Genomic DNA, 55476 nt, shown 5'->3' with positions numbered 1-55476 from the left:
CGGATGCGGGAGCCGACTCGGAGGCGCGCTTCGAGGCGGACTCGGGCGCGGCGCTCGCGGTCGCGTCCGGGGCGCCGGACTCGGAGGACTCGGGAGACGCTGCGGGAGTGGAATCCGGCACTTCGCTGGCGCCGGGAGGGATCGTGCTCATGGGGCGCGATTGTGCCGCCGGATAATTCCGCGATGCCCGACGTGACCGCCGAATCCTTCCCCGCCTCCCCGACTCCTGCCACGAACGGCACTCGCCCGCTGCGCTGGGACCTGTTCTGCCGCGTCATCGACAACTATGGCGACATCGGCGTCAGCCTGCGCCTGGCGCGCGACCTGGCCCAGCGCGGCGACGCGGTGCGACTCTGGTGCGACGACCTCACGCCGCTCGCCTGGATGCAAGCGACGCCGATCGACGGGCTGCGCTGCCTGCCCTGGGCCGACAGCGAGCAGGCCGCACCGGGCGACGTCGTCGTCGAGACCTTCGGCTGCGAGCTGCCGGCGCGCTTCGTCGCCGCGATGGCCGCCCGGGCGACGGCGCCGGTGTGGATCAATCTGGAGTACCTCAGCGCGGAGGACTACGTCGAGCGCAGCCATGGCCTGAAGTCGCCGCAGTTCTCGGGGCCGGGCGCTGGCCTGACCAAGTGGTTCTTCTATCCGGGCTTCAACGAACGGACGGGTGGGCTGCTGCGCGAGCCCGACCTGATCGAGAACGCCGTGGCTCACGACGGTGCCGCCTGGCTCGCCGAACGTGGCTGGGCGCCAGCCGCCGGCAGCCCCACCGGATCCGGCCAGCCAGGCGAGGGTCGCGAACGGGTGCTGAGCCTCTTCGCCTATCCGCAAGCCCCGCTCGACGACTTCCTGGAGGCGCTCGGGCCGGGCTGGCTGCTGCTCCTGTGCCCAGGCGCGCCGCAGACCGCCGTGCCGCCCCTGCTGCGCCGCGGCCAACGGGCCATCGCCCTGCCCCCTCTGACGCAGAACGACTACGACCGCCTGCTGTGGTCCTGCGACCTCAACCTGGTCCGCGGCGAGGACTCGTTCGTCCGCGGCCAGTGGGCGGGGCAGCCGATGCTCTGGCAGATCTACTTCCAGGACGATGGCGCGCACGGGCCGAAGCTGGAGGCCTTCCTCGACGCCTCGCTGGCGGGCGCGGATTCCGCATGGGCCGCCGACTGGCGCGCGCTGTCGCAGGCCTGGAACGGCCTCTCCGCCTGGACGCCGGCCTGCGCCGCCGCGCTGCGCGAGCGCCCTGCCGCCGAGGCGCAAGCCCGCGCCTGGCGTGCCAAATTGAGCGCGCAGCCGGACCTGGTCACCGCGCTCAGGGCCTTTGCCTGGCGGGAGACGGGTCTTTCGAGCTAGAATGCGCGGCTTTTCGCGTTCAGAACGCGCGAATCTCGAAGGACCGCGACGCGGTCCACGAGCCTCGCCGCGGAACGCCTCACACCGCCGGAACAGTTCGGATCTCCAAGCATCCATGTGACTGTGCCCGGACCCAATCTCCCGGAATCATCATGAAGATCGCTCAAGAAATTCGCGCCGGCAACGTGATCATGCACGGCAAGGACCCCATGGTCGTGCTGAAGACCGAATACAGCCGCGGCGGCCGCAATGCGGCGACCGTGCGCATGAAGCTGAAGAGCCTGCTGAACAACTCGGGCACCGAAGTCGTCTTCAAGGCCGACGACAAGATGGACCAGATCATCCTGGACAAGAAGGAGTGCACGTACACCTACTTCGCCGATCCGATGTATGTGTTCATGGACACCGAGTACAACCAGTTCGAGGTGGAAGCCGAGAACATGGGCGACGCCATCAACTACCTGCAGGACAGCATGGAAGTGGAAGTGGTGTTCTACGACGGCAAGGCCATCTCCGTCGAACTGCCGACCAGCGTCGTGCGTGAAGTGACCTGGACCGAGCCGGCCGTCAAGGGCGACACCTCGGGCAAGGTCCTGAAGCCCGCCAAGATCGCCACCGGTTTCGAGATCCCCGTGCCCATCTTCGTGGCGCAAGGCGACAACATCGAAATCGACACGCGTACCCACGAGTACCGCAAGCGCGTCTGAGCATCACGCTCCGACCCCAATGAAAAAGCAGCCCTCGGGCTGCTTTTTTTGTTGCCTGCGTGGCGATCAGGCCGCCGCGTGGCGCTTGGCCTTCTTGCCCTTGCCAGCCTGGGCGACCTTCTTGGCGCCCGACTTGCCCGACGAGGCATGCTGCGCATGCTTCTTCGCGCCCGTCTTCTTGGCGGCATGCTTGGACTTCTTGGCCTTGTGGGCCTTGCCCGCCTTGCCGGACTGCACCGCCGGACCGGCCATGTCGGCATGGGCGGCGGCGACCGGCGCCGTCGCCGGGGGCATCGGCTCGCTTTGGGCTTGCGCCAGGGTGGCCAGCAACGCGGTGCTCAGGGCGACGATCAACGACTTCATGCGGATTTCCTTCTTCGTGAACAACAAGCGCCGCCCTCGGGGTCGGCGCGACGGAGCCGAGTCTAGCAACTCGCCCGTCAAGGCCGCGTCACACGAACTCGCCTTGACGTAACCATTTGGTCGCCACCCACTTCTCGCCCTCGACCACCGGCGCGCCGCCATGCAGCGTCAGCGTGGCCGGGTCCGGCCGGTCATAACTGAAGAAGACGGCGTTGCCTTTCTGTGCCATGACGTCGAGCTTGATGTCCGGGAAGACCGTCGCGCCGCCGCGCTCGGGCGTGTTCAGGTACATCACCAGCGTCGCGACCCGCTGACCACCGCGCTCCAGGATGGCCTTGGAGCTGGCGTGGCGCGGATCGAAGTAGTCGTAGTGCGGCTGATACTCGGCGCCGACCCGGTAGCGCAGCACCTGCAGCCCCTCGCCGTTGCGCACCGGCCAGTTGAGCAGCGACGCGATGCGACGCTCGATGCGGGCGACGGTGTCGTTCTCGCCGCGCTCGAAGAACATGCCTTCGCTGGTTCGGGCGGAGTTCACCTCGCTGCCCTCCTTCTGCGCCGCCACGGTCTCCGAGCGCGCCAGCCGCTGCCGGCCGGACTCGATGATCGCGTCGCACTCGGCCACGCTCAGCAGGCCGCCGAAGACGATCACTCGCGGTCGCTGCAGCGCCATCAGGATCTCGACGCGATGACCGTCGGGCAGCAGCACCGAACGCTGGTCGCCGAGGTCGGGCTCGGGCAGCGTGCCGGGCTCGATGGCCGGCTCGGCGAGCTCGGGCAGCGTGAGCGGCGGCTCGAAGGGACGGTGCTCGGCGAGCGCCTGTTGCGCGAGGTCGGCCTGCCACCCGCTGGACAGCATGGCCTGGTAGAGCGCTTCGCGCGTGATGCCGTTGCGCAGTTGCGCGGCCACCCACTCGCGCAGTTCGGGAGTCAGAAATTGCGAGGTGCTCATGTTCGCGACGGTATCAAAGGTCGGGACCAGCCCGGAGGACCAAAGTCAGACAAGCCAGCGGGGATTGATCGCGTCGACCCCGTCGGCCCGCGACCCGGGGGATCGGGCCCGGGCAGGACGCCCCGGCCTCAGTCGGCGATGCGACGGCGGAAGACCAGCCGATCGGGCGCGCTCGCCTCGGGGGCGTAGGCGTAGCCGTCGACAGCGAAGTCCTGCAAGCCGGCCGGCGTGCCGATGCGATGGTCGATCGCATAGCGCGCCATCAGGCCACGCGCCCGCTTGGCGAAGAAGCTGATGATCTTGTAGCGGCCGCCCTTCCAGTCCTCGAACTGGCACTCGATCACGCGGGGCTTGAGCACCTTGCGCGCGGCGGCCTTGAAGTACTCCTGCGAGGCCAGGTTGACGATCACCGGCGAGGCCATCTGCGCGCACTGCGCGTTCAGGTGCTCGGCGATGGTGTCGCCCCAGTAGGCGTAGAGGTTGCCGCCCTTGGCGTTCTTCAGCGAGGTGCCCATCTCCAGCCGATACGGCTGCAGCCGGTCCAGCGGCCGCAGGACACCGTAGAGGCCGGACAGGATGGCGAGGTGCCGCTGTGCCCATTGCAGGTCGTCGATCGACATCGAGGACGCGTTCAGGCCGTCGTAGACGTCGCCGTTGAAGGCGAGCACGGCCGGCTTGCTGTTGTGATCCGTGAACCGGGTGGACCAGGCGGCGTAGCGCGCGAGGTTCAACGTGGCCAGCGCGTCGGAGATGTCCATCAGACCGGAGATGTCGGCCTGACTCTTGGTCTTGAGGATCTCGATCAGCTCGGCCGCCTGCGGCACGAACTGCGGACGTCCCGCCAGCGCGGCGACCTCGTCGGGCGTGGGGGTCTCGTAGTCCAGGGACTTCGCGGGAGAAATCACATACAGCATGGGAGCGGATTGTCGCGTGAAAGAAGAGCAAAGCCTGACCCCAGCGGCCCCGGAAAGCGCGAAGGCCGCCTGCGAGGGCGGCCTTCGTGCGGGCACTGGAGCGCTCGATGGTCGAGGCGTCCGGGCCTTACTTCGCCAGCAGCGTGTTGACCGAGGTGACGTCCTCGGGGCGCAGCTGGCCGGAGGCCTGGCGCAGCTTCAGACCGTTGACCAGCACGTCGTAGCGAGCCTTGGCCAGGTCGCGCTGCGTGGTGTAGAGCTGGGTCTGGGCGTTCAGCACGTCCAGGTTGACGCGCACGCCGACCTTGTAGCCCAGCTGCGTCGCTTCCAGCGCCAGCTTGGACGACGCCTCCGCGGCCTCGTAGGCCTTGACCTGCGCGATCAGCGACTGCACGCCGAAGAACGCACGCTTGGTGCCCTCCTCGACGCTGCGGCGAGCAAAGTCCAGGTCATTGCGGGACTTCTCTTCCAGCGCGACGGTTTCCTTGATGCGATTGGTGATGGCGCCGCCGCTGTAGATCGGCATGTTCACCTGCACGCCCAGCGAGGCCTGGCCGGTGTTGCCGGTGTAGCTCACGCCCTGCCCCGTCTGGCGCTGCAGGCCCAGGGTGGCGTTCAGGTCCACGGTCGGCAGCCGCGCATCCTTGGCGCGGTCGATCTCGATCTTGGCGATGTCCAGGCCGAGCTGCGCCTTGCGGATCGCGGGGTGACCACCCTCGGCGGTCGTCACCCAGGGCTCCACGGTCGACGGCGTCACGGGCGGCAGCGCCACCGGCACGGCCAGCGGCTTGGGCTGCACGCCGACGCGGCCGACCAGTTGGTCCAGCGTCACGCCCTTGACCCGCAGGTCGTTGTCGGCCGCCAGCTCCTGCGCGGTCGCCAGGTCGTAGCGGGCCTGCGCTTCACGGGTGTCGGTGATGGTGGCGGTGCCGACCTCGAAATTGCGCTTGGCCGAGGCCAGCTGCTCGGCGATCGCGGCCTTGTTGGCCCGCGAGGTGCCCAGCGCGTCCTGCGCCGCCAGCACGTCGAAGTAGGCCTGCGCGACACGGACGATCAGGTCCTGTTCGGCGGACTGCAGGTCCGACTGCGCGACGTCCACGCCCAGACGGGCCTGGTCGATGCTGCCCGCGTTCGGACGGTTGAAGACGGCGTACTTGGCGCTCAGGCCGGCGTTGCTGGTCGTGTTGCCGAGGCGGCCGTCGGAGACCTTGTTGGGGGGATCGAGCTCGGTGCGCGTGGCGCCGACACCCAGGCCCACCGTCGGGCGCGCCAGAGCCTGCGCCTGGCCGTAGCGGTACTGGGCCGAATCGGCCGTCGCGCGGGCGGCGAGATACGTGGCGTCGTAGGCGCGGGCCGCGTCGTACAGCTCCTGCAGGCTTTGCGCCCCGGCCGCGCCGGCCGTCAGCGCGAGCGCCGCGGCCACAAGGGTCATCCGCGGCAGGCGGGAGGTCAGAGACGGACGGCGGTCAGCGGCCATGAGGCATCCTCGTATCGATGTAATGGTTCTCGGATCGTTCAGAGCGGATCGCCGATCCGGCCGGGCCCGTCGCATGCGGGCCGCGTCCGGCGCGATCAGTAGCGCGGCACCGACGGGTCGATCTCCTCCGACCAGGCGTCGATGCCGCCGGCGAGGTTATAGACCACATCGAAACCCTGCCGCGAAAGAAATGCGACGACTTGCAGACTTCGCACCCCGTGATGGCAATAAACCGCGACAGGCTGCTGGGGATCGAGTTCCTCCACCCGATCCACCACCTGCCCCATCGGCAGATGCTTCCAGTCAAGACCCGGCACGTCGATGCGGGCGAGCGCGACCTCCCACGGTTCGCGCACGTCCAGCAGCAGCGCGCGCGGCGCGCTGGAAGCCAGCGCCGCGACCTGATGGACGTCCAGTTGATGCATCGACGCGGGACCGATCAGAACGTGAAGTGCGAGACCGTGTCGAAACCGTCGAGACGCTGCACGACGGTCTCGAACAGGTTCTCGGTCTTGAACTCGCGCTCGCCGACGCGGGTGATGATGCGGGCCGTCATGGCCGGATCGTCGCCGACGACGACGCCCATGCGGCCGCCGATCTTGAGCTGGTCCAGCAGGGCCTGCGGCGCCTGCGGCACCGAGCCCGACAGCAGGATCACGTCGAACGGGGCTTCGCTCGGCAGACCCTTGACGCCGTCGCCGGTGGTCACGGTCACGTTGAGCACGCCGTTGCGGCGCAGCGCGTCGCGCGCCTGCGCGGCCAGTTGCTCATCCTGCTCGACGGTGAAGACCTGCTGCGCCTTGTGGCCCAGCAGCGCGGCCATGTAGCCGCTGCCCGTGCCGATCTCCAGCACCTTCTCGTGGCGCTCGATCTGCAGCTCCTGCATCCAGCGCGCCTCGACGCGCGGGGGCAGCATCTTCTGGCCGTTGCCCAGCGGCAGCTCGACGTCGGTGAAGGCCATGTTGCGGTAGGCGGCCGGCACGAAGTCCTCGCGCTTGACCACGGCCAGCAGGGCCAGCACCGAGGGGTCCAGCACATCCCAGGGGCGGATCTGCTGTTCGATCATGTTGAAACGGGCTTGTTCGAAGTTCATGTTCAATCCTCTGGCGGCCCCATGGCGCACCGATGCGGGCGGTATTCTAGGCGGACCTCAGGGCGTCGGCGCCTCGCGCGGGCGGTTGAGAAGTCCCTCGAACATCAGTTCCAGCTGCAGCTGCAGGACTTTCTCCGGCGGGGGCTTGTGGGCGTGGTCGATGCCGGCCGCGCCGATCGAGTGCTGATGCAGCACCAGATGCAGCACCGGGCCGATCAGCACCATCACCGTGGCTTCCGGGTCGACCTCGCGGAACTCGCCCGAGGCGATCCCGCGCTTGACCACCTCGCTCAGCAGACCGCAGCTGGGCTCGATGACCTCTTCCTGATAGAAGCGGGCCAGCTCCGGAAAGTTGCGAGCCTCGCTCAGCATGATCTTGTGGATGCCGCCGGCGGGCGTCAGCCCCATGCGTTCCCACCAGCTCCAGAGCATCCAGGTCAGCAGTTCCGCCATGGAGCCCTGATGTTTGCCGAACTCCTCGACGCCCTCGGCGATCTTGGCGCCGATGGCCTCGCGGACCACGGCCTTGAAGAGCTCTTCCTTGGACGGGTAATACAGATACAGCGTGCCCTTGGACACCCCCGCCCGCGCGGCGACCTCCTCCGAACGGGTGGCGGCGAAGCCCTTCTCGACGAAGAGCGCCAGCGCCGCCTCCAGCAACTCCTGCGGGCGCGCCTCCTTGCGGCGCTGCCGGGCCGATGCGGGCGCCGGCGCCGACGACAGGTCGGGCGCGGAATCCGTGGCGGGGGCGGTCGAGGGAGCTGGGGCGCGGGGCATGGCGATGAGGGAACTGCGGGTCCGCCGCGAGGCGACGGAAAGGGAAGCGTAACTGACTAACCGGTCAGTAATGTAGCCTCGGGATTTCGAGGCGGTCAAGGAGGCAAAGCCCGAGGGCGCCCCGACCTGAAGGGACGCTGAGGATGAGGAGCGGACGCAACCCACGTCTCAAGGTGTTCCAGACCACGAAACCCTCACGGGGCCGCGGCTATCATCCGCGCGGCCCGGCGGTGCGAGATGCGGATGCGAGCGTCCGCGCGAGTCGCCAGGCCTTTTTTCTGTGGATGGAGCATTTGTGGACACCTTGCTGCTGATCAAGGCCGCGATCATGGGGATCGTCGAGGGCCTGACCGAATTCCTGCCGATCTCGTCGACCGGCCACCTGATCCTGACGGGCTCGCTGCTCGGCATGACGGACGAGAAGTCCAAGGTCTTCGACGTGGCGATCCAGAGCGGCGCCATCATCGCCGTGGTGATCGTGTACTGGCAGCGGGTCTGGGGCTCCCTGACCAGCCTGGGCAGCAGCGCGCAGGCGCGCCGCTTCGTGACCAACGTGGCGATCGGCTTCCTGCCGGCCGCGGTGATCGGCTTCTTCGCCTACAAGCGCTTCATCAAGCCGTATCTGTTCAACGCCCCCGTGGTGGCCTCGGCCTTCATCGTGGGCGGCCTGATCATCCTGTGGGTCGAGCGCCGCGCCCGTCCGCAGACCGAGGCCCGCATCCAGTCGGTCGACGAGATGACCCCGATGGACGCCTTCAAGGTCGGCCTGGTGCAGTGCCTGGGCATGATCCCCGGCACCAGCCGCTCGGGCTCGACCATCATCGGCGGCATGCTGCTGGGCCTGTCGCGCAAGACCGCCACGGACTTCAGCTTCTTCCTGGCCATCCCCACCCTGATCGCCGCCAGCGTATTCAGCCTGTGGAGCGAGCGCCACGCCCTGTCGTGGGCCGACCTGCCGATGTTCGCCGTGGGCTTCATCGTCAGCTTCCTGGCGGCCTGGGTCTGCGTCCGCTGGCTGCTGCGCTACGTCGCCAGCCACAGCTTCGTGCCCTTCGCCTGGTACCGCATCGCCTTCGGCGTGCTGGTGCTGGTCACCTCGTACACCGGCATGATCGTCTGGGCGGACTGACGCCCCTCGGGAGGCCGCCGTGCGGCCTCCCCCACTTCCGCGAGACGATCCCCCGGCAGGGGGAAGGGCGAGCGCCTAAAATGCCGGCCCTATGACCATCACGATCAAGACCGGCGCCGACATCGACGCCATGCGCATCGCCGGCCGCCTGGCGTCCGAGGTGCTGGACATGCTGACCCCGCACGTCAAGCCGGGCGTCACGACCGAGCACCTGGACAAGCTGGCGCACGACTACATCGTGAACGTCCAGCAAGGCATCCCCGCCCCGCTGCACTACCAGCCCCCGGGCTACACGCCGTACCCGAAGTCGATCTGCACCTCGATCAACCATCAGGTCTGCCACGGCATCCCCAACGACCGCCCGCTGAAGAACGGCGACATCGTCAACATCGACGTCACCGTCATCAAGGACGGCTGGCACGGCGATACGAGCCGCATGTTCGTGGTGGGCGACGGCTCGATCGCGGCCAAGCGCCTGTGCTCGTTCACCTACGACGCCATGTGGAAGGGCATCCAGAAGGTCAAGCCGGGCGCGCGCCTGGGCGACATCGGCCACGCCATCCAGACCTTCGCCGAGAACGCCGGCTTCAGCATCGTGCGCGAGTTCTGCGGCCACGGCATCGGCCAGAAGTTCCACGAGGACCCGCAGGTGCTGCACTACGGCCGCCCGGGCACGCTGGAGGAGCTGGTCCCCGGCATGGTGTTCACCATCGAGCCCATGATCAACGCCGGCCGCCGCGAGATCCGCGAGATGGGCGACGGCTGGACCATCGTGACCAAGGACCGCTCGCTGTCGGCGCAGTGGGAGCACACCGTGCTGGTCACCGACACCGGCTACGAGATCCTGACGCAGTCGGCCGGCACGCCGCCGGTGCCGGACTTCGTCCAGCCCAAGGCCGCGCAGGCCTGATCCCCGGCGCCCGCGTCGCCGGCTCGCCCTTGCCCACCTTGCCCGCCAGGACCTCGTCATGAGCGCCGTTCCATCCGGCGACGCCGCCGCTTCCCCCACCTCCGCCCCCACCCCGGTGGCGGAGCTTCGCCAGCGCTTCAGGACCGGCAAGCAGCAACTGCTGCAGGACTTCGCCGCGGCCCATCCGACGGTGTCGGCGGCGACGCGGCTGATGCGGCAGCTGGCCAGGCATGTGGACGGCACGCTGCAGACGCTGTGGGCCGAGTCCGGCCTGGCCGCCGAGGCGCCCGACGCGGCGCTGGTGGCGGTCGGCGGCTACGGCCGCGGCGAGCTGTTCCCGCACTCCGACGTCGACGTACTGGTCCTGCTGCCCGAGGGCCTGTCACCGGACCAGCCCGGCCCGCTCAAGCAGGCGATCGAGGCCTTCATCACCGCGTGCTGGGACATCGGCCTGGAGATCGGCTCCTCGGTGCGGACGCTGCGCGAGTGCCTGGACGAGGCCGCCGGCGACGTCACCATCCAGACCGCGCTGCTGGAGTCGCGCTGGCTGGGCGGCTCGAAGGCGCTGGTCAAGCAGTTCGACAAGGCCTTCCGCCAGGCGCTGGACGCGCGCGCCTTCATGCGCGCCAAGACGCTGGAGATGCGCCAGCGTCACACCAAGTACGAAGAGACGCCCTACGCGCTCGAGCCCAACATCAAGGAAAGCCCCGGCGGCCTGCGCGACCTGCAGGTGCTGATCTGGATCGCGCGCGGCGCGGGCCTGGGCAAGACCTGGCCCCAGCTGGCGACCAAGGGTTTGATCACGCCCTTCGAGGCCCGCCAGCTGCAGCGCAACGAGGGCGTGCTCAAGCTGATCCGCTGCCAGCTGCACCTGGTCGCGAAGCGGCGCGAGGACCGGCTGGTCTTCGACCTGCAGACCGCCGTGGCGGAGGGCTTCGGCTACGCGTCGACGCGCTCGCTGCGCGCGTCCGAGAAGCTGATGCGCCGCTACTACTGGGCGGCCAAGGCGGTGACGCAGCTCAACCAGATCACGCTGCTGAATCTGGAGGAGCAGATCAACGGCACGCAGGGCAACGAGCTGCGCCACGTCAACGATCGCTTCCTCGAGCGCAGCGGCATGCTGGAGATCGCCACCGACGATCTCTACGAGCGCGAGCCGCACGCCATCCTCGAGACCTTCCTGATCTACCAGCAGACGCCCGGCATCAAGGGCCTGTCGGCCAAGACGCTGCGGGCGCTGTACAACGCGCGCGGGCTGATGAACAGCGCCTTCCGGCGCGATCCGGCCAACCGGGCGATGTTCATGCGCATCCTGGAGGAGCCGCAGGGGCAGACGCACGCGTTCCGGCTGATGAATCAGACCTCGGTGCTGGGGCGCTACCTGTGGGTGTTCCGGCGCATCGTCGGGCAGATGCAGCACGACCTGTTCCACGTCTACACGGTGGATCAGCACATCCTCATGGTGCTGCGCAACATCCGGCGCTTCTTCATCCCGGAGCACACGCACGAGTACCCCTTCTGCTCGCAGCTGGCGGCGCAGTTCGACCGGCCGGCGCTGCTGTACATCGCGGCGCTGTTCCATGACATCGCCAAGGGCCGCGGCGGGGACCACTCCGACCTCGGCGCGGTCGAGGCGCGGCGCTTCTGCCGCGCGCACGGCCTGCCCAAGGCGGACGCCGCGCTGGTCGAGTTCCTGGTCGAGCATCACCTGACCCTCTCGCGCGTGGCGCAGAAGGAGGACCTCTCGGATCCCGAGGTCATCCTGCAGTTCGCGCGGAAGGTCAAGGACGAGCGGCATCTGACGGCGCTGTACCTGCTCACCGTCGCCGACATCCGCGGCACCGGCCCCAAGGTCTGGAACGCGTGGAAGGGCAAGCTGCTGGAGGACCTCTACCGCCTGACGCTGCGCGCGCTGGGTGGCGCCAAGCTCAACATGGCGGCCGAGATCGAAGGCCGCAAGCAGGAGGCGCGGCAGGCGCTCGCGCTGAAGGCGCAGTTGCCGGGCACCGAGGACGCGCTGTGGAAGACGCTCGACCTGAGCTACTTCGCGCGGCATGACGCGCAGGACCTGGCCTGGCACGCGCGGGCCCTCTGGCGGCATGTCGAGAGCACCGAGCCCGTCGTGCGGTCGCGGCCCTCCCCCGTCGGCGAAGGCCTGCAGGTGCTGGTCTACGCGAAGGACCAGCAGGACCTGTTCGCCCGCATCTGCGGCTACTTCGACGGCGCGGGCTTCAACATCCTGGACGCCAAGGTCCACACCACGCGCACCGGCTACGCGCTCGACACCTTCCAGGTGATCGCACCCGAGCTGGACCTCCATCACCGCGACCTGACCGCCCTGGTCGAGTCCAAGCTGAGCCAGGCGCTGGTCGCGCAGGGCCCGCTGCCCGAGCCGCGCAAGGGCCGCCTGTCGCGCCGGGTCAAGAGCTTCCCCTTCACGCCGCGCATCGCGCTGCGGCCCGACGAGCGCGCGCAGCGCTGGCTGCTCTCGGTCAGCGCGACCGACCGCGCCGGCCTGCTGTACGCGATCGCGCGCGTGCTGGCGCAACACGGCATCAACCTGCAGCTCGCCAAGGTCTCGACCCTGGGCGAGCGCGTCGAGGACACCTTCCTGCTCGACGGCGCGGCCCTGCAGCAGAGCCGCATGCAGCTGCAGATCGAGGGCGAGCTGCTGGACGCCCTCGCCGTCCAATGAGCCAGTACCACCTCATCCAGCCCGCCGAGGCCCTCGCCCGGCTGGTGGGATTCAGCACCGTCATCGATGTGCGCTCGCCCGCCGAGTTCGCCGAGGACCACCTGCCCGGCGCGGTCAACTGGCCGGTGCTGGACAACGACGAGCGGCGCATCGTGGGCACGCTCTACAAGCAGGACCCGCTGGAGGCCCGCAAGGTCGGCGCGGCCATGGTCGCGAGAAACATCGCCGCGCAGCTGGACGCGCACCGCGACGTGATGCAGAAGCACTGGCGGCCGCTGGTGTACTGCTGGCGCGGCGGGCAGCGCTCGGGCTCGATGAACTGGTTCCTCAACCAGATCGGCTTCAAGTCGCTGCAGCTGGTCGGCGGCTACAAGGCTTTCCGCGGCGAGGTGATCAAGGCCCTCGCGGCGCTGCCGGCGCGCTTCGACTTCGTCGTGCTGTGCGGACGGACCGGCTCGGGGAAGACGCGGCTGCTGCAGGCGCTGTCGAGCGCCGGCGCGCAGGTGCTGGACCTGGAGGCCCTCGCCCGCCACCGCGGCTCCGTGCTGGGCGGCCTGCCGGATCAGCCGCAACCGAGCCAGAAAGCCTTCGACACCGGCCTCTGGCAGGCCCTGGTGGCGCTGGATCCCTCGCGCCCCGTCTTCGTCGAGAGCGAGAGCCGCAAGATCGGTGGCGTCCAGTTGCCGGAGCCGCTGCATCTGCGCCTGCGCGAGCACGGGCGCTGCGTCTGGATCGACATGGCCGAGGCCGGCCGCGTCGAGCTGCTGCTCGAGGACTACGCCCACTTCCAGCTGAACCCCGAAGGCTTCAACACGCTGATCGGCGGACTGGTCGCGCTCCGTGGCCGCGAGCGCGTCGGACGCTGGCAGGCCCTGGCGCGCGAGGGCCACTGGGCCGAGGTCTTCGGCGAGCTGATGCGAGATCACTACGACCCGGGCTACGAGCGCTCGTTGATGAACCACTTCCCCGCGCTGGCCCGCGCGCCCCGGATCGAGCTCCTCGACGGTGGCGCGGCCGAACTGGCGCGAGGCGCACGGGCCTTGATCGATCTGGGCTCGGCAGCGCCGGCCTGACCCCGCCGCGACGCCAGGACGGGGTCAGCGCGGGCATGCGGTCGAGTCGGATCGGACCGCGATCAGACGGCGATCAGCTCGACCTCGAACAGCAGCGTGGCGTGCGGGGGGATCACCCCGCCCGCGCCGTAGGCGCCGTAGCCGAGTTCCGACGGGATCACCAGGAAACGGGTACCGCCGACCTTCATGCCTTGCACGCCCTCGTCCCAGCCCTTGATGACCTCGCCGCCTCCCAGGTGGAAGCGGAACGGGTCGCGACGGTCCTTGGACGAGTCGAACTTGCGGCCGCGCTGGCCGTCCTTGTAGAGCCAGCCGGTGTAGTGCACGGTGACGCGCTTGCCGGCTTCGGCGACGGCGCCTTCACCGACCACGGTGTCCTCGTACTGCAGGCCGCTGGCGGTCTTGACCAGGCCGTTCAGCTCGACGGCCTCGGCGCCGCCGGAGACCCCCAGCAGCTCGACCTCGAACATCAGCGTGGCGTTCGGCGGGATCACGCCGCCGGCGCCGCGGGCGCCGTAGCCCAGATGGGGCGGGATCACCAGCACGCGGGTGCCGCCGACCTGCATGCCCTGCACGCCTTCGTCCCAGCCCTTGATGACCATGCCGCCGTCGAGCTCGAACTCGAAGGCCTCGTTGCGGTCCTTGGACGAGTCGAACTTGGCGCCCTTCTCGCCGTCCTTGTAGAGCCAGCCGGTGTAATGGACCTGAACGTCCTGCCCGGCGCGCGCGGTGGCGCCGGTGCCGGTGGTGGTGTCGTCGAATTGCAGGCCGCTGTCGGTCGTCTTCATTGCTGGTTCCTTGATGCGGGCGCCCGGACGGGCGCCCAAATGCGCGAATGCGAAACCGCGATCATGCCAGCCGCGCAAGGCCCTGGCCCGTGTGCAGGTGTGAGCGCCATGCGGAGACCGCGCCGGCCAGCCAGTCCGGCGGGGTCGTGGCGTCGATCGCGGGCAGTCCGAGGCGGGCGCCGGCACGCCGCAGCGCCGCCAGCGGATCGCCCAGATCCAGCGCCTGGGCGCCGTTCTGCTTGGAGAGCTTCTCCCCGTTCTCGCCGAGCACGAGCGGGGTGTGGAGGTAGCGCGGCGTCGGCAGCCCCAGCAGCTGCTGCAGCCGGATCTGGCGCGGCGTGTTGTCGGCCAGATCCTCGCCGCGGACGATGTCGGTGATGCCCTGCCAGCCGTCGTCGACGACGACCGCGAGCTGATACGCCCACAGCCCGTCGGCGCGCTTGAGCACGAAGTCCCCGACCTCCGCCGGCAGGTCCTGCGTCTGCGCGCCGAGCCGGCGGTCGATCCAGTCGATGCGCAGGTCGTGCGCGCCTTCGCCATCGCCGTCCGCGGCGTGGCCGACGCGGTCCGCGCCATCGCTGTCGCCCGCGCGGCTCGCCGTGCTGCGCAGTCGCCACGCGCGCGCCGGCTTGCCGTTCAGGCCGTGGCGGCAGGTGCCGGGATAGACGAGCTCGCCATGGCGCTCGCGCTGATCGCCGCGCGCCGCGACGGCTTCCGCGATGTCCTTGCGGGAGCATCCGCAGGGGTAGGCCCAGCCCGCGGCCTTCAGACGCGCCAGCGCCTCCTCGTAGGCCGTGTTCCGCCGCGACTGCCAGACGGGCGGCTCGTCCGGCAGCAGTCGCGCTTGCGCGAGCTGCGACAGCACCACCGCGTCCGCGCCCGGCGGGCATCTCGGGCCGTCGACGTCCTCGATCCGCACCAGCCAGCGTCCGTCGTGGGCCCGTGCGTCGAGCCAGCTGGCCAGCGCGGCGACCAGCGAGCCCTCGTGCAGCGGCCCGGTCGGCGACGGCGCGAAGCGACCGACATAGCGGAGCCCCCCGCGCGCGTGGTCCGGCGCCTCGGGCAACGCCTGCTCCGGCCCCGGCCCGTGGCCCGAGCCGTCGCGGGCTCCAGGCGGTCGGCTCACAGCAGCAGGCCCTCGTGCTGCTCCAGCAGCGACTTGCGGGTCGCCTCGCTGCGCAGCCGCTCCAGCCACCAGGCCAGCGCCTTGGCCGGCCGGTGACCCGTGTTGCGCCACGCGTAATGCATGGGCGAGATCCGCCGCCCCTGGAAGGTCTCCTTCATGACCAGGCGCCCGGCGTCCACATGCCGCCTCACCATCGGCGTCGGCAGCGAGCCCACGCCCAGGCCGCGCAGCAGCGCCTCGAGCTTGATGGCCATCGAGGGCACGGTCAGGACCTCCTGCCCCGGCACGACGCCGATGGTCATGGGCGTCAGATGCCGGGCGGTGTCGGCCACCGCGACGATGCGGTGCCGGGCGATGTCGGCCGAGGTCAGCACGCCCTCGAAGCTCGCCAGCGGGTGGTGCGGCGCGACGCAGAAGACCATCTCCATCGGTCCCAGCACCTCGCACACCACCGAGCTCCCCGGCGGCTGTGCGCTGGTGCCGATGGCCAGGTCCGCCTGGCCAGAGGTCAGCGCCTCCCAGGTGCCCGACAGCACCTCGGTGCGCAGCCGCAGCCGCGTCGGCGGCGGCTTGCCGTCCTCGGCCTGCGAGTAGAAGGCGTCCATCAGGTCGAACAGCGCCCGCCGCGCGATCGCGTCGTCGAAGGCGATGGTGAGCTCGCTCTCCCAGCCGGTGGCCACGCGCTTGACGCGATTGGCGACGGCGTCCATCTCCTGCAGCAGCCGGCGGCCCTCGGTGAGCAGCTCGTGGCCGGCCGCGGTCAGCACGGCCTGGCGCGAGCTGCGGTCGAACAGCAGCACGTCCAGCGCGTCCTCCAGTTGCCGCACCGAATAGGTCAGCGCCGAGGGCACCTTCCCCATCTCCCGGGCCGCCGCCGCGAAGCTCCCGCTGCGCGCGATGCTGTCCATCATCGCCAGCGCCTCGGGCGTCAGCACTCGTCGTTTGTCTTGCTGTGACATCCCTTCATCTTATTTGAATGCTGGCTTCAAGCCCCCTCCCCCTCGGAGGAGGTCGGCATCCCTACAGTGAGACCCATCGCAAGCAAACAAGGAGCAACGACATGCGTGAACTGATCAAGTCCTCGGACCGTGGCTATGCCGATCACGGCTGGCTGAAGAGCTTCCACAGCTTCTCGTTCGCGGACTATCACAACCCGCGCCGCATGGGCTTCGGCCCGCTGCGCGTGATCAACGAGGACCGCATCGCCGGCGGCACCGGATTCGGGACCCACGGCCACCGGGACATGGAGATCATCAGCTACGTGCTGAGCGGCGAGCTGGCGCACCAGGACTCGATGGGCAACGGCACGCCGGGCGGCGCCAACGCCGGGGTGATCCGCCCCGGGGACGTGCAGCGGATGAGCGCCGGCACGGGCGTGCGGCACAGCGAGTTCAACCACTCGAAGGACGGTCAGACCCACTTCCTGCAGATCTGGATCATGCCGGACCGCCAGGGCGTGACCCCGGGCTACGAGCAGAAGCACTTCGCCGAGGCCGACAAGCGCGGGCAGCTGCGCCTGGTGGCTTCGCCGGACGGCGCGCAGGACTCGGTGTCCATCCACCAGGACGCCCGGCTCTATGCCGGACTGTTCAACGGCGATGAACGCACCGAGCGGCCGCTGGCCGCCGACCGCCTGACCTACGTGCATCTGGTGCGCGGCAAGCTGACGGTCAACGGCGAGGCGCTGGAGACCGGGGACGCCCTGCAGCTGGCCAAGGAAGACCGCCTCGTGATCGAGGCCGGCCAGGACGCCGAGGTGCTGGTGTTCGACCTGCCGGTCTGATCGGCCCGCCCGGCCGGAACGGCGTGATGCCGTGCCGGCCGGGGTCCAGGATCTCCCGAGACCGCCCGACGGCGGGTCCGGCGCCAAGCGTGCCGGACCCGCCGTCGCCATATCGGGCCCCTCGTGTTGCGGCTGTCCCCGATGCGACCGTCACCGGGCGCCGCCTACACTGCCGCGATGCAATCGCTTCGCTCGCTGCTCGCCACGCTTCCGCTGTTCGACTGGGTCTCCCTGGTGCTCTATTTCGTCGGCTGGATCGGGTACGCGCAGTTCTCGAAGCGCCATGCGGAAAGCCGCGGATCGCTGCTGGCCATCACGAACCGCGTGCGCCGGCAATGGATGCTGCAGCTGACCTACCGTGACATGCGGGTGCTGGATGGCGCGGTCAGCCAGGCCTTGCTGTCCAGTCCGTCCTTCTTCGCCTCCACGACCATCCTGATCATCGGCGGCCTGCTGGCCGCGCTGGGCGCCAGCGAGAAGACCAGCGCCATGGTGCTGGAACTGCCCTTCACCGTGCGCACCAGCGCCCTGGTGTTCGACCTCAAGCTGGTGCTGCTGACGGCGATCTTCGTCTACGCCTTCTTCCGCTTCACCTGGAGCATGCGCCAGTACACCTTCGGCGCGCTGCTGGTGGCCTCGGCGCCGGAGGCCGGCACCTTCCAGGAACAGGGCGACGCGGCGCGCGAGCACTTCGCGGACCGCGCCGGCGCGGTGGTCGGCATGGCCGCCGAGGCCTTCAACGACGGCCTTCGGGGCTATTACCTGGCCTTCCCCGTGGTGGCGTGGTTCTTCTCGCCCTGGGCCCTGGCGCTCGCCACGGCGGGCGTGATCTATGTGCTGTACCAGCGCGAGTTCCGCTCCGAGGTGCTGGACGTGCTGCGCGCCTGAGGCGCCGCGCGCGTCGCGCCCACCAAGGACAAGGCCCGCGCGAAGCGGGCCTTGTCGTTTCCGGAACCCCGTGCGGATGCCGTGGTCGTCCTGCCGGGGTCAGGCGGTCAGTGGACCACCCGTCCGAAGCTGAACTCGCCCGGCTCGCCCTTGCCGCTGGACTCGACCCCGACCGGGATCACGTCCTTGGGTCCGAAGCGCCCCTGCAGGATCAGCTTGGACAGCGGGTTCTCGATCCGCTGCTGGATCGCGCGCTTCAGCGGACGCGCGCCGAAGACCGGATCGAAGCCCACCTTGGCCAGCTCGTCGAGCGCCTCTTCGCTGACGTCGAGCTTCATCTCCAGCTTGTCCAGCCGCTGCTCCAGCTGCTTCAGCTGGATCTTGGCGATGGACTTGATCTGCGACGCGCCCAGCGCATGGAAGATCACGGTCTCGTCGATGCGGTTCAGGAACTCGGGCCGGAAGTGGCCCTTGACCTCGCCCCACACTGCTTCGCGCACGACCTCGTCGGACTCGCCCTGCAGCGCCATGATGTGCTGCGAACCGAGGTTCGAGGTCATCACGATGACGCAGTTCTTGAAGTCCACCGTCCGGCCCTGGCCGTCGGTCAGACGACCATCGTCCAGCACCTGCAGCAGCACGTTGAACACGTCCGGATGCGCCTTCTCGACCTCGTCCAGCAGCAGGACGCTGTAGGGCTTGCGCCGCACGGCCTCGGTCAGGTAGCCGCCCTCGTCGTAGCCGACATAGCCCGGAGGCGCGCCGATCAGCCGGCTGACCGAGTGCTTCTCCATGAACTCGCTCATGTCGATGCGGATCATGTGGTCCTCGCTGTCGAACAGGAAGCCCGCCAGCGCCTTGCACAGCTCGGTCTTGCCCACGCCGGTCGGGCCCAGGAACAGGAAGCTGCCCAGCGGCTTGTTCGGATCCGACAGCCCGGCGCGCGAGCGCCGGATCGCATCCGCCACCGCGGTGATGGCCTCGTCCTGGCCGACCACGCGCTCATGCAGCTTGTCTTCCATCTGCAGCAGCTTGTCGCGCTCGCCCTGCATCAGCTTGGCGACCGGGATGCCGGTGGCGCGGGCCACGACTTCCGCGATCTCCTCGGCGCCGACCATGGTGCGCAGCAGCTGCGGGACGGTCTTGTCCTTGGCCTTGCCGGCTTCCTTGGCCTGGGCTTCGCTCAGGCGCTTCTCGAGCTCGGGCAGCTTGCCGTACTGCAGCTCCGCGACCTTGTTGAAGTCACCCTTGCGCTTGAGCTCCTCGATCTGGAACTTGATGCGGTCGATCTCTTCCTTCACATGCGCGGAGCCCTGGGCCTGCGCCTTCTCGGCGGTCCAGATCTCCTCCAGGTCGTTGTACTCGCGCTGGAGCTTGAGCAGCTCTTCCTCGATCAGGGTGAAGCGGCGCTGGGAGCCCTCGTCGGTCTCCTTGCGCACGGCCTCGCGCTCGATCTTGAGCTGGATCATGCGGCGGTCGAGCCTATCCATCGCCTCGGGCTTGGAGTCGATCTCGATCTTGATCTTGGCGGCGGCCTCGTCGATCAGGTCGATGGCCTTGTCGGGCAGGAAGCGGTCGGTGATGTAGCGGTGCGAGAGCTCGGCCGCGGCGACGATGGCCGGGTCGGTGATCTCCACGCCATGGTGGACCTCGTACTTCTCCTGGAGCCCGCGCAGGATGGCGATGGTCGCCTCGACGCTGGGCTCGTCGACCAGCACCTTCTGGAAGCGGCGCTCCAGCGCGGCGTCCTTCTCGACGTACTTGCGGTACTCGTCCAGCGTGGTCGCGCCGATGCAATGCAGCTCGCCGCGGGCCAGCGCCGGCTTGAGCATGTTGCCGGCGTCGATGGCGCCCTCGGCCTTGCCGGCGCCGACCATGGTGTGGATCTCGTCGATGAACAGGATGATCCGGCCTTCGTCGGCCGCGACTTCCTTGAGCACGGACTTCAGGCGTTCCTCGAATTCACCGCGGAACTTGGCGCCCGCGAGCAGCCCCGCCATGTCCAGCACCAGGACGCGCTTGTCCTTGAGCGACTCGGGCACTTCGCCGTTGACGATGCGCTGGGCCAGGCCCTCGACGATGGCGGTCTTGCCCACGCCGGGCTCGCCGATGAGCACCGGGTTGTTCTTGCTGCGGCGTTGCAGGACCTGGATGGCGCGGCGGATCTCGTCGTCGCGGCCGATGACCGGGTCGAGCTTGCCTTGGCGGGCGCGCTCGGTCAGGTCCAGCGTGTACTTCTTGAGCGACTCGCGGTTGCTCTCGGACTCCTGGCTGTCGACCTTCTGGCCGCCACGGACTGCCTCGATGGCAGCCTCGAGCGCCTTGCGGGTCAGACCGTGACCGCGCACCACGCCGGCGAAGTCGGACTTCGCGTCGGCGAGCGACAGCAGGAACATCTCGCTGGCGATGAAGTGGTCACCGCGCTTGGACGCTTCCTTCTCGGCCGACTGGAGCAGGCCGATGAGGTCGCGGCTGGGCTGGACCTGCTGGCCCTCGCCCTGCACCTGGGGCAGCGCGGTGAGCAGGGAATCGGTGGCGGCCTTGAGGGCCGGCACCTTGACGCCGGCGCGCTCGAGCAGCGCCCTGGGGCCCTCGTCCTGCGCCAGCATGGCGGACAGGACGTGGACGGGTTCGATGTAGGGGTTGTCGCGCGTGACCGCCAGGCTCTGGGCCTCGGCAAGCGCTTCCTGGAATCGGGTGGTGAGCTTGTCTACTCGCATGGGAAAAACCTCCGTTGCGAACCGAAATGGGACTGTGTCCCTTATTTTCAAGACATGGCTTCGGCAAGAGATGCGCCCAACTTCTTGCCGTGAGCGCCCACGGGGCGGGTGAAAGACTTCATTCGAGCTGTTGAATCAGCGCCACCTGGCCCTCTCGCACGTCCAGTCGAGACCTTGCACCTTGGACGATGGACCATTGCGGGGCGACATGGCCGATGTCCAGGTCCAGCAGCACCGGACAAGGCAGGTCGCCGAGGGCCCGCTGAATGGCGTCGAGCTCCGTGAAGTCGCCGCCCGAGGCGATCTCCGGGGCCACGGCGCTGCGACCGAAGACGACGCCGGCGACCTCCTCGAACCAGCCGGCCAGACGCAGCCCGCGCAGCGCGCGGGCGACTTCGAAGGGCGGGAGTTCAGCGATCTCGAAGAAGACGATGGGGCGCTCGCCAGCCAAGCGGCCGCGGAAGACGGCCATGTCGCCAAATGGCGTTCCCGCCAGACGAGACAAGGCATCGAGACAACCGCCGATCAGCCGGCCTTCGATGACCGTGGGCAGGTCGCCGCCCTCCAGCCGGCGCGCGACGGTCGACGGCGCGGCGGGCTGGCGCCGGTCACCGGCGCCCGTCCACAGGTCGAAGATCCGCGCGGACACGGCGTCGAGCGCCGGATCCCACAGTTGCATCAGGTTCGGGCCATGCAGCGAGGCCCAGCCCGCCTGAATCAGCAAGGGCACCTGGACCGTGGACAGGTCCGAGAAGCCGCTGAACCACTTGGGCGCCGAGGCGGCCAGGCGCTCGAAATCGAGAAACTCCAGCACCTCGATGGCCAGCTCGCCCCCCCAGGGCGGCATCACGGCGGCGACATCGGGGTCGAGCAGCACCGCCATCAACTCCGCGGCGCGCTCGCGTCCGCTGGCGCTCGCGCCCTTGAGCTGCTGCCGCAGGGAGCGGCCCTCGCGCACGATGAACCCGCGCTCCCGCAGCATGTCGAGGGACCTGTCGAGCCGCCCGTGCATCGGGTCCCGCACACCGGAGGACGGCGCCACGACGGCGACCACATCGCCCCGCTTCAGCGGCCGCGGAAAGCGAATGGCGGCTGGTCCCGCGCTCATGGCCCGTTCCCCTGGACGGCGATGCCCCAGCGGGCGAGCGCCTCGTCGTCGGACACGCGGGCGTCGACCCAGCGGGCGCCGTCGGGGCCGTGCTCCTTCTTCCAGAACGGTGCCTGCGTCTTCAGGTAGTCCATCAGGAACTCGCAGGCCTCGAAGGCCTGACCACGATGACGCGAGCTCACCAGCACCAGCACGATCTGGTCGCGCGGCCGGAGCGGGCCGACGCGATGGATCACGCGCGCGCCGCGGATGTCGAAGCGCTGGAAGGCCTGGTCGATCATGGCCTCGATCGAGGCCTCGGTCATGCCGGGGTAGTGCTCGAGCTCCATCAGCGAGACGGGCGTGCCGTCGGCGCCGTCGCGCACCGTGCCGACGAAGCTCACCACCGCGCCGACGCCACCGTCCTCGGCGCGTAGCGCGAGGGTCTCCGCGGACAGGTCGAAATCGGCGGTCTGGATGGTGACGCGCGGCGGGCGCGAGGGCTGCGGATTCATCCGGCGATTGTGGCATCGGGACATCGCGCGACGAGCGCCCACCGATTCAAGTCGGCCCCGTGATCGACATGGGTGGGCGTCGAGGCGAATCGCACTTGCGCGACGGTCTGCGCCATTGCCACGACGCGCAGGGCACTCGCCGTCGCCCTTGATACCTTCTTGACACCCCCGCGCCAGGTCTTGCCTCGGCCTTGATGCGCAGCTCCCTACGCTGAAGGCCTCGCAACCATGGCGCCGAGCGACAGCCGGCGCCCCTCCGCATGAGACCGGTGTTGATCCTTCAGCACGAGGCCGCGCAAGGGCCCGGCTACCTGCTGCAGTGCCTGCGCGCCCACGACATCCCCGTCCACCTGCTCCGCCCCGATCTGGGCGAGCCCCTGCCCCGCACCGCCGCGGCCTTCAGCGGCGTCGTGATGCTGGGCAGCGACCACAGCGTCCATGACGGACTGCCCTGGATACGCGCCGAGCAGTCGCTGCTCATCGACGCGCTGCGCCTGAGCCGCCCCATCCTCGGCCACTGCTTCGGCGCGCAGCAGCTGGCCCGCGCCATGGGCGCCGGCGTCGCTCGCAATCCCCGCCCCGACATCGGCTGGCGCGAGCTCTGGATCACGCCCGCCGCGCGCGACCAGTTCGGCGGCGAGGAACGGCTGCTCAGCTTCAACTGGCATTACGACAGCTTCCAGATCCCGCGCGGCGCGACACGCACGCTGTTCGGCTCGAACTGTCTGAACAAGGGCTTCGCGCTGGGTCCGCACATCGGCCTGCAAAGCCACCTCGAGGTCACCGAGCAGAGCCTGCGCGACTGGTGCGCCCATGGCCGCGACGAGCTCCGCCGCGGTCGCGGCCTGACCGTGCAGAGCGAGGCCGAGATCCTCGCCGGCCTGCCGGAACGCCTGGCCCGGCTGCGCCAGGCGGCGGGCACGCTCTATCGCCACTGGATCGGCCAGCTGGACCGGCCACCCGTCTTCGGCGGCGCGCGGGCGGCCTGAGCCCCAGGGGCGGAAGGCCCTCGTGACTTTCCTCGCCGGTCCGGCGAGCATGCGAGCCTCCGTCCCGCCGCAGCTCCCGGAGCCGACCCCATGCGCAGACTCGCCTTCGCACGCCCGTTCGCCCGCCTCACGGGCCCCGCGCTTCCCGCCGCCCTCGTCGGCGCCCCAGGGAGAGCCGAGACCGAGACCGAGACCGAGACCGAGACCGAGGCTGATGGCGATGGCGATGGCGTTCGTCGTGGCGGAGTCGGAGTCGGAGTCGGAGTCGGAGTCAGTGCCGCTGGCACCACCGCTGCCGCTGCCGGCGTAGGCGTAGGAGTCGGCGTCGGTGCCGGTGCCGGTGTCGGTGTCGGTGTCAGTACCGACCGGCATCTGGTGGCCAGCCGGAGGCCGACCATCGGAGCGTTCGGGGTCATCCTCGTCATCGGACTCGTGGCGCTGGCGGGCTGCCGGTCGACCTCGACCGCCGACGAGCGCGGCGCAGGTCGAGGTCAAGACCCGCGCGGCGGCATCGACCTCGCGGCACCACTCGCGCGCTGGGAGCAGGACCCGGACAAGACGCTCCAGGGCGTGGTCGTGCTGCGCAACGGGCATGTCGTCGCCGAGCGCTACTACAACGGCGCGACCCGGGACTCGTTGAACGACGTCCGCTCCGCCGGCAAGAGCGTCACTGCCCTGCTGGCCACGATCGCGCTGGACCGCGGCGCGATCGCCAGCGCCCAGGATCCGGTCGGCAAGTACTGGCCCGAGGCGGCGCGATCGCCGATCGGCGCCGCCACCATCGACGATCTGCTCACCATGCGCTCCGGTCTGGACGCGGAAGATGAGGTCTCCGCGTCGCCCGGCCACGAGGACCGCATGGACGAGGCGCCCGATCCAGCCGCGTTCGCGCTGTCGGTGCCGGCCCGCGAAGCGCCTGGCACGGTCTATCGCTACAACTCGCTCACTGCCTCGGCCGCGGGCCTTGTCGTCGCCCGCGCGACCGGCGAGGACCTCGCCGACTTCGGCGCGAAGGCGCTCTTCGGCCCGCTGCGTCTCGGCGCCTGGCGCTGGGACAAGGACGCCGCGGGCCACACGAAGGGCCAGGGCAACCTGTGGCTGACCACGCGCGGGCTGGCCACCATCGGCGAGATGGTGCGCTGCGCCGGCGAGTACCAGGGGCGCCGCATCGTCAGCGCCGGCGGCATCGCGATGATGCTCAAGCCCCGCGTGTCCATCGCCGACAAGGATCCCTATGCCGACGCCTACGGCCGCATGTGGTACTTCCGCCTGCTGCCGGTGGGATCCCAGGTCGTGCCGGTCTGGTTCGCGTCGGGCAACGGCGGCAACAAGATCTATGTGGTGCCGCGCGCGCGCCTGGTGGTGGCGATCACCTCCCAGGCCTACGGTCGCGGCCATGGGCAGCGGCGCTCGCAGGAGATCCTCGTCTCGCTGCTGCAGGCCAGCCTCCCCGCCCTGCCACCGCCGGGCACCGCGGACGCGCCGGTGCAGGGCCTCTTCGATCGCAGCTGCGCCCAGGGCCAGTCGCGGTCTCCCTCTTTCGACTAATGCGGATCCGCGCGCCGTCGCCTATCTTTCCCGGTTGGGGCGGACGCCGTCCCGTCCCGGTGTCCCGCGCCGGCTGACCCGGGCCCGCCGCGCGGGTCCGGTCCAGACCGGACAAGTCCTCAATCCGCAGGAGCTCGCATGTTCGGTCTCACCCCTCTCGGCGCCGTGCACACGGCCTTGTCGCTGATCGCGCTGGTCGCCGGCTACGGTTGCCTCCTGCGCCACGGCCGCGTCAACGCGCCGACCGGCCTCGCCCGCGTCTACCTCTGGAGCACGGTCCTCACCTGCCTCACGGCCTTCGGCATCTTCCGGCATGGCGGCTTCAATGTCGCTCACGGGCTGGCCATCGTGACGCTCGTGACCTTGGCCATCGCCCTGCTGGCCCGCCGGACCCGCGTGCTGGGCCGGCTCTCGCCCTACGTGGAGACGCTGGGCTTCAGCGCCACGCTGTTCTTCCACATGATCCCGGGCCTCAACGAGACCTTCTCCCGACTCCCCGCCGGGGCGCCGCTCTTCACCGGCCCGGACGATCCGGCCTTCAAGCAGGCGGTCAACGTGGTGCTGCTGGTCTTCGTCCTCATCATGGCCGTGCAAGCCTGGCGGATCCACAAGGGCGGCGCGACCGCCGGCCAGCCGCGGCCGGCCTGATCCGGAACTGGACCTAGGTCCGGCCCAGCCCCGCCGAAGCCCAAGCCCAAGCCCAAGCTCAGGGCCAGACCCAGACCCAGACCCAGACCCAGACCCAGACCCAGGCTCGGATTCGGATTCGGATTCGGATTCGACCTCGCGCCACCTGTACGAATCGATAGGTCCGCTGGACGATCCGGTGCGTCGCGAGGCGACGGCGGCGGGGATACTCGCCGCTCGTCCGTCTTCCCGCGCGCGGCCCGCCGCGCCTTCGCCATGCCGCACGCCAAGACCGTCCTCGCCCTGCGCCACCTCGCCTTCGAGGACCTCAGCCTGCTCCGTCCCGTGCTCGAGTCCCAAGGCTTCGAGCGCTTCATCACCCTGGATGCCGGCGTCGACGACCTGCGCGATGTCGACCTGGACGCGGTCGATCTGCTGGTCGTGCTCGGCGGCCCCATCGGGGCGTATGACGACGCGCTCTACCCCTGCCTGCGCGACGAGCTCGCGCTGATCGAGCGCCGCCTCGCCGACCGCAGCCCCCTGCTGGGCATCTGCCTGGGCGCGCAGCTGATGGCGCGCGCGCTCGGCGCCGACGTGAAGCCGATGGCGCACGGGAAGAAGGAGATCGGCTACTCGCCGCTGTGGCTCACCGACGCTGGCCGGGACTCCGCGCTCGCGCCGCTGGCGGGCGGTCAGCCCGTCCTGCACTGGCACGGCGATCAGTTCGCCCTGCCCCCTGGCATCTCCAGCCTCGCGGAAACGCCGCTGTGCCCGCATCAGGCCTTCGCCATCGAGGACTACGCCCTGGGCCTTCAGTTCCACCTGGAGGGCGATCCGGCCCGGCTGGAGCAATGGCTGATCGGCCACGCCGGCGAACTGGCCCAGGCGGGTGTCCCGCTCGATCAACTGCGACGCGACGCGGCCGCGCACGGCCCCGGTCTGCGCAAGGCGCTGAGCGAGGTCATGGCGCGTTGGCTGGAGCGCTGAGGCCCTCCTTCCACGCACGCGGCGACTGCCCCACGCGCTGCGTGAACACGCGCGACAGCGCCGAGGGATTCGCGTAGCCGAGCTCGTCGGCGATCTGCTTGACGGGTCGCCCCTGCCGCAGCGCCTGCTGCGCCAGCGCCATGCGCCAGTCGGCGAGGTAGGCCGCGGGCGGTTCGCCGACCACGTCCTTGAAGCGCGCAGCGAAGGCGCTGCGCGACATGCCCGCGAGATCGGCCATCCGGTCCAGCGTCCAGGCCGCGCCGGGCGACTCCTGCATCGCGGTCAGCACCCGCGCCAGCCGCGGATCCGCGAGCCCCGCCATCAGACCGGTGCGCACCTCCGAGACCTCCGGGCGATCGACCAGCCAGCGCAGCAGCTGGATCAGCACGACCTCGAACAACCGGTCCGCCAGGATGCGCTGGCCACAGCGCAGCCGTTCCGTCTCGCTGAACAGCAGTTGCAGCGACAGATCCAGCCCCTCGACCTGGGTCAGCGGCAACAGCAGCACCGGCGGCAGCGCGCGCACCAGCGGATGCTGGTCGCCGCCGTCGAACTCGATCTCCGCGCAGGTGAAGTCGGAACCGTCTCGCGGCGGGTTGCGGAACTCGTGCAGCACGGGCCGCGGATAGAAGAGCAGCGTCGGCTCCGTCACCTTCACGCGTCTCGGCAGGCCGGGCCCGCGATGACGCAGCTCCATCTCCCCTCGACGCAGCACATGCAGGAAGGCCCGTCCGGGCTTCGCGTCGAACACCGACACCCCGCACAGCGGGCCGTTGTGGAACAGCCGCGCCCGCACGCGAAACCGCTCCAGCAAGCCGGACAGGCGATCGAAGGCGGGCTGCGAAGCGGGATCGGGCAGATCGGACATGGGCGTGAAGGCGACAGATGAATCTGGATGAATGGATACGACACCAGGACGAATCGCGACGGATTCTACTGACCGACGCGCCACATTTCATTCCGGCAGCTGCTCATCCCTTCCTCCGATCACCCCTTCAACCATCCCTTCCGAAAGGCATTCCCATGTCCCGCATTCCCCTGATCGATCCCACGACCGCCCAAGGCCAACGCCAGGAACTGCTCGCGCAGATCCAGGGCGCGTTCGGTGCCACGCCGGCGATGTTCCGCGTGGTGGCCAATTCGCCGGCCGCGCTCCAGAGCCTGTGGGGCAGCTTCGGCGCGCTCGGCGGCGGCGTGATCCCGGCCAAGCTCGGCGAGCAGATCGCCGTCGCCATCGCCGACCGCAACGCCTGCGCGTACTGCCTGGCGGCCCACACCGCGCTGGGTCGCAAGGCCGGCGCGAGCGCCGAGGAGATGAGCGCCGCGCAAGCCGGCGAATCGAGCGATCCCAAGACCAACGCCGCGCTGCGCTTCGCGCTCAAGGTCGTCCACGAGCGCGCCCAGCTCAACGACGCGGACGTGCAGTCGCTGCGCCACGTCGGCTTCAACGACGAGGAGATCGTCGAGATCCTCGCGCACGTGGCGCTCAACCTGTTCACCAACTACGTGAACGTCGCCTTCGACGTGCCGGTCGATTTCCCGGCGGTCAAGCTGCGCGGTCGCTGAACCGGGCCTCTCCCCCCGAGCGGGACGCGAGCGGACGACGATCGAATCGTCCGCCTCGCGCCTCAGGCGTCCGGCAGGTAGTGCACCGCGTGCGCTTCCGTCGGCATCGGCAACTCCCACTTGCGCAGCATGCCGAGCAGCGCCTTGTTGGACAGCGAGCTGTCGCGGCGATCGTTGCGCCGCAGCAGCTCCGCCCGCGGGCGCTCCAGGTAGACGATCTCGACCTCCGCGCCGTAGGCGTAGAGCAGGTCCAGCGTCTTGTCGCGCATCTGCTGGCTGAGGTGGGTCGCGTTCCACACGAAGGGCTGCCGTGCCCGCAGCAGCGCCTTGGCCTTGTCCACCGCCGCGTGCGCCACCGCGCCTTCGTTCTGCCCGTGACGCAGGCCGAGCGCCTCGCGCGCGTCGTCGAAGGACACGACGGGCAGCGCCGGCCGATGCGCCGCGACCCAGGTGTCCTTGCCGGAGGCCGGCAGCCCGCACATCACCGTCACGCGCGAGCCCGGTTCCTGGAACAGCGCGTAGTCCGGATGCACGTCGGCACCGCGGAAGTAACTCACCCGGGTGTGCGCGTCGGCGAAAGCGCGCGCCTGACCGTAGCAGCCCTCCTCGCGCGCCAGCTCGCGGAACAGCTCGATGTTGTCGAGCACGCGGGACTGGTCCTGGCAGATCCGGCCCCGCATGTCGGCCTCGGCCAGCGTGGCCAGCAGCGACAGGTCCAGTGCGCACGAAAGCTCGCGCACGATGTACTCGGGCGGCACGGCCCGCCGCGAATCCGCCATCGCGAAGAAGGGGACCTGATGCACGGCGATCAGGCGGCAGACGGCCTCGCGCGGGGCGAAGGGCATGCCCGCGTCCCAGAGCAGCACGCGCGCGTCGACCGCGCCCATGCGCGAGTGCCCCGGCTGACCGATCGCGCCGGTCACCGGATCGATGACGGTCGCCGCATGCTTGGCCACGTCGTGCAGCAGCGCGGCGAGGAACAGCACTTCCTGATCCTCGCGCGAGGCGCAGGCGTAGTCCGGCAACGCGAGCAAGGCGTCCAGCACCATCTTCGTGTGCGTCCACACATCGCCCTCGGCGTGGTGGCGCGGGTCCTGTGGCGTGGTCTTCGCGAGCTCCAGCACCGGGAACGCCGCCAGGCAGGCCTGCTCGTCCACGGACCGGCCATCGGCGGGCACCAGGGCCCGCACGTCCTTCCAGGTCATGTTCATCTTGTTCTCCCTCGACCCGCTCGGGGTCATCGTCGTCCGGCGCCCTCGCCGGCCAGCACCTTCAGCGCATCGATCGCGTGCAGGGTCCTCAGGCCCAGGTCGTGCCAGGTCACCGTCGGCCGCTCGGCGAAGAGGTCGGCGCCGGGGGCCAGCGCATTGGGCAGGATGGGCCGCCGGGCATGGTGGCTGTCGCTGTCCAGGATGGTCTGCGTGAAGGACGGCCGGACCAGCTTGTAGCGGCCCAGCACCTGCGCGTCGTCCTCGACCTTCAGGTAGAGCCCTTCGGACTGGTCCGACTTGTCCGTCTGCTTCCAGCACAGGTCCAGCGCGAGCGACTCGCGCCGCGTCGCGGCCTCGAAGGCCTCGCGCCAGCCGGCCGACTTCGCCAGCGATCGCCGCACCAGCCGCCACAGCAGCGGGGCCTGGGTCGGCATCGGTCCCGCATAGAGCACCGGCACCGACAGGACCGGCGATCCCGCCAGCAGTGCATGCCGGCGCGGCGTCGACAGGAACTGGCCGGTGGCGCGGTCGTAGACGTCGAACTCATTGAAGAAATGCGGCAGCCGGTCGTACCAGACGCTGTGCTTGGCATAGGCCCACTCGCCGTACAGCACGTAGCGGTCCTCCAGGCGCTCGATCAGGCGATGCTCATGGGCCAGGGCCCAGATCTTCATCGCGTTGAACTGGCGCTCGCCGAAGCCGCCGGTCAGGTAGTGACCGCGCGACTGCAGCAGCAGGTCGCCGCCCTCGCTGAAGGAGACGCCGGCATTGGCGCCGTCGAGCTTCTCCTCGATGACGACATGCCGGCCCGCGAGCGCCGCGAGCGGCATCTGGTCGTGCGCGGAATCGCCGTCCTGCAGACGGCTGCCTTCGAGATGCGCCGTGCGCGGATAGCGCAGCAGCGGCAGGGATTGCAAATGCATGGGAATCCGTCACCCGCCGCGTTCTTGGCGCGGGCGGGTCCTGGTGGAGTCAGGGAACCGACGGACGTGTGACAGGCGCGGTCGAATCGCCACCGGGTCGCTCAGGACCGGGGGGCGTCGCGGCAGGAAGAAGCGGGAGATTCGTGCTCCATCGGCCTCATGGCAGGCGTCGGGAGAATCAGGAACCGGTGCCGCAGCCTTCGCGGGCGCAGACGGCGCCGACACGATGCTGCTGGGAAGCAGTCGTCGGCAATCAGCAGGTGATGGACGTACGGAACTTCATGGGACACCTCCTGGAATCGAAGAGGTTGGACAGGCGCGCGGGCGGGGCCGCCCGGCGTGAGGCGCGATTCTTCCACTGCACGCTCGGCGGCGTCAACCCGGGGTGAGGTCCTCCGCCGACACCAGGATCAGGGACGGTCCGCCAGCCGCGGCAACACCTCGGCGCCCAGCTCCTGGATCACATCGCGCGCGGGACGCCCTCGTCCGAGGTTGAACAGCACATGACCCACGCCCATCGCGTGCATCCGGCGCAGGTAGGCGATCAGCGCATGCCGCCCCGTGCGCAGCCCCAGCGCCAGCGGTTCCGGCGCCGCGTGCGGATCGTCGAGCAGCTCCAGCTGCACCGACTGCACGAACGGCTTCCCGCCCACGCCCTTCTGCGCGAGCGCGCGCTGCCAGAGATCGATGCGCCCTTCCTGCCGCGCCTCCTCGCGGTGGTAGGTCGCCCAGGCATCGGCGTGCGTCGCGATCCATTGCAGCGACTGTCGCGCCGAGCCCACCACCATCATCGGGATGCGCGACGACGGCGGATGCATCAGCTCGTAGCCGCCGCTGGCCGCGACCACGGCCTCGCGCTCCGACGCGAGCGGCGACAGCGCCGCGCGCACGGTCGCCCAGCGCTCGCGGAAGGTCTCGGCGCGTTGGTCGAGGTCCTCGCCAAAGGCGGCGAACTCGGCGGGCCGGTCGCCCGAGCCCATGCCGAGGACGAAGCGGCCCGCGCTCAGCCGGTCCAGCGACAGCGCGGACTTCGCCACGTGCAGCGGATGCCGCAGCGGCAGCACGATGGCGGCGGCGCCGATCGCGATGTCGCGCGTGGCCGCGGCCATCGCGCTCAACCAGAGGAAGGGGTCGTCGAGCGCGCTCGCCGTGTTGTCGCTGCCCTGCGGCACCATCAGCGGGACGTCCCGCGTCCACAGCGCCGCGAAGCCCAGCCGGTCCGCGAGCGCCGCGAGCGCGAGCGCCTCGTCGACATCGGCCATGCGGTCGGGCCGCGCATCCACCGGCGTCATCAGCCCCAAAGTCAGGCGCCCGGAAACGAAGACGCGCCCGTGCGCGCGATTGAAGCGCGCGCCGGGCGCGTCGTCGAAGGCCGTCACGACGTCAGGCGCTCACTTGGTCTTCTGCTGGACCAGCTTGGCGTAGTCCGCCTGCATCTTCGTCATGAAGTCGTAGCTCGCGCGGAACTGCTGCTCGTGGAAATCGATCAGTTTCTGGAACTCATCGGCCGCCACCGCGAAGGGCGCTCCCGCCGTACGCATCGAGTCCATGATCGACTTCTGCGACGCGAGCACCGTGCGCCACGCCGAATAGTTGTGTTCGAACGCTTGCTTCGACTGCTCGAAGAAGGTCTTGGCGAGTTCGACTTGGGCCTGCTGAATCATGAGCGATCTCCTGTTGAGCGAGTGGTCGAGTCATCGCCCCTGATCGTCGGAGGGATCGAGCCTCCGGTCACGGGCGTGCGGGCCATCCTACAGGCGACGCGCGCCGCGTGCTCGCTCGGCGGCCCGAGCCCGGGTCAAGGCATCAGCCGATAGCCGACGCCGGTCTCGGTCAGCAGATGCGCGGGACTGGCCGGCTCGGTCTCCAGCTTCTGCCGCAGGTTGCCCATGTAGACGCGCAGGTAGTGGTTCTGCTCGACATGCGAGGGCCCCCAGACCGCCTTGAGCAACTGACGATGCGTCAGCACCTTGCCGGCGTTGCCGATCAGGTGGCTGAGCAGCCGGTACTCGATGGGCGTGAGGTGCACGTCCTCGCCGGCGCGGCGCACCCGGCGCGCGGCCAGGTCGACCTCGACATCGCCGAAGCGGAAGGCCGGGTCCTGCTGCTCGCTGGCCCGCGCCTGGCTGCGGCGCAACGCGACGCGCACCCGCGCCATCAGCTCGCCGACGCCGAAGGGCTTGCTCAGGTAGTCGTCGGCGCCGTGGTCCAGCGCGGCGATCTTGTCCTCCTCGCCGCCGCGCGCCGACAGCACGATCACCGGCACCGAGGACCAGGCCCGCAGGTCGCGCAGGAAGTCCTGGCCGTCGCCGTCGGGCAGCCCCAGGTCCAGGATCACGACATCGGGCCGACGCGTGCCGGCGTCGATCAGGCCCTGGCGCATGGTGCCGGTCTCGTGCACGGACCAGCCCTCCCCCTCCAGCGCCAGCCGCACGAAGCGGCGGATGTTCGGCTCGTCCTCGACGATCAGCGCGATCGGCTGCGGCTCGCTCACGGATGCGACTCCTTGTCCTTCGGATTCCTGCCGGCGACGGAAGCGCCGGTCGCGTCATGACCCGGATCACGGCCCGGGTCGCCACCCGGCTCGCCTTCCTCGTCGAAGGTCGGCAGGGCCGGCGGCTCGCCCAGCGGCAGCGCCAGACTGAAGCGCGCGCCGCCCTCGGGCGTGGCGCGCTCGGCCCAGATGCGGCCACCATGGGCCTGCATGATGGCACGGCAGATGGCCAGGCCCAGACCCACGCCGGGCAGGTGCGACTCGCTGTGGCCACGCGCGAATTTCTCGAAGAGCGCCTCCTCGCGGCCCGGCGGGAGGCCGGGGCCGTTGTCCTCGACGGACAGCCGCATCTCGCCGGACGTCCCGTCGCTCGAGGACGCGCCATGCGTGCGCGCGATCACGCGGATCTCGCTGCCCGGCGGCGTGTACTTGGCGGCGTTCTCCAGCAGATTGGCCAGCACGCGCTCGATGAGCACCGCGTCCAGCTCCACCAGCGGCAGGGTCGCCGGCACGTCCAGCACGACGCGGTGGCGCGTCAGCGCCGAGCCCATCAGCTGCAGGCTGCTGCCGATGACCTCGTCCACCGGCTGCCATTGCCGGTTGAGCTTGAGCGCGCCGCTCTGCAGCCGCGCCATGTCCAGCAGGTTGTGCACCATCGCGTTGATGCGCAGCGACTGCTGCTCGATGGCCCGCGCCGTCTCGGCCGCGGCCAGGTCCAGCTCGCGCCGGGCCAGGGTCTCGGCCAGCCCCTGCAAAGCGGCCAGCGGCGTGCGCAGGTCGTGCGACAGCGCCGACAGCAACGAGTTGCGCAGCCGTTCCGACTCGATCTGCAGCAGCGCCTGCTGCGCCACCTCGACGTAATGCACCCGCTCCAGCGCCTGGCCGGCGATGCGCGCGGCGGTCTCCAGCTGGGCGCGGCGCTCCGGCAGCATCAGCGTGCCGGCCTCGCCGGGCCGCAGCGCCAGCACGCCGCGCGTGCGCATCGGCGCGCGCAGCGGCAGGTAGAACCATTGACTGCCCGGCAGCGTGTCGGTGCCCAGGCCCGCGGCCTGCTCATGGTCCAGCGCCCAGCGGGCGGTGCCCGCGTCGGGCTGATCGTCCGGAGGTAGTGCCGGCTGCGTCGGCGACGGCAGCAGCCGGTCGTCGTCGTCCAGCACGTAGAGCAGCGCGCGGCCGCCGAACTGCTGCGACAGCTGCTGTTCGGCCGTGGCGACGACCTGCTCGATCTGCAGCGCGCCGGCCAGCTCGCGGGTCAGCTCGAAGAGGCCGCGGGCGCGGGCCTCGCGCTCCGAGGACACGCGCGCCTCGTAGCGCAGCCCCGCGGTGAGCTGGCCGGTGATCAGGCCGACCGCCAGCATCACCGCGAAGGTGATCACGTATTGCACGTCGCTGACCGCCAGGCTCAGGCGGGGCGCGACGAAGAAGAAGTCGAACAGCCCCACGCTGAGGAAGCTGGCCAGCACCGCCGGTCCCCGCCCCCATCGCATCGCCACCGCGACCACGCCCAGCAGGAACAGCATGACGATGTTGTCCGTCGCGATGCGGCCGGCCAGCGGCCAGCAGGCCAGCGCGACGGCCAGGCAGGCCAGCGTCGCCCACAGGTAGCGGCGCGGCGTGTCGCCGAAGCTCGGACCGGCCTCGTCGTCCGTCTCCCGTTGCGTGGCCGAGGCGCCGACCTGGATCAGGTCCAGTTCCGGCGCGGCGCGGCCCAGATGGGCGGCCAGGTCGCGGCTGCCCCAGCGGCGCGGTGACGGCGCCCCGCGGCCCATGAGCAGCTTGGAGAGGTTGTGCTCGCGCGCGTAGTCGGCCAGCGCGGTGGCCGGGTCCTGCGCCGCCAGCACGGCCGTCGTCGCGCCCAGGTCCTGGGCCAGCCGCACGACGCGCAGGATGCGGCCGCGGCGCTCGTCCGGCAGGCGATGCAGCGCCGGGGTCTCGACGTAGACCGCATGCCAGCTCACCGCCAGCTGCTGCGCGAGCTGCGCCGCGCTGCGCACGATGCTCTCCGCCTCGGCGCCCGGGCCGATGGCGCAGAGCACCGCGGCCTCGGTCTTCCAGACCGGCGCGATGCGCTCGTTGCTGCGCCAGGCCTGCACGTCGTCCTCGACGCGGTCGGCGGTGCGGCGCAGCGCGAGCTCGCGCAGCGCCATCAGGTTGCCCTTGCGGAAGAAGTGCTGCCCCGCCCGCTCCGCCTGCGCGCCCTGATAGACCTTGCCGGCCTTCAGGCGCGAGAGCAGTTCGTCGGCCGGGGTGTCGACCAGCACCACCTCGTCGGCGCGGTCGAAGAAGGTGTCGGGCAGGGTCTCCTGCACCCGCACGCCGGTGATGCCGCCGACGACGTCGTTCAGGCTCTCCAGGTGCTGGACGTTGACCGTCGTGTAGACGCTGATGCCGTTGGCCAGCAGCTCCTCGACGTCCTGCCAGCGCTTGGGATGGCGCGAGCCGGCGACGTTGGAGTGCGCCAGCTCGTCGACCAGGACCAGCGCCTCGGGCTGGTCCTTGAGGCGTTCCAGCGCCCCGTCGAGGTCGAACTCCGGCAGCGTGCGGTCCCGGTAGGCCACCTGCCGCATCGGCAGGCGCGGCAGGCCCTCGAGCAGCGCGGCGGTCTCGGCGCGGCCGTGGGTCTCGACGACGCCGACCAGCGGCGCGCGGCCCTGCTCCCGCAGGTGGCGTGCCGCCTGCAGCATCGCGAAGGTCTTGCCCACGCCCGCCGAGGCGCCGAAGTAGATCCGGAGCCGCCCGCGCGACTGCGCCTCCTCCTGCTGGCGGATCTGCGCCAGCAGGCTGTCGGGGTCAGGTCTTTCGTCGGGCGCGGCGGGCATCGGGCGATTCTCTCCTCAGATGCGTCAGAACGCCTTGCTCAGACCCAGCACGACCCCGGTGCCGCCGACGCGCTTCGCACGCGCGGCGGCCGAGTCGCCGGCCTGGTACAGGTCCTTCTTCGCATCGGTGCCCACCGCCGCGAGGCTGACGACCACGCCGCCGAGGTCCTTCAGCTCCTTGCTCACCGACAGCTTCCAGTCCGTGTACGACAGGTCGCCGTACTTGCGCACCCACAGGTGGCCGGCGTGCAGGCCCAGCGTCACGCCCTGCCCCAGGTCCGCGCTGTAGTTCAGGTCCAGGTAGGACGTGCCCTTGGACGAGCCCTTGGGCGTCAGCGCGCTGAAGTAGGCGTAGCCGGCGGTGTCGCTGTCCAGGCCGAAGTAGTCGGTCGCGGCGACGGACAGCTTGGCCGAGAAGGCGCCCGCGTTGACCGCGGCGTAGAGGTCGACGTTGTCGTAACGGTGCGAGGTCGGCTGGCCGGGCGCGGCGTTCAGCTTCGCGCCGGGATAGACGTAGGCCAGCGCGCCCAGGTCCAGCGTGACGCCGTCGGCGACGGCGGTCTTCCAGCCGCCGTAGAGGTCCCATTCCATGCCGGCGCCGTTGTTGTAGCTGTTGCCCGAGACGTTGGACGCCCAGGTGCCGGCGTACAGGCCGCTGCTGTGGCTGTAGTCGAAGCCGCCCTGGATCGCGGGCTGCTTCCAGGTCTGGCTGATGCCGCGAAAGCGGTAGTCGGACACGAAGCCCAGGTTGCCGGTGAAGGTGTGCTCCGCGGCGGCGGGAGCCGGCGCGGGCGCGGCGGCCGGGGCTTCGCCTTCGGCGCGCGCGGCGGCGTGCAGGAAGCAGGAGGAGATCAGGAACAGGGAAAGAAGACGGGTTTTCATGAAGATCGGATCAATGGGCAGGTTGCGCCTTGTCGAGCGCGAGGTTGAGCTTGAGCACGTTGACGCGGGGCTCGCCGAGGACGGCGAGGTCGCGGGTTTCGGTGTTCGCCTGGATGAGGCGTTCCACGGCCGCGACGGGCAGGCCGCGCTCGCGGGCGACGCGCGCGGTCTGGTACCGCGCGGCGGCCATCGAGATGTGCGGATCCAGGCCGCTGGCCGAGGCGCTGACCAGGTCGACCGGGACCGGCAGCGGGTTCTGCGGATCAGCCGCCTTGAGGGCGTCCAGCCGCGCCTTGACGGCGTCGGTGAGCGCGCTGTTCAGCGGCCCCTGGTTGGACCCGCCGGAGCCGGTCGCGTTGTTGGCCATCGGCGCGGTGGCCGAGGGGCGGCCCCAGAAGTAGCGCGGGGACGAGAAGCTCTGGCCGATCAGGCCGGAGCCGACCACCTTGCCGTCCTGCTCGATCAGGCTGCCTTCGGCCTGGAACGGGAACAGGGTCTTGGCCACGCCGGTGACCACCGCCGGGTACAGCAGCCCGGTGACCGCGCTGAGCAGCACGAAGCCCGTCAGCGCGGGGCGCAGCATCTTGAGAGTCGAAGTCATGGTGTGAGTCCTTTCCGCGCGTCAGACGAGGTGCAGCGCGACCAGCAGCAGGTCGATGACCTTGATGCCGATGAAGGGAACGATCAGGCCGCCCAGGCCGTAGATCCAGAGGTTGCGGCGCAGCAGCGCGGCGGCGCCGATGGGCCGGTAGGCCACGCCCTTCAGGGCCAGCGGGATCAGCGCGACGATGATCAACGCGTTGAAGATCACCGCCGACAGGATCGCGGACGCCGGGCTGTGCAGGCCCATCACGTTGAGCGCGGCCAGTTGCGGATACACGCCCAGGAACATCGCCGGGATGATGGCGAAGTACTTCGCCACGTCGTTCGCGATCGAGAAGGTCGTCAGCGATCCGCGCGTCATCAGGAGCTGTTTGCCGGTCTCGACGATCTCCAGCAGCTTGGTCGGATTGGAGTCCAGGTCGACCATGTTGCCGGCCTCCTTTGCGGCCTGCGTGCCGCTGGCCATCGCCACCGCCACGTCGGCCTGCGCGAGCGCGGGCGCGTCGTTGGTGCCGTCGCCGGTCATCGCCACCAGGCGGCCTTCGCCCTGGTAATCGCGGATCAGCTTGAGCTTGGCCTCGGGCGTGGCTTCGGCGAGGAAGTCGTCGACGCCAGCCTCGGCCGCGATCGCGGCGGCGGTGAGGCGGTTGTCGCCGGTGATCATCACCGTGCGGATGCCCATCTTGCGCAGCTGCGCGAAGCGCTCCTTGATGCCGCCCTTGACGATGTCCTTGAGCTCGACCACGCCCAGCACGCGGGCCTGGCCTTCATTGAGATCGGCCACCACCAGCGGCGTGGAGCCGCGGCGCGCGACTTCCTCGGCCACCGCGGTGACCTGGGCCGGCATCTGGCCGCCATGCAGCTCGACGAAGCGGCGGATCGCATCGACCGCGCCCTTGCGCAGCTGGCGCTTGGGCGAGTCGACATCGCCGAAGTCGACGCCGCTCATGCGGGTCTGGGCTGTGAACGGGACGAAGTGGGCTTGCAGCGTGGCCAGCTCGCGCTCGCGCAGGTTGAAGCGCTGCTTGGCCAGCACCACGATGCTGCGGCCCTCGGGCGTCTCGTCGGCCAGCGAGGCCAGTTGCGCGGCGTCGGCCAGGACCTGCTCCTGCAGGTTGGGCGCGGGCAGGAAGGCCGAGGCCTGGCGGTTGCCCAGCGTGATGGTGCCGGTCTTGTCCAGCATCAGCACGTCGACGTCGCCGGCGGCTTCCACGGCGCGGCCCGAGGTCGCGATCACGTTGGCCTGCATCAGGCGGCTCATGCCGGCCACGCCGATGGCGGACAGCAGCCCGCCGATGGTCGTGGGGATCAGGCAGACCAGCAGCGACACCAGCGCGGTGATGGACACCACGGTGCCGGCGCCGGCCGCTTCCACGCTGAACAGTGAGTACGGCAGCAGCGTCACCGTGACGACCAGGAAGACCAGGGTCAGCGCGACCAGCAGGATGGTCAGCGCGATCTCGTTGGGCGTCTTCTGGCGCTTGGCGCTCTCGACCATCGCGATCATGCGGTCGAGGAAGGCCTCGCCCGGATTCACGGCGATGCGCACGACCACCCAGTCCGACAGCACGCGGGTGCCGCCGGTGACGGCGGAGAAGTCGCCGCCGGACTCGCGGATCACGGGCGCGGATTCACCGGTGATGGCGCTCTCGTCGACCGAGGCGACGCCCTCGATGACCTCCCCGTCCAGCGGGACCAGGTCGCCGGCCTCGACCAGCACGACGTGGCCCTTGCGCAGCTCTTCCGAGCTGACCGGATGCCAGGACGAGCCGTGGCGCGGCTGCTCCAGCTTCTTGGCCCAGGTCTTGGCCTTGAGGCCGCGCAGCGACGCGGCCTGCGCCTTGGAGCGGCCCTCGGCCAGCGCTTCCGCGAAGTTGGCGAAGAGCACGGTGAACCACAGCCACAGCGCGATCGCCAGCATGAAGCCGGGGCCCTCGGCGCCGGCGAGTTCCGGCTTGGAGAAGCTGGCCAGCCACAGGCCGGTGGTCAGGATGCTGCCGGCGTAGACGACGAACATCACCGGGTTGCGCAGCTGCACCGCGGGGGCGAGCTTGGCGAAGGACTGGACGATCGCGGGCTTCATCAGCGCGGGATCCCAGAGTCCGGTGCGGGCGTTGGCGCGGGGCGTCTGCGGGTCCTGGCCTTGCGGACCTTGAGGGCCCTGGGGCGCGGGACCGGTGGCCTTGACGCCGCCGAGGACCTCGGTGCGGGCCGAGGCCGGCACCGAGGTGTGAAGGGTCTTGAGTTGATTGGTCATGACGGGCTCCGAAGCTTTACTTCCAGAGCATCAGGTGCTCGACGACGGGGCCGAGCGCGAGCGCGGGCACGTAGTTCAGCAGGCCGACCAGGAGGACGGTGCCGATGAGCAGCACGACGAACAGGGGGCCGTGGGTGGGCAGCGTGCCCTCGCCGACGGGGATGCGCTTCTTGGCGGCCAGGCTGCCGGCGATGGCCAGCACGGGGACGATGACCAGGAAGCGGCCGAGCCACATCGCGATGCCGAGCATCGTGTTGTAGAAGGGCGTGTTGGCGGACAGGCCGGCGAAGGCGCTGCCGTTGTTGTTGGCGGCCGAGGTGAAGGCGTAGAGGATCTCGCTGAAGCCGTGGGCGCCGGGGTTGGCGATACCGGCCTTGCCGTCGCCCGCCAGGACCGCGATGGCGGTGCCCGCCAGCACGACGATGGGCGTGACGAGGATGGCGACGGCGCTCATCTTCATCTCGAAGGGCTCGATCTTCTTGCCGAGGTACTCGGGCGTGCGGCCGATCATCAAGCCGGCGATGAAGACAGCCAGGATCGCGAAGATCAGCATCCCGTACAGGCCGGTGCCGACGCCGCCGAAGACCACCTCGCCCAGCTGCATCATCACCAGCGGCACGGCGCCGCCGATGGGGGTGAAGCTGTCGTGCATCGCGTTGACCGCGCCGCAGGAGGCGGCCGTGGTGATGACCGCGAAGAGCGAGCTGGCGCCGATGCCGAAGCGGGTCTCCTTCCCCTCCATGTTCCCGCCGGCCTGGAGCTCGGTGGCCTGGATGTCGACGCCCTGCGCGGCGACCAGCGGATTGCCGGCCTGCTCGGCGGGCGTGGCGATCAGCACGCCGACGATGAACATCACGCTCATCGCGGCCAGGATCGCGGCGCCCTGCCGGCGGTCGCCGACGAGCTGACCGAAGCTCAGGCACAGCGCGGCCGGGATCACGAAGATCGCGACCATCTGCAGCAGGTTGCTGAGCGGGGTCGGGTTCTCGTACGGATGGGCCGAGTTGGCGTTGAAGAAGCCGCCACCGTTGGTGCCCAGCATCTTGATCGACTCCTGCGAGGCGACCGGACCCATGGCGAGCGTCTGCTCCTGGGTGCGCTGGTTCTCCATGACGGGCTGGCCCTTGTCGTCCTTGACGGGCTGGCCGTCGGCGCCGAGCTTGGGCGTCTGGAAGTCCTGGGCCTCGACGGTCTGGAAGGTCTTGTAGCCGTCGAAGTTCTGGATCACGCCTTGCTGGACGAAGACGACCGCGAGGAGGAAGGACAGCGGCAGCAGCAGCCACAGGGTGCAGCGCGTCACGTCGGCCCAGAAGTTGCCGACGTGGCCGGACAGGCGCGTGGCGAAGCCGCGGATCAGCGCGAAGACGACGGCGATGCCGGTGGCGGCGGACAGGAAGTTCTGCACCGTCAGCGCGAGCATCTGGGTCAGGTAGCTCATCGTCGACTCGCCGCCGTAGCCCTGCCAGTTGGTGTTGGCGACGAAGCTGATGGCGGTGTTGAAGGCCGAGTCGGGTGAGACCGCGGCCATCCCTGCCGGGTTGAGCGGCAGCACGCCTTGCAGGCGCTGCAGGGCGTAGACGGCGATGACGCCGATGAAGTTGAAGATCAGCAGGCCGATGGCGTACTGCTTCCAGCCCATGCCCTCGTCGGCCTTGATGCCGCAGAGGCGGAAGATCGGACGCTCGATGGCGGCGAGCCAGCGAGGGATCCGGCCTTGGGCGAGCGCGGTGATCCAGCGGGAGAGCGGCCACGCGAGCAGCAGCGTGACGACGAGGTAGAGGGCCAGGTTGGCCCAGGCGAGGTTCGTCATGTCAGAACTCCTCGGCGCGCCAGAGCGCGATCAGGAGATAGACGAACAGGCCCGCGGAGAGCAGGCCGGTCAACCAGTAGAGCGCGCTCATTGCTTGCTCCCCAACCGGTCGCTGGCGACTGCCAGACCGACCGCGACGAGGAACAAGACGACGCTCAATCCGAGAAAGAGTGCATCCATGTTTGAAAACCCATGCCCTCTCGAGTGAGGGCGGGATGGGATGGATGGACTCTAAGAATCAGCGGATCAAGGGGTTGTAGAAGCTCCGCGGGTCGGTATCAAGATTCCATAAAGATGCCCGGCATCCGTGAAAGTGTGGAGTCGGGAGTCTTGACACCTCGGTCAGGGACATCGCGCAACCCCTTGATTCAGAAGGGTGGCAAGCGTCTTGCTATGGCCACCAGCTTCATCAAGGAGGAAACATCATGATCACGACCCGCCTCGTCAAATCGCTGGCCGCCGCCGGCCTGGCCCTGGCCCTGGGCTCGGCTCAGGCCTCGCCGGTCACGTTCAACCTGTCGTACTCCGGCCTGTCGTTCGGCAACGAAGCCGTGGCCACGGGCTTCATCACGCTGGAGTCCGACTCGTTCACTCACGCGACGAACGTGGGCAACGTGTCGCCGGCGGCGCTCGGCATCACGGCCTTCCAGATCACCGTCAACGGCGCCGCCGGCGGCAATGGGACCTTCCAGTTGAGCGACTTCGGCGCTGCGCCGAACGGTTGGGTGCTGAACGTTTCGCAGCCCCTGAACCTGGCCTTGGATCTGGTGGGCCAGATCGGCTTCAACGATTTCAACTGGTGCGCCATCAGCGCCGCCTGCGGCAGTGCCTCCGCACCGGGTGGCAATGCGATCTTCACCATCCGCACCGCCGCCGAGACGGGCGACCAGCTGCGCCTGACGTCCATGGCCGTCGCGAACGTCCCGGAGCCGGGTTCGCTCGCGCTGCTCGGCATCGCCGTGGCAGGTCTCGCCGCGGTGCGTCGCCGCAAGCAGTGAGTCCGCTGGACGCCGCATGAGGAAGGGCCGCTCGGTGAGCGGCCCTTTCCATTCCCGCGAATCATCTGTCGACGATCACCGGGTCCTGGCATGCAACCCGCTGCGCGTCAGCGTCTCGGCACTCCCGCCGGACGCCAGATATCGGATGAACGCCTCAGCCTGGGCGCGATGCCGGCTGGAGGCGACGATGCCGGCCGCGTAGGGCGTGATCTTCTGGAGCTCCGCCGGCAGCTCGCCCACGATGCGGATGCCCTTCACCGGTTGGAGTTCGCTGCGCTGCTGGCAGCCGAAGGCGGCCTGGCGGGAGGCCACGATCTCGCCCACCGGCGTGGCCGGGATCTGCCGGCCCTTCGCCTTCACCTCGGCCTCGATGCCGAGCCGCTTCAGCAGCACGTTCTGGATGTACTCACCGCTCGCGCTGTCCGACCAGGCGATCGACGGGGCGCTCAGGAAGGCGGCCTTGACCTGGTCGACCGTGCCCAGCTCCGGCGCTGCCGCGCCCGCCGGCACCGCGCAGGCGATGTATGAATCGGCGAGGACCACCTTCGTCGCCCCGTCGACCAGCCCTTGTTCGATCAGCTTGTCCAAGGCCGGTCCGACCATGATCAGGACGTCCAGCGGCTCCCCGCGGGCGAGCCGCGCCGGGATCGCCTGCTTCGTCTCCCCCATGGAGGGTCCGAACTGCCGATCCACGGTCACGCCGGGCGTGTCCTTCTCGTAGCGGACGGCCAGCTCCTTGAAGGCCTCGGCGAAGCCGCCCGAGGAGACCGCGACGAGGCGATCGGCGGCTTGCGCCAGCGGCGCGGTGGAGATCGCCGCGGCCATGACGGCAGAAAGGACGAAACGACGGCGAAGGAGCGAGGACTGGCGTTGCATGGGGAGGTCCGGAATCAAGGTGCCTGAATCTTGAGGTCACCTCTCCGATGCGTCCAGTGCAACGTTCTGAACATTTATTGCTTGGCACGCATCAACCCCTTCGACCGGCCTTCGGCGTCGCCTCCTGCGCCGCGCCGGCCATCTTGAGCGCCTGCACGAGCAGCTTCGCCAGCTCCTCGGCTTGCGCTGAAAGCCGATGCCCCTTGCGCGTGATCAGCCCGAGCGTCCGGCTCACCAGCGGCCGGGTCAGCGGCACGCCCACCAGGTCCTTCGACGAGGTGCCCGTCAGCGCGAGCCGCGGAATCGCGCTGACGCCCAGTCCGGCCCGGACCAGCGCCAGCGCGCCTTCCACGTGATTCACCTCGACGTGCGTCGCCGGCCGGCCCTTGGCCTGCGCGACCGCGTTGTCCAGCAGCATCCGGTTGCCGCTGTCCGCCGCCAGCGAGATGAAGCGCTCGCCGACGAACTCCTCCCACCCCACCGATCGCAACTTCGCGAGTCCATGGCGCGCCGGCACCACCAGCACGTAGCGCTCCTTCACGATGGCGGCGAAGTCGATCGACGGCTCCTGCGCGCCGAGGAAGTTGACGCCGAAGTCGGCCTGTTTCTCCACCACGGCCTTGAGCACCTGTGGCGCGCTGTGGTCCAGCATCTTGATCCGCGTGTCCGGGTGCAACTGGGCGAACTGCGCCAGCACCTCGGGCAGCAGGTGATTCGCCACCGAGGGGATGCAGGCCACGGTCACCAGCCCCGCCCGGCGCTCCGCCCGGTCGCCCACGTCGGAGATCGCGTTCTGCAGCGCGGCCAGCGCCTCGCTCGCATGGGTCAGGAACTGCTCGCCGTCCTCGGTCAGGCTCACCCGCCGCGTCGTGCGGTCGAAGAGCCGCACGCCCAGCGCTTCCTCGATCCGGTCGATGCGCCGGCTCAGCGCCGAGGGCGAGATGAACAGCGCCTCCGACGCCGCCCGGAAGTTCATCCGCTCCGCCACCGCGACGAAGGCCGCCAGTTCACCCAGGTCAAAATTGATTCTCATGGCGCATCAATCGTTCCGTTCTTTGCACTTCTCGCAACTTTGCCGGGAAAGCATGATGCCGCGCAAGATAAAACCGATTCCGGAGACTGCCATGACCGTCCTGACTGCGTCCGCCCCGCCTTCCCCGCCCCCCAGGATGCCCCGCAGGGCCGCGCTCGGCGCGGTGCTCCGCGTGACCAGTGGCAACTTCCTGGAGATGTTCGACTTCTTTCTCTACGGCTTCTACGCGACCTACATCGCGCAGACCTTTTTCCCCAGCGACAGCGAGTACCTCTCGCTCATGCTCACCTTCGTGACCTTCGGCGCCGGTTTTCTGATGCGCCCGCTGGGCGCGATCATCCTGGGCGCCTACATCGACAAGATCGGTCGCCGCAAGGGCCTGATCCTGACGCTCGCCATCATGGCCTGCGGCACCGTGCTGATCGCCTTCACGCCGGCCTACGCGACCATCGGCGTGCTGGCGCCCGTGCTTGTGCTGATCGGCCGCCTGCTGCAGGGCTTCTCGGCCGGCGTCGAGCTGGGCGGCGTGTCCGTCTACCTGGCGGAGATGGCCACACCCGGCCGCAAGGGCTTCTACGTGAGCTGGCAATCCGCCAGCCAGCAGGCCGCCATCATGGTCGCCGCGGCGCTGGGCTACGGCATCAGCCAGTGGTTCACGACCGCCCAGATCAGCGAATGGGCCTGGCGCATCCCCTTCCTGATCGGCTCGCTGATCCTGCCCTTCGTGTTCCAGATCCGTCGCTCGCTGACCGAGACCGAATCCTTCCTCGCCCGCAAGCATCATCCGTCGATCGGGGAGATCGTCGCCTCCATGCTGCGCAACTGGGCGCTGGTGGGCGCGGGGATGATGCTGGTGGTCATGACCACGGTGTCCTTCTACCTGATCACCGTCTACACCCCGACCTTCGGCAAGTCCGTCCTGCACCTGTCCGCCACCAGCGCGCTGCTGGTGACCTTCTGCGTCGGCCTGTCCAACTTCGTGTGGCTGCCGGTGATGGGCGCGGTGTCCGACCGCATCGGCCGCTGGCCGCTGCTCGTGGTCTTCAGCCTGCTCACGCTGCTGACCGCCTATCCGGCGATGTCCTGGCTGGTCCAGGCGCCGTCCTTCGAGCGCATGCTGGCCGTCGAGCTCTGGCTGTCCTTCCTCTACGCCAGCTACAACGCCGCCACCATCGTCGCGCTCACGGAGATCATGCCGGTGGAGGTCCGCACGACGGGCTTCTCGCTGGCCTACAGCCTGGCCACGGCGATCTTCGGCGGCTTCACGCCGCTGGTCTCCACCTGGCTGATCCAGACCACCGGCGACAAGGCCGCCCCCGGTCTCTGGATGAGCGGCGCCGCCGCCGTCGGCCTGGCCGCGACCGCCCTGCTCTATCGGGGCATCGTCAAGGCGCGGTGATCACTTGCGGTGGTGGGTCTCGCCGCGCCCCAGGCTGACCAGCCCGGCGATCAGCGCGAAGCCCGCCGCCATGCCCAGGCCCAGGTGCGAGGCCTTCGAGGCCGGCAGCCACGCAAAGAGCAGCCCCATCAGCAAGCTCCCGACGGTCTGTCCCGTGAGGCGCGCCACGCCCTGGGCACCCCCGGCCGCGCCGCTGCGCTCCTTGGGCGCGGACATCAGCATGTTGCGGTTGTTGGGTGTCTGGAAGAACCCGAAGCCCAGGCCCGCGAGCAGGGTGAACACCACCAGCAGCAGCTTGGGATCCGTCTGCATCGGCCAGACCGCGCAGAGCGCCAAGCCGGTCGCCAGCAGCCCGGCGCCCGCGGCGCAGAGCTTCGCCGTCGAGATGCGGTCCGCGAGCCGGCCCGCCATCGGCGCGGCCGCCATCACGGCGAGCGGCCAGGGCGTCATCAGCAGACCGGTCTCGAGCACGCTCAGTCCGAGCACGTGATGCATGTAGAACGGCAGCGCGACGTAGCTCGCCATCTGGCCCGTGAAGCAGCACACCGACGCGATGATCGACATCCGGAACGGGGCCGAGCGCAGCAGGTCCAGCGGAATCAGCGGCGCCGCGCGCGGCAGCTCCCGACGCACGAGCAGGGTCAGGCAGATCACGGCCGCGATCAGCAGCGCCCCGCCCTCCACCGGATGCTCGAGCACGCGGTCGCCGCCGAGCACGAAGGTCGCGAACATGCCCGCGTTGAGGGCGACGCTCCAGAGGTCCAGCGGCCGGTTGGAGCCCGGCGTGCGCGGCAGTCCGCGCGCGGCCAGCAGCACCAGCAGGCCCACCGGCAGGTTCACCGCGAAGAGCCAGGGCCAGCTCGCCACCGACAGGATGGCCGCGCCGACCGCCGGACCGGCCGCGGACGCCGCCGCCACCGTCAGCGCGTTGTAGGCGATGGCCTGGCCGAGCATCCGCTTCGGATAGGTGAATCGCAGCAGCGCCAGGCCGAGCGGCATCACCGCCGCGCTGCCCAGGCCCTGCAGGCACCGCCCCGCGACGAGCCACGGCAGCGACGGCGCCATCGCGCAGAGCGCCGAGGCCAGGGTGAACAACGCGACGCCGCTCATGAAGACGCGCCGATAGCCGAGCTTCTCGCCCAGCGCCGAGGCCGGCAGCAGGAACATCACAACGACCAGCTGATAGGCGGTCACGACCCAGACCGTGTCGGCCGGTGACGCGTCCAGGCGCTGCGCGATGTTGGGCAGCGCGACATTGGCGATCGCGCCGTCCAGCACGACCAGCACCAGCGCGCCGAGGATGGCCGCCACCGCCGCGTAGCGCCGCGGCAGCGGCACGCCGTCGGGCTCGGCCGAGGACGACGTAGTGGTCGCCAGGTTCAGCGTCGCGGCGGCGGGCGACGCTTCGGGGGTCACGGTGGGCGCGACAGTCGCCCCCGTGTGCGATAGCGCGGCGGGATCGGGGGACGTGGAAGTGGCTGAGGACATCGGTACTGCGGTCTCGGGAGGTGGTGCGATCAGCATAGGAGCCGAGGGGCGTCGGGGCCAGAGCGTGGCGCGCAAGGAGTCCCTGCACGGCACGCCATCCGCACGGCCTCCCTCGTGCTAGCGTCGCCGGATGGCCGACGACATCGATCTGAATCTGCTGACCGCGCTGGACGCGCTGCTCGCCGAGGGCAGCGTCGCTCGCGCCGCCGAGCGGCTGCACCTCTCCGAGTCGGCCATGAGCCGCACCCTGGCCCGCCTGCGCGAGGCCACCGGCGATCCGCTGCTCGTGCGCGCAGGCCGCACGATGGTGCCCACGCCGCATGCGCTCGCGCTGCGGGACCAGGTCCGCGACCTGGCGCAAGGCGCCCGCGCGGTGCTGCAGCCGGCCGGCGCCGGCTGGGACCTGCGGACGGTGCAGCGCAGCTTCACGCTGCGCGCCAACGACGGCTTCATCGAGGCCTTCGGTCCGACGCTCGTGCAGCGCGCCGCGGCCGAAGCCCCGGGCGTGTGCCTGCGCTTCGCCCCCAAGCCGGACAAGGACATCCGCCCGCTGCGGGAGGGGCTGATCGACCTGGACATCGGCGTGCTCGGCGAGACCGGCCCGGAGGTCCGGCTGCAGACGCTGTACCGGGACCGCTACGTCGCGGCGGTGAGGAAGGGGCATCCGCTGATGGACGAAGGCGAGTGCAGCGCCGAGCGCTACGCCGCCTTCGGACACGTGGTGACCTCGCGGCGCGGCCGCCGCACGGGGCCGGTGGACGGGGCGCTCGCGGCGATGGGTCTGGCGCGCAAGGTCGCCGTCGTGGTGCCGAGCTTCCGCGCCGCCTTGTCGATCGCGGCGCATACGGACCTGGTGGCCCTGGTCCCCGCGTCCTACTTCGTCCAGGACCACGAACTCGGCGCGCTGCGCGCCGTCCCGCTACCGGTGGAAACCGAGCCCATCACGATCTCCCAGATGTGGCATCCGAGGACGGAGCGCGATGCGGGGCATCGGTGGCTCAGGGGGCTGGTCGTCGACGTGTGCCGGCCGAGAGCTTGAGGCCGGCTTCGGCACAGGGACAGCCCCGGCTTCGCGTCACTTCCCGGGGACTTCGGCCTTCGCGGCAGCCCGCGTGAAATGCGCCGTCCTCATCTTCGGCGTGCCGTCCTTGAGGAAGAAGGTCTCGGTTTCCGTCAGCACCTTGCCGTCGGCACTGACTGAGAACACACGCGTCGAGCGCGGGATGCCCTCGAAGACGAACTGCATCACCAACACGCTGGGAGACGGCATCTTCGCGGCGACGACGTCGACGAAGTAGGTCCCCGTCGCGCGCCCGGGCGAGCCGTCCAGCGGGATCGTCGACTCGGAGAACAGCCGCTGGCCCTGCGCATCGATGATCTCGACCTTGGTCGACCACTTGCCCTCCGCGGCGTCGCGGAACTCAAGGGCGACGCGCTTGGGCCGGACCTCGGGCGGCATCGGCAAGGTGGCGACGTCCAGCGCCCATTCGCCGACAAGCGGCGACGGCTCGGTCTGAGCCGCCATGACGGGCGCGGCCAGGCAGGCGATGGCCAGCAGGCCACCGGTGATCAATGCGTTCATCTTCGTCTCCCTAGGCTCATTCGGCTCAGTTCTGCGGATGACCTGCCCGATCAAGACGGCCTCGGCCCCTCGATCTCGCGATCACCGCGCCGCACGATACCGGAGTCCGCTCCGCCGACGTCCAAGGCCCCATTTCGCGCCGAACCATCCGTGGAACCTCCCCCCTGAGGGTGACCTTCGTCCTTGACGCCCTGAGGGATACTCCCCGCCGACGGTCGAGTTGGACCGTGCCATTTCGTGGAGCAGCGCCATGGGCCTGATGGACTTCATCAAGAAACAGTTCATAGACATCATCCAGTGGACCGAGGACGACAACGGCGTCCTGGCCTACCGGTTCCCGATGCAGGACTTCGAGATCCAGTACGGCGGCTCCCTCACGGTCCGTGAATCCCAGATGGCCGTCTTCATCAACGAAGGCAAGGTCGCCGACGTCTTCGGACCCGGCATGTACAAGCTGACCACGCAGACCCTGCCGGTCCTCACCTATCTCAAGAACTGGGACAAGCTCTTCGAATCCCCCTTCAAGAGCGACGTCTACTTCTTCTCCACCCGTCAGCAGGTCGACCAGCGCTGGGGCACCACCCAGCCCGTCACCATCCGCGACAAGGACTTCGGTGCCGTGCGCCTGCGCGCCTTCGGCAACTACAGCTATCGCATCGTCGATCCGAAGAAGTTCCACACCGAGATCTCCGGCACCCGCGAGCGCTACACCGTCACCGAGCTCGACGGCCAGCTCCGCGGCCTGATGCTCCAGCACATCAGCGACGCCGTCGCCCAGTCCGGCATCCCCTTCCTCGACCTCGCCGCCAATCAGGTCGAGTTCGCGAAGGCCCTGCAGGAAGCGACCCAGCCCGCCTTCGACGCGCTCGGCCTCAAGCTCGAGATGGTCACCCTGCAGAACGTCTCGCTGCCCGAGGAACTGCAGAAGATCCTCGACCAGAAGATCGGCATGGGCATGATCGGCCAGAACATGGGCCAGTTCATGCAGTACCAGACCGCCCAGGCCATCCCCAAGCTCGCCGAAGGCGTGGGCTCCGGCGGCGGCTCCGGCATCGCCGGCGACGCAATGGGGCTGGGCGCCGGTCTGGCGCTCGGCCAGACCATGGCCCAGCAACTGCAGGCCGGGCTGACCGGCGCCAACGCGGCCGCTCAGGCCGCCCAGCAGCCGGTCCCTCAACCGCAGCCCGCCAGCCAGGGCGCCGACGAGGTCCTGCTGCTGCTGGAGAAGCTCGGCGACCTCAAGGCCAAGGGCATCCTGACCGACGAGGAATTCGCCGCCAAGAAGGCCGAGCTGCTGAAGAAGCTGGCCTGAGCCTGACCGGGCCCGAGCTCAGGCTCGGGCCACCGTCCCTTCGCCGTTTCACTGATCGCTGACCTGACCGATTCCGGAACCTGATTGGCTACCCCGTCTCCCCAGCGCCGCTGGCAGGCGCACTGCCCCAATTGCGGTGCGCCCGTCGAGTTCGCCTCCGCCGCCTCCGCCAGCGCGGTCTGCAGCTATTGCCGCTCCACGCTGCTGCGTGACGGTGACACGCTCCGCAAGATCGGCACCAGCGCCGAGCTCTTCGAGGACTACTCCCCGCTGCAGATCGGCGCCGCCGGCCGTTACGCGGGCGCGTCCTTCGTTGTGGTCGGCCGGCTGCAGATGGCCTATGCCGACGGCAGCTGGAACGAGTGGCACATCCTGTTCGACGCCAACGCCGATCAGCCGCCCCGCAGCGGCTGGCTGGCCGAGGACAACGGCAGCTTCGTCGTCAGCTTCGAGGCCCCGCTCACCGAGCGAGCGCCCGATCCCGCCTCCCTGCGCCCCGCCGGCATGCAGTTCCTGGCCGGCTCGGCCTGGCAGGTCGCGTCCATCGTCGACGCCACCATCGCCGCCGCGCAGGGCGAGCTGCCGCACCCGCCGCGGATGGCCTCCAGCTATCCCATCGTCGACCTGCGCAACACGCAGAACGAGGTCGGGACGCTTGAGTACGGCGACCCCAGCCAGCCGACCTGGTCGGTGGGGCGCGCCGTCGCGCTCGCGGATCTGTCGCTGACGGGGCTGCGCGAGGCCAGCGGCGCGACGCTGCAATCCAAGGCCATCCCCTGCCCCAACTGCGGCGCCTCGCTGGAGCCCAAGCTCGAGACCACGCAATCCATCGTCTGCGCCCAGTGCCAGTCGGTGGTCGACATTTCCCAGGGCGCGGGCTCGGATCTGGCCGCCTACCGCCAGACCAACGGCACGCCGCCCCAGATCCCGCTGGGCACGACCGGCCTGCTGGCCGTCAGCGGCGGAACCCCCAAGGAGTGGCAGGTCGTCGGCTACATGGAGCGCTGCGACCTCCCCGAGACCGCCGAGGACGAGCAGACCTTCTGGCGCGAGTACCTGCTGTTCAACCGCATGGAAGGCTTCTGCTTCCTGGTCGACACCGAGGATGGCTGGAGCATCGTCCGTCCGATGACCGGCGCGCCCTCGGTGTCCGGCAGTGGCGTGGTCAGCTACCAGGACAAGCCCTTCAAGAAGAAGTGGACCTACACCGCCAAGGTCACCTACGTCCTGGGCGAGTTCTACTGGCGCGTCAAGCGCGAGGAACGCGCGCTGGTCCGTGACTTCGAATGGCGCAACGGCAACCGGCTGGAGCTGCTCAGCAGCGAGCAGACCGGCAACGAGGTCACCTGGAGTCACGGCCGGGCGGTCGAGGCGGCGGAAGTCCGCCGCTTCTTCTCGCTGCCCGAGGACCAGATGCCGGCGCTGGCGCGCGACGTCTCGTCCGGCATGGACCAGGGCAAGATCATCCGCAACTTCATCATCGCGCTGGTGGTGCTGGTGGTGATCGTCGCGCTGGTGAAGGCCTGCAGCAGCGACGACTGCCAGCGCTACAAGGACACCTACGGCGAGAGCAGCGCCGAGTACCAGCAGTGCAAGCGCAGCAGCCGCGGCAGCGGGGTCGGTTACGTCGGCTCCAGCGGCGGCTCCTACGGCGGCTACAGCAGCGGAGGCGGCGGCCACAAGTAGGCCGCGCCCCAGGCCCGCCGTCCCGCCCCGGCCGCTTACAGTGGCCGGCGATCCGCCCCGTCGGGGGCGACGACGGACGGCGACAGATCAGGCATCGAACGGAATTCTCAGGAGAGCGACATGGACGGATTCGACTGGCTCAAGCCGAGCATCGTGCTGGGCTCCATCCTCTACGCCGTGATCGGCGTGCTGGTCTTCTGGATCAGCTTCATCATCATCGACAAGCTCACCCCCTACAAACTGTGGGAGGAGATCGTCGAGCACAAGAACATGGCCCTGGCCGTCGTGGTCGCGGCGATGTGCATCTCCATCGGCCAGATCGTCGCCGCGGCGATCCACGGCTGATCCGATGCGCCGACCCGCCGCCCGCCTCGTGAGCGCCCGTGCCATCCGCGCCCCCCGCGTCCTGCGAACGGCCGCGCGTGGCCTCCGGAGCGGCCTGGGGCTGGGCGTGGTCGCCTGCCTCTCGCTCCTGACGACGGAAACGGCACTCGCCCAGCAGCGGCCCTACACGCCGCCGCCCGGCCCCAAGCCGACGGCGGTCGCGCCCAAGGGCGACTTCACCGCGGGGCTGCCGCCGGCCGCCAGCGGCGCGGCACCCGAGGAAGGTTCCGACGAGGCCTTCCGCGCCAAGGCCGAGGCCGACGCGCTGCGCCGCAGCGCCCTGCCGATCAAGCGCGCCGGCGCGCGCTTGATCCTGCCCACCGCGACGGGCCGGCCCGTGGTCTTCGACAGCGTCATCGGCGCCACCACCGACGCCAGTGGCGAGAACTACCAGGACTACCGCTTCGACGGCTTGTCGCCGGACCGGGAGTTCTACGTCGTCAGCGTCACCTTCTACGAAGGCTCGGACGTCTACTGGGTCTCGCGCCAGGACGGCACCCGCTACGCGGTCCACGGGCGGCCGCAGGCCTCGCCGGACGGCAGCCTGCTGGTGATGGCCCACGGCTCCGCCGCCCGCGACTTCAACGGCATCATCGTGTGGGAACGCAGCGCCGGCCGGCTGGTCGAGCGCTTCCGGCTCGAGCCCGAGGGCGCCCAGTCCGGCTTCTATCGCGTCATGCGCTGGAAGGACAACCGCACGGTCGAGCTCGAGCGCCTGGTCATCGACGGCAGCACCTGCGGCGGCGGCACCGGCGAATCGCTGGCGGCGCTGGTCCGCGACGGCGACCGCTGGACGCTCAAGGAGCTGACCGCCCTCCGCTGCAAGACCTGACCCTCCAGACGTCACCGCCCATCCAGCGTGACCGACTTCACGATCCGACGGGTCGTGGGGTCAGGTGTTGTCACCGCAGGTAACCCTGGGTGGACCACCGCACAGAGCGCTTCTAGACTGCCGCGCCTCCACCGCTCCCGGCGTCCGTCCCGCGTTCGATGTCTGCCTCGTCCCTCCCCCCTGCCCGCCGCGTCCATGCGGCGTTGCTGCTGGCGCTGTCGCCCTGGGTCGTCGGCATCGGCGCAACCGCCGTCGCCAGCACGATGCCCAGCCCCGCGACGCCGGTCCGCGCGATGGGGATCGCCCCGCGCGGCGAGCTCATCGCGCCCGACGTCGCCACCGCGCGCGACACCGTCCCGGCCGCCGAGGCGGGCTCCGACGAGGAGTTCCGCGCCCAGGCCGAGAGCGACGTGCTGCGCCGTCTCGCCCTCCCCGTGCGGCGCGAGTCGCTGCGGCTGTGGATGCCCGTCGCCAAGGGCCGCCCGGTGGTGCTCGACAGCCTGCGCCCCGATCCCATCGACAGCGCCATCCCCTACGTCGACTACCGCTTCGACGGCCTCTCGCCGGACCGCGGCTTCTACGTCGTGCGCGCGACCACGCTGGCCGGCAGCGAGCTGCTGTGGATCTCGCGCGCGGACGGCACGCGCTACGCGATGCATGGGAACGTCCACCCCTCGCCGGACGGCCGCCACCTGATCGTCACGCATGCGTCCAGCGGCGCGGAGTTCAGCGGCGTCGTTCTCTGGAGCCTGGAGGACGGCCGGCTGGTCCAGCGCTACCGCTTCCAACCCACGCCGGAGCAGAACGCCATCAGCTTCCGCTTCCTGCGCTGGCGCGACGCGGACACCGCCGAGCTGACCCAGTTCGCCCAGGTCGATCCGTCCACCTGTGGCCTGGGCACGGTCGCCTCGACCGCGCTGCTCTCGCGCAAGACCGACCACTGGATCCTGCGCAGCGCCAGCGGCGCCCGCTGCGAACCCTGACGCCGCCTTAACACGTTCCGCTCGCGTGTTCGGGAAGCGGAGTTGCATCCGATGTGACGCCCGGTAATCGAACTTGTAACAGCGGCGGGCGGGGACCTAGGATTTCACCAATCTTCCTTCCAAGGTCCTCCGATGAACCGCGAACCACAAGCCTCCCGTCCTTCCCTGACCCAGCGCACGATCGCCTCGGCGCTGATCGCGTCGTGCTCGCTGATGGCCGTGCCGATGCACGCCAGCGCCCAGGTCGTCCCGACGGACGCGCTGGTCCAGCCGCAGGCCACCGGTGACATCGCCGACAGCCGCGCCCGCGTCAACGCCTTCTTCGCCCGCGACGACGTGCGCCGCGCGATGGTGAAGGAAGGCGTGGACGGCGCCGCCGCGCAGGCCCGCGTGGACGCCATGTCCGACGACGAGATCCGCGCCCTGGACGGCCGCATCGCGCAGGCCCCGGCCGGCGGCGAGGTGCTGGGCATCATCTTCACCGTCTTCGTCATCCTGCTGGTGACCGACATCCTCGGCTTCACCAAGGTCTTCCCGTTCACCCGTTCGATCCGCTGAGGTCGACATGCGCGCCGCGGTCCGCTCCTTCGGCCTCCCGCGTCGATCGTCCGCGTCGTCGGCGCTGCTGGCGCTGACGGTCGCGACGACCCTGCTGCTGGGCGGCTGCGCGAGCATGCCCCCGCAGGTCAGCGCGCTGGAGTCGCAGTGGCCGGCCCAGTTGCCGCCGCGCGCGGACCTGTCCTCGCGCACGCCCTTCATCGCGCAGGACGACTACGAATGCGGCCCGGCCGCGCTGGCGATGCTGCTGCGCTCGGCGGGCCGCCCGGCCACGATCGAGCAGCTCAAGCCGCAGGTCTTCCTGCCTGGCCGCAAGGGCTCGCTGCAGACCGAGATGCTGGTGGCCACGCGCCGCCAGGGTCTGCCGGCCTACGTGCTGCCGCCGCGGCTGGACGCGCTGCTGACGGAAGTCGCGGCGGGTCACCCGGTGGTCGTGTTCCAGAACCTGTCGCTGGACATCGCGCCGGTGTGGCACTACGCCGTGGCCGTGGGCTACGACCGCGAGCGCCGCACGATCCTGCTGCACAGCGGCACGACCGAACGGCAGGAAGTGGAACTGGCCGTCTTCGAGCGCACCTGGGCCCGGGGCGAGCACTGGGCCATGACGACCATGCCGCTGGACCAGTTGCCCGCCTCGCTGGATGGCGCGCAGGCCGGCGCGGCGCTGGCCGCGCTGGAGCGCCTGAACGCGCCGGCGGCCCGCAAGGGCTATGCGTCCGCGCTGACGCGCTGGCCCGGCGAGCCGGTGCTGCTGATGGGCGCCGGCAACACCGCCTATGCCGCCAAGGACCGCCGTGCCGCGGTCAAGGCCTATGCCCGCCTGACCGACGTGCGGCCGGACATTCCGGACGGCTGGAACAACCTGGCGCAGGTGCTGATGGAGCAAGGCATGCGCTACAAGGCCTCGCTCGCGATCGAGCGCGCGGTGGCGCTCGGCGGCCCCCGCCTGGACCAGTACAAGGCGCTGCAGAAGAAGATCACCGGGATGTGATCCCGCGGGGCGGATCTCACCCTCTCGGGTGCCCTTCGCCCGCCCTGGCGCGTGATAGCCTCGCGCCCCATGTCCGAACCCCACATCGCCCCCCCGTCGCCCCACGACGGCGGCGCCCACGACCCGGGCCGCACCTCGCTGCCCGAGGTCCTGCTGCTGACCAGCGTCTTCGTCATCGCGGCCTGCGGCCTGGTCTACGAGCTCGCCGCGGGCGCGCTCGCCAGCTACCTGCTCGGCGACTCGGTCCTGCAGTTCTCGACCATCATCGGCAGCTACCTCTTCGCGATGGGCCTGGGG

53 protein-coding genes and 1 pseudogene (1 of these 54 cut by a window edge) are annotated in these 55476 nt (G+C 69.9%); 24 read left to right on the top strand and 30 right to left on the bottom strand.

The annotated features are described in order from the left end of the window. Window positions 1-183 precede the first annotated feature (183 nt). Both earP and efp read left to right on the top strand, forming a co-directional pair. Window positions 184-1347: an elongation factor P maturation arginine rhamnosyltransferase EarP gene (gene earP / locus MCHT01_RS07365; protein ID WP_084452118.1), complete on the top strand. Its 1164-nt coding sequence runs from the start codon at window positions 184-186 to the stop codon at window positions 1345-1347. A 152-nt stretch (window positions 1348-1499) separates the two neighbouring features. Further along, window positions 1500-2054 carry an elongation factor P gene (efp, locus tag MCHT01_RS07360; RefSeq protein ID WP_067064180.1) on the top strand — a complete coding sequence of 185 codons (555 nt, stop codon included), beginning with the start codon at window positions 1500-1502 and terminating at the stop codon, window positions 2052-2054. A gap of 66 nt (window positions 2055-2120) precedes the next feature. Here efp and MCHT01_RS07355 read toward each other — a convergent pair whose 3' ends face one another. The 7 genes from MCHT01_RS07355 to MCHT01_RS07325 form a co-directional block, all read right to left on the bottom strand. Then, window positions 2121-2417, bottom strand: coding sequence for a hypothetical protein (locus MCHT01_RS07355; protein ID WP_067064177.1), 297 nt, complete (start codon window positions 2415-2417; stop codon window positions 2121-2123). Window positions 2418-2505: 88 nt separating this feature from the next. Then, complete coding sequence (locus MCHT01_RS07350; RefSeq protein ID WP_067064176.1) at window positions 2506-3366, bottom strand: 2OG-Fe(II) oxygenase; 861 nt, start codon at window positions 3364-3366, stop codon at window positions 2506-2508. Window positions 3367-3494: 128 nt separating this feature from the next. Continuing rightward, the gene (gene yaaA, locus MCHT01_RS07345) at window positions 3495-4280 is read right to left on the bottom strand and encodes a peroxide stress protein YaaA (RefSeq protein WP_067064174.1); all 786 of its coding nucleotides are present in this window, start codon (window positions 4278-4280) and stop codon (window positions 3495-3497) included. Between the two features lie 127 nt (window positions 4281-4407). Beyond that, the gene (locus MCHT01_RS07340; protein WP_245643189.1) at window positions 4408-5712 is read right to left on the bottom strand and encodes a TolC family outer membrane protein; all 1305 of its coding nucleotides are present in this window, start codon (window positions 5710-5712) and stop codon (window positions 4408-4410) included. A gap of 140 nt (window positions 5713-5852) precedes the next feature. Beyond that, on the bottom strand, window positions 5853-6182 hold the full coding sequence (locus MCHT01_RS07335; protein ID WP_067064170.1) for a rhodanese-like domain-containing protein: 330 nt from the start codon (window positions 6180-6182) through the stop codon (window positions 5853-5855). 14 nt (window positions 6183-6196) lie between these two features. Next, entirely contained in the window at window positions 6197-6850 is a 654-nt protein-coding gene (locus MCHT01_RS07330; RefSeq protein WP_067064168.1) for a protein-L-isoaspartate O-methyltransferase family protein, read from the bottom strand. A 57-nt stretch (window positions 6851-6907) separates the two neighbouring features. Beyond that, window positions 6908-7627, bottom strand: a complete 720-nt coding sequence (locus MCHT01_RS07325; RefSeq protein ID WP_084452114.1) for a TetR/AcrR family transcriptional regulator — start codon at window positions 7625-7627, stop codon at window positions 6908-6910. A 295-nt stretch (window positions 7628-7922) separates the two neighbouring features. Here MCHT01_RS07325 and MCHT01_RS07320 point away from each other — a divergent pair, with 295 nt between their 5' ends. The 4 genes from MCHT01_RS07320 (at window position 7923) to mnmH (ending at window position 13434) form a co-directional block, all read left to right on the top strand. Then, window positions 7923-8756 (top strand): undecaprenyl-diphosphate phosphatase, encoded by an 834-nt coding sequence (locus MCHT01_RS07320; protein ID WP_067064166.1) that lies wholly within the window; start codon window positions 7923-7925, stop codon window positions 8754-8756. Between the two features lie 91 nt (window positions 8757-8847). Then, window positions 8848-9666: a type I methionyl aminopeptidase gene (gene map, locus MCHT01_RS07315; RefSeq protein WP_067064164.1), complete on the top strand. Its 819-nt coding sequence runs from the start codon at window positions 8848-8850 to the stop codon at window positions 9664-9666. Window positions 9667-9724: 58 nt separating this feature from the next. Further along, window positions 9725-12361: a [protein-PII] uridylyltransferase gene (locus tag MCHT01_RS07310; RefSeq protein WP_067064163.1), complete on the top strand. Its 2637-nt coding sequence runs from the start codon at window positions 9725-9727 to the stop codon at window positions 12359-12361. Then, window positions 12358-13434, top strand: a complete 1077-nt coding sequence (gene mnmH / locus MCHT01_RS07305; RefSeq protein WP_067064162.1) for a tRNA 2-selenouridine(34) synthase MnmH — start codon at window positions 12358-12360, stop codon at window positions 13432-13434. Before MCHT01_RS07310 ends, mnmH begins: the two co-directional genes overlap by 4 nt. A gap of 62 nt (window positions 13435-13496) precedes the next feature. Here mnmH and MCHT01_RS27305 read toward each other — a convergent pair whose 3' ends face one another. The 4 genes and pseudogenes from MCHT01_RS27305 to MCHT01_RS07290 all read right to left on the bottom strand — a co-directional run bounded on the left by MCHT01_RS27305 (window position 13497) and on the right by MCHT01_RS07290 (window position 16307). Beyond that, complete coding sequence (locus tag MCHT01_RS27305; RefSeq protein ID WP_245643193.1) at window positions 13497-13844, bottom strand: FKBP-type peptidyl-prolyl cis-trans isomerase; 348 nt, start codon at window positions 13842-13844, stop codon at window positions 13497-13499. A gap of 33 nt (window positions 13845-13877) precedes the next feature. Then, window positions 13878-14222: pseudogene (locus MCHT01_RS27300) on the bottom strand (FKBP-type peptidyl-prolyl cis-trans isomerase); the annotation flags it as partial. A gap of 61 nt (window positions 14223-14283) precedes the next feature. Continuing rightward, window positions 14284-15288, bottom strand: coding sequence for a tRNA glutamyl-Q(34) synthetase GluQRS (gene gluQRS, locus MCHT01_RS07295; RefSeq protein WP_067064160.1), 1005 nt, complete (start codon window positions 15286-15288; stop codon window positions 14284-14286). A 56-nt stretch (window positions 15289-15344) separates the two neighbouring features. After that, on the bottom strand, window positions 15345-16307 hold the full coding sequence (locus tag MCHT01_RS07290; protein ID WP_067064159.1) for a LysR family transcriptional regulator: 963 nt from the start codon (window positions 16305-16307) through the stop codon (window positions 15345-15347). A 101-nt stretch (window positions 16308-16408) separates the two neighbouring features. Between MCHT01_RS07290 and MCHT01_RS07285 the strand changes: the two genes are divergently transcribed. Then, window positions 16409-17131 carry a pirin family protein gene (locus tag MCHT01_RS07285; RefSeq protein WP_067064158.1) on the top strand — a complete coding sequence of 241 codons (723 nt, stop codon included), beginning with the start codon at window positions 16409-16411 and terminating at the stop codon, window positions 17129-17131. 177 nt (window positions 17132-17308) lie between these two features. Further along, window positions 17309-18019 (top strand): DUF599 domain-containing protein, encoded by a 711-nt coding sequence (locus MCHT01_RS07280; protein ID WP_067064157.1) that lies wholly within the window; start codon window positions 17309-17311, stop codon window positions 18017-18019. Between the two features lie 107 nt (window positions 18020-18126). Here the strand turns inward: MCHT01_RS07280 and clpB are convergent, their stop codons facing one another. The 3 genes from clpB to MCHT01_RS07265 all read right to left on the bottom strand — a co-directional run bounded on the left by clpB (window position 18127) and on the right by MCHT01_RS07265 (window position 22341). Beyond that, the gene (gene clpB, locus MCHT01_RS07275; RefSeq protein ID WP_067064156.1) at window positions 18127-20739 is read right to left on the bottom strand and encodes an ATP-dependent chaperone ClpB; all 2613 of its coding nucleotides are present in this window, start codon (window positions 20737-20739) and stop codon (window positions 18127-18129) included. A gap of 118 nt (window positions 20740-20857) precedes the next feature. After that, window positions 20858-21847, bottom strand: coding sequence for a S66 family peptidase (locus MCHT01_RS07270; RefSeq protein ID WP_067064155.1), 990 nt, complete (start codon window positions 21845-21847; stop codon window positions 20858-20860). Further along, a complete protein-coding gene (locus tag MCHT01_RS07265; protein ID WP_067064154.1) occupies window positions 21844-22341 on the bottom strand; it encodes a molybdenum cofactor biosynthesis protein MoaE in 498 nt (165 codons plus the stop codon). The genes MCHT01_RS07270 and MCHT01_RS07265 overlap by 4 nt, the downstream gene beginning before the upstream one ends. Before the next feature lie 269 nt (window positions 22342-22610). Between MCHT01_RS07265 and MCHT01_RS07260 the strand changes: the two genes are divergently transcribed. From MCHT01_RS07260 to MCHT01_RS07245, 4 genes are all read left to right on the top strand, one after another. Further along, window positions 22611-23330 carry a type 1 glutamine amidotransferase gene (locus tag MCHT01_RS07260; protein ID WP_439956155.1) on the top strand — a complete coding sequence of 240 codons (720 nt, stop codon included), beginning with the start codon at window positions 22611-22613 and terminating at the stop codon, window positions 23328-23330. Between the two features lie 375 nt (window positions 23331-23705). Continuing rightward, window positions 23706-24878: a serine hydrolase domain-containing protein gene (locus MCHT01_RS07255; RefSeq protein ID WP_218017879.1), complete on the top strand. Its 1173-nt coding sequence runs from the start codon at window positions 23706-23708 to the stop codon at window positions 24876-24878. Between the two features lie 138 nt (window positions 24879-25016). Further along, window positions 25017-25526: a DUF2306 domain-containing protein gene (locus tag MCHT01_RS07250; protein ID WP_067064152.1), complete on the top strand. Its 510-nt coding sequence runs from the start codon at window positions 25017-25019 to the stop codon at window positions 25524-25526. 255 nt (window positions 25527-25781) lie between these two features. Beyond that, entirely contained in the window at window positions 25782-26492 is a 711-nt protein-coding gene (locus tag MCHT01_RS07245) for a glutamine amidotransferase (protein ID WP_067064151.1), read from the top strand. Here MCHT01_RS07245 and MCHT01_RS07240 read toward each other — a convergent pair. Beyond that, window positions 26467-27360 (bottom strand): helix-turn-helix transcriptional regulator, encoded by an 894-nt coding sequence (locus MCHT01_RS07240; protein ID WP_067064150.1) that lies wholly within the window; start codon window positions 27358-27360, stop codon window positions 26467-26469. The genes MCHT01_RS07245 and MCHT01_RS07240 overlap by 26 nt on opposite strands. A gap of 155 nt (window positions 27361-27515) precedes the next feature. On the opposite strand from MCHT01_RS07240, the gene MCHT01_RS07235 reads away from it, so the two are divergent. Continuing rightward, window positions 27516-28058, top strand: coding sequence for a carboxymuconolactone decarboxylase family protein (locus MCHT01_RS07235; RefSeq protein WP_067064149.1), 543 nt, complete (start codon window positions 27516-27518; stop codon window positions 28056-28058). Window positions 28059-28120: 62 nt separating this feature from the next. Here the strand turns inward: MCHT01_RS07235 and MCHT01_RS07230 are convergent, their stop codons facing one another. The 11 genes from MCHT01_RS07230 to kdpF form a co-directional block, all read right to left on the bottom strand. Beyond that, a complete protein-coding gene (locus MCHT01_RS07230) occupies window positions 28121-29263 on the bottom strand; it encodes an AAA family ATPase (protein WP_067064358.1) in 1143 nt (380 codons plus the stop codon). Between the two features lie 32 nt (window positions 29264-29295). After that, window positions 29296-30192: an RNA ligase family protein gene (locus MCHT01_RS07225; RefSeq protein WP_067064148.1), complete on the bottom strand. Its 897-nt coding sequence runs from the start codon at window positions 30190-30192 to the stop codon at window positions 29296-29298. A 410-nt stretch (window positions 30193-30602) separates the two neighbouring features. Continuing rightward, window positions 30603-31571, bottom strand: a complete 969-nt coding sequence (locus tag MCHT01_RS07220; RefSeq protein WP_067064147.1) for a TIGR03571 family LLM class oxidoreductase — start codon at window positions 31569-31571, stop codon at window positions 30603-30605. A 12-nt stretch (window positions 31572-31583) separates the two neighbouring features. Next, window positions 31584-31856, bottom strand: a complete 273-nt coding sequence (locus MCHT01_RS07215; RefSeq protein ID WP_067064146.1) for a hypothetical protein — start codon at window positions 31854-31856, stop codon at window positions 31584-31586. Between the two features lie 134 nt (window positions 31857-31990). After that, window positions 31991-32686 carry a two-component system response regulator KdpE gene (gene kdpE, locus MCHT01_RS07210; RefSeq protein ID WP_067064145.1) on the bottom strand — a complete coding sequence of 232 codons (696 nt, stop codon included), beginning with the start codon at window positions 32684-32686 and terminating at the stop codon, window positions 31991-31993. Beyond that, the gene (locus MCHT01_RS07205; RefSeq protein ID WP_084452110.1) at window positions 32683-35505 is read right to left on the bottom strand and encodes a DUF4118 domain-containing protein; all 2823 of its coding nucleotides are present in this window, start codon (window positions 35503-35505) and stop codon (window positions 32683-32685) included. Before MCHT01_RS07205 ends, kdpE begins: the two co-directional genes overlap by 4 nt. 24 nt (window positions 35506-35529) lie before the next feature. Next, complete coding sequence (locus MCHT01_RS07200; RefSeq protein WP_067064144.1) at window positions 35530-36387, bottom strand: TorF family putative porin; 858 nt, start codon at window positions 36385-36387, stop codon at window positions 35530-35532. 10 nt (window positions 36388-36397) lie between these two features. Beyond that, window positions 36398-36988, bottom strand: a complete 591-nt coding sequence (gene kdpC, locus MCHT01_RS07195; protein ID WP_067064143.1) for a potassium-transporting ATPase subunit KdpC — start codon at window positions 36986-36988, stop codon at window positions 36398-36400. 21 nt (window positions 36989-37009) lie between these two features. Then, window positions 37010-39073, bottom strand: coding sequence for a potassium-transporting ATPase subunit KdpB (gene kdpB, locus MCHT01_RS07190; RefSeq protein ID WP_067064356.1), 2064 nt, complete (start codon window positions 39071-39073; stop codon window positions 37010-37012). A gap of 190 nt (window positions 39074-39263) precedes the next feature. After that, complete coding sequence (gene kdpA / locus MCHT01_RS07185; protein ID WP_067064142.1) at window positions 39264-41057, bottom strand: potassium-transporting ATPase subunit KdpA; 1794 nt, start codon at window positions 41055-41057, stop codon at window positions 39264-39266. Between the two features lies 1 nt (window position 41058). Continuing rightward, window positions 41059-41148, bottom strand: a complete 90-nt coding sequence (gene kdpF / locus MCHT01_RS07180; protein WP_067064141.1) for a K(+)-transporting ATPase subunit F — start codon at window positions 41146-41148, stop codon at window positions 41059-41061. 334 nt (window positions 41149-41482) lie between these two features. Here kdpF and MCHT01_RS07175 point away from each other — a divergent pair, with 334 nt between their 5' ends. Continuing rightward, window positions 41483-42055 carry a PEP-CTERM sorting domain-containing protein gene (locus MCHT01_RS07175; RefSeq protein ID WP_067064140.1) on the top strand — a complete coding sequence of 191 codons (573 nt, stop codon included), beginning with the start codon at window positions 41483-41485 and terminating at the stop codon, window positions 42053-42055. Between the two features lie 75 nt (window positions 42056-42130). Here MCHT01_RS07175 and MCHT01_RS07170 read toward each other — a convergent pair whose 3' ends face one another. Both MCHT01_RS07170 and MCHT01_RS07165 read right to left on the bottom strand, forming a co-directional pair. Continuing rightward, window positions 42131-42931 (bottom strand): molybdate ABC transporter substrate-binding protein, encoded by an 801-nt coding sequence (locus MCHT01_RS07170; RefSeq protein WP_067064139.1) that lies wholly within the window; start codon window positions 42929-42931, stop codon window positions 42131-42133. A gap of 91 nt (window positions 42932-43022) precedes the next feature. Then, on the bottom strand, window positions 43023-43964 hold the full coding sequence (locus tag MCHT01_RS07165; protein ID WP_067064138.1) for a LysR family transcriptional regulator: 942 nt from the start codon (window positions 43962-43964) through the stop codon (window positions 43023-43025). 136 nt (window positions 43965-44100) lie between these two features. Between MCHT01_RS07165 and MCHT01_RS07160 the strand changes: the two genes are divergently transcribed. Further along, the gene (locus tag MCHT01_RS07160) at window positions 44101-45363 is read left to right on the top strand and encodes an MFS transporter (protein WP_067064137.1); all 1263 of its coding nucleotides are present in this window, start codon (window positions 44101-44103) and stop codon (window positions 45361-45363) included. Here MCHT01_RS07160 and MCHT01_RS07155 read toward each other — a convergent pair whose 3' ends face one another. Continuing rightward, window positions 45364-46779 (bottom strand): MFS transporter, encoded by a 1416-nt coding sequence (locus MCHT01_RS07155; RefSeq protein ID WP_245643188.1) that lies wholly within the window; start codon window positions 46777-46779, stop codon window positions 45364-45366. Between the two features lie 202 nt (window positions 46780-46981). On the opposite strand from MCHT01_RS07155, the gene MCHT01_RS07150 reads away from it, so the two are divergent. Next, window positions 46982-47890, top strand: coding sequence for a LysR family transcriptional regulator (locus MCHT01_RS07150; RefSeq protein WP_067064136.1), 909 nt, complete (start codon window positions 46982-46984; stop codon window positions 47888-47890). Window positions 47891-47926: 36 nt separating this feature from the next. Here MCHT01_RS07150 and MCHT01_RS07145 read toward each other — a convergent pair whose 3' ends face one another. Continuing rightward, on the bottom strand, window positions 47927-48433 hold the full coding sequence (locus tag MCHT01_RS07145; RefSeq protein WP_218017878.1) for a hypothetical protein: 507 nt from the start codon (window positions 48431-48433) through the stop codon (window positions 47927-47929). A 250-nt stretch (window positions 48434-48683) separates the two neighbouring features. Here MCHT01_RS07145 and MCHT01_RS07140 point away from each other — a divergent pair, with 250 nt between their 5' ends. The 8 genes from MCHT01_RS07140 to MCHT01_RS07105 all read left to right on the top strand — a co-directional run. Beyond that, window positions 48684-49745, top strand: a complete 1062-nt coding sequence (locus MCHT01_RS07140; RefSeq protein WP_067064135.1) for an SPFH domain-containing protein — start codon at window positions 48684-48686, stop codon at window positions 49743-49745. 84 nt (window positions 49746-49829) lie between these two features. Beyond that, complete coding sequence (locus MCHT01_RS07135) at window positions 49830-51431, top strand: DUF4178 domain-containing protein (RefSeq protein ID WP_067064134.1); 1602 nt, start codon at window positions 49830-49832, stop codon at window positions 51429-51431. 120 nt (window positions 51432-51551) lie between these two features. Then, window positions 51552-51776, top strand: a complete 225-nt coding sequence (locus tag MCHT01_RS07130) for a DUF350 domain-containing protein (RefSeq protein ID WP_067064133.1) — start codon at window positions 51552-51554, stop codon at window positions 51774-51776. Window positions 51777-51804: 28 nt separating this feature from the next. After that, window positions 51805-52647: a hypothetical protein gene (locus MCHT01_RS07125; protein WP_148661433.1), complete on the top strand. Its 843-nt coding sequence runs from the start codon at window positions 51805-51807 to the stop codon at window positions 52645-52647. 158 nt (window positions 52648-52805) lie between these two features. Next, the gene (locus MCHT01_RS07120) at window positions 52806-53630 is read left to right on the top strand and encodes a hypothetical protein (protein WP_148661432.1); all 825 of its coding nucleotides are present in this window, start codon (window positions 52806-52808) and stop codon (window positions 53628-53630) included. A 132-nt stretch (window positions 53631-53762) separates the two neighbouring features. After that, a complete protein-coding gene (locus MCHT01_RS07115; protein ID WP_067064130.1) occupies window positions 53763-54188 on the top strand; it encodes a PA2779 family protein in 426 nt (141 codons plus the stop codon). A gap of 7 nt (window positions 54189-54195) precedes the next feature. Next, window positions 54196-55179, top strand: coding sequence for a PA2778 family cysteine peptidase (locus tag MCHT01_RS07110; protein WP_067064129.1), 984 nt, complete (start codon window positions 54196-54198; stop codon window positions 55177-55179). A 69-nt stretch (window positions 55180-55248) separates the two neighbouring features. Continuing rightward, window positions 55249-55476 carry the 5' portion of a polyamine aminopropyltransferase gene (locus tag MCHT01_RS07105; protein WP_084452102.1) on the top strand. The gene runs 1368 nt beyond the window's last position, so only the first 228 of its 1596 coding nucleotides appear in the window; it begins with the start codon at window positions 55249-55251; the stop codon falls past the right edge of the window.

Source organism: Mitsuaria chitosanitabida ATCC BAA-476 = NBRC 102408, from assembly GCF_001598255.1.
Classification (GTDB): Bacteria; Pseudomonadota; Gammaproteobacteria; order Burkholderiales; family Burkholderiaceae_C; genus Roseateles; species Roseateles chitosanitabidus.
The sequence above is the reverse complement of the archived record's forward strand: the minus strand, read 5'-3'. Positions and strand labels throughout refer to the sequence as shown.

Bases quoted from the DNA above. Each gene is read 5' to 3' on its own strand.
- earP (WP_084452118.1), top strand. From the start codon at position 184: ATGCCCGACGTGACCGCCGAATCCTTCCCCGCCTCCCCGACTCCTGCC.
- efp (WP_067064180.1), top strand. From the start codon at position 1,500: ATGAAGATCGCTCAAGAAATTCGCGCCGGCAACGTGATCATGCACGGC.
- MCHT01_RS07355 (WP_067064177.1), bottom strand. From the start codon at position 2,417: ATGAAGTCGTTGATCGTCGCCCTGAGCACCGCGTTGCTGGCCACCCTG.
- MCHT01_RS07350 (WP_067064176.1), bottom strand. From the start codon at position 3,366: ATGAGCACCTCGCAATTTCTGACTCCCGAACTGCGCGAGTGGGTGGCC.
- yaaA (WP_067064174.1), bottom strand. From the start codon at position 4,280: ATGCTGTATGTGATTTCTCCCGCGAAGTCCCTGGACTACGAGACCCCC.
- MCHT01_RS07340 (WP_245643189.1), bottom strand. From the start codon at position 5,712: ATGACCCTTGTGGCCGCGGCGCTCGCGCTGACGGCCGGCGCGGCCGGG.
- MCHT01_RS07335 (WP_067064170.1), bottom strand. From the start codon at position 6,182: ATGCATCAACTGGACGTCCATCAGGTCGCGGCGCTGGCTTCCAGCGCG.
- MCHT01_RS07330 (WP_067064168.1), bottom strand. From the start codon at position 6,850: ATGAACTTCGAACAAGCCCGTTTCAACATGATCGAACAGCAGATCCGC.
- MCHT01_RS07325 (WP_084452114.1), bottom strand. From the start codon at position 7,627: ATGCCCCGCGCCCCAGCTCCCTCGACCGCCCCCGCCACGGATTCCGCG.
- map (WP_067064164.1), top strand. From the start codon at position 8,848: ATGACCATCACGATCAAGACCGGCGCCGACATCGACGCCATGCGCATC.
- MCHT01_RS07310 (WP_067064163.1), top strand. From the start codon at position 9,725: ATGAGCGCCGTTCCATCCGGCGACGCCGCCGCTTCCCCCACCTCCGCC.
- mnmH (WP_067064162.1), top strand. From the start codon at position 12,358: ATGAGCCAGTACCACCTCATCCAGCCCGCCGAGGCCCTCGCCCGGCTG.
- MCHT01_RS07290 (WP_067064159.1), bottom strand. From the start codon at position 16,307: ATGTCACAGCAAGACAAACGACGAGTGCTGACGCCCGAGGCGCTGGCG.
- MCHT01_RS07285 (WP_067064158.1), top strand. From the start codon at position 16,409: ATGCGTGAACTGATCAAGTCCTCGGACCGTGGCTATGCCGATCACGGC.
- MCHT01_RS07280 (WP_067064157.1), top strand. From the start codon at position 17,309: ATGCAATCGCTTCGCTCGCTGCTCGCCACGCTTCCGCTGTTCGACTGG.
- clpB (WP_067064156.1), bottom strand. From the start codon at position 20,739: ATGCGAGTAGACAAGCTCACCACCCGATTCCAGGAAGCGCTTGCCGAG.
- MCHT01_RS07270 (WP_067064155.1), bottom strand. From the start codon at position 21,847: ATGAGCGCGGGACCAGCCGCCATTCGCTTTCCGCGGCCGCTGAAGCGG.
- MCHT01_RS07265 (WP_067064154.1), bottom strand. From the start codon at position 22,341: ATGAATCCGCAGCCCTCGCGCCCGCCGCGCGTCACCATCCAGACCGCC.
- MCHT01_RS07250 (WP_067064152.1), top strand. From the start codon at position 25,017: ATGTTCGGTCTCACCCCTCTCGGCGCCGTGCACACGGCCTTGTCGCTG.
- MCHT01_RS07245 (WP_067064151.1), top strand. From the start codon at position 25,782: ATGCCGCACGCCAAGACCGTCCTCGCCCTGCGCCACCTCGCCTTCGAG.
- MCHT01_RS07240 (WP_067064150.1), bottom strand. From the start codon at position 27,360: ATGTCCGATCTGCCCGATCCCGCTTCGCAGCCCGCCTTCGATCGCCTG.
- MCHT01_RS07235 (WP_067064149.1), top strand. From the start codon at position 27,516: ATGTCCCGCATTCCCCTGATCGATCCCACGACCGCCCAAGGCCAACGC.
- MCHT01_RS07230 (WP_067064358.1), bottom strand. From the start codon at position 29,263: ATGACCTGGAAGGACGTGCGGGCCCTGGTGCCCGCCGATGGCCGGTCC.
- MCHT01_RS07225 (WP_067064148.1), bottom strand. From the start codon at position 30,192: ATGCATTTGCAATCCCTGCCGCTGCTGCGCTATCCGCGCACGGCGCAT.
- MCHT01_RS07215 (WP_067064146.1), bottom strand. From the start codon at position 31,856: ATGATTCAGCAGGCCCAAGTCGAACTCGCCAAGACCTTCTTCGAGCAG.
- MCHT01_RS07205 (WP_084452110.1), bottom strand. From the start codon at position 35,505: ATGCCCGCCGCGCCCGACGAAAGACCTGACCCCGACAGCCTGCTGGCG.
- MCHT01_RS07200 (WP_067064144.1), bottom strand. From the start codon at position 36,387: ATGAAAACCCGTCTTCTTTCCCTGTTCCTGATCTCCTCCTGCTTCCTG.
- kdpC (WP_067064143.1), bottom strand. From the start codon at position 36,988: ATGACTTCGACTCTCAAGATGCTGCGCCCCGCGCTGACGGGCTTCGTG.
- kdpB (WP_067064356.1), bottom strand. From the start codon at position 39,073: ATGAAGCCCGCGATCGTCCAGTCCTTCGCCAAGCTCGCCCCCGCGGTG.
- kdpA (WP_067064142.1), bottom strand. From the start codon at position 41,057: ATGACGAACCTCGCCTGGGCCAACCTGGCCCTCTACCTCGTCGTCACG.
- kdpF (WP_067064141.1), bottom strand. From the start codon at position 41,148: ATGAGCGCGCTCTACTGGTTGACCGGCCTGCTCTCCGCGGGCCTGTTC.
- MCHT01_RS07175 (WP_067064140.1), top strand. From the start codon at position 41,483: ATGATCACGACCCGCCTCGTCAAATCGCTGGCCGCCGCCGGCCTGGCC.
- MCHT01_RS07170 (WP_067064139.1), bottom strand. From the start codon at position 42,931: ATGCAACGCCAGTCCTCGCTCCTTCGCCGTCGTTTCGTCCTTTCTGCC.
- MCHT01_RS07165 (WP_067064138.1), bottom strand. From the start codon at position 43,964: ATGAGAATCAATTTTGACCTGGGTGAACTGGCGGCCTTCGTCGCGGTG.
- MCHT01_RS07160 (WP_067064137.1), top strand. From the start codon at position 44,101: ATGCCCCGCAGGGCCGCGCTCGGCGCGGTGCTCCGCGTGACCAGTGGC.
- MCHT01_RS07150 (WP_067064136.1), top strand. From the start codon at position 46,982: ATGGCCGACGACATCGATCTGAATCTGCTGACCGCGCTGGACGCGCTG.
- MCHT01_RS07145 (WP_218017878.1), bottom strand. From the start codon at position 48,433: ATGAACGCATTGATCACCGGTGGCCTGCTGGCCATCGCCTGCCTGGCC.
- MCHT01_RS07140 (WP_067064135.1), top strand. From the start codon at position 48,684: ATGGGCCTGATGGACTTCATCAAGAAACAGTTCATAGACATCATCCAG.
- MCHT01_RS07130 (WP_067064133.1), top strand. From the start codon at position 51,552: ATGGACGGATTCGACTGGCTCAAGCCGAGCATCGTGCTGGGCTCCATC.
- MCHT01_RS07120 (WP_148661432.1), top strand. From the start codon at position 52,806: ATGTCTGCCTCGTCCCTCCCCCCTGCCCGCCGCGTCCATGCGGCGTTG.
- MCHT01_RS07115 (WP_067064130.1), top strand. From the start codon at position 53,763: ATGAACCGCGAACCACAAGCCTCCCGTCCTTCCCTGACCCAGCGCACG.
- MCHT01_RS07110 (WP_067064129.1), top strand. From the start codon at position 54,196: ATGCGCGCCGCGGTCCGCTCCTTCGGCCTCCCGCGTCGATCGTCCGCG.